Raw genomic sequence first — 56,515 nt, 5'->3', positions numbered from 1 at the left:
TCCGGAAAGCCGGGCACGAGGCCCACGTGCCGGAGGCTTAGGCGGCTCTTACCAGTCGCTGGCGCCGGCCCGGACGTCCTTCGGGGACGTCAGGCCGGCGCCAGCGCCTTATTAAGCACGGCGCGGATCCGCTTCTCGGAAACCGAATAGGCGGTACCGAGCTCGACGGCGAACAGGCTCACCCGAAGTTCCTCGATCATCCAGCGCACCTGGGTTAACTCGGCTCCGGCCCGCCGGCCCGGCAGCAGCGCGGATACGGCGTCGTCGTAATCGTCCTCCAGCGCTTGGACTGCAGCCATGTTCTGGGCATCCCGCTGGACATTGGTGGGGAGTTTCTCGAGGCGTTTCTCGATCGCCGCGAGGTAGCGCGGCAGCTGGCTGAGCTGGCTGTAGCCCGTGCGTGCCACAAACCCGGGGAATACGAGCTGCTCCAGCTGGCTCTTGATGTCGTTGAGGGCGCTGATCAGGGCCAGGCTCGACGTGCCCTTGAGCGCTTTCTCGATCCGCCGGGTGCTGGCCAGGATGCGTTCCACGACGGCGGTGACGGTGAAGACGGTGTCGATCAGTTCCGCCCGGACCTTTTCGTAGAGTGCGCTGAAGCTGGCCTCGTCCCAGGGCAGCTCGGCGGGGGTGAGCTTGTCGATGGCGGCGAGGGCGCAGTCGGCAATCAGCGCCGTGACGGAGCCATGCGGGTTCTGGCTGAACGTCAGCTTCTCGGTATTGTTCAGGTGCTCCAGGACGTAGCGGTCCGGCGGCGGCACCTTCAGGGCGAGCAGGCGGATGACGCCCCCGCGCATGGCCTGTTCCTGTTCGGAACTGGTCTGGAAGAGCCGCAGTGCGACGGAATTTCCCTCATCCACGAGTGCGGGATAGCCGGTGACGGTATGCCCCTTCACCGTGCCCCGCACCTGGCGCTGCACTGTTCCGAAGGACCAAGAGGTCAGCCCCGTCTTCTCGGCGAAGCCGTTCGAAGCTCCGGAGATGCCGGACGCCGTTCCTGCTGCCGCGCCCGCGCCCCCTCGGCCGGCGGCTGATTTGCCGTTGGGGCTGCCGGCCGCCATCCCGCTGGCCTTGCCGTTGGATGTCGGCGCCGTCGTGGCGGGCGTGGCGCCCAACGACTCGGCGATCGCCCGGCGGGTGGCCGGTGCCAGCCGTTGCTGCAGCACGCCCAGGTCCTTGCCCTCGTCCAGGATCTTCCCCCGGGAATCAACAACACGGAAGCTGACCCGCAGGTGCGGAGGAACGGCTTCCCAATGCCAGGAATTCGGCGGGATGACCTGACCACGGATCCGGCGCAGGACGAGTTCCAGCGAGGCCTCCAGATCGTCGGTGGCCGGGTCGAAGTCCGCTTCGAGAGCCGCGACAGCCTGCCGGGCCACGTCCGGGGCCGGCACGAAGTTCTTGCGCACCTGCTTGGGCAGCGACTTGATCAGGGCCGTGACCAGCTCCACCCGCTGGCCGGGAATCAGCCAGCGGAACGCCGCGTCGTCGAGCTGGTTCAGGAACAGCACCGGCACCTCGGCGGTGACGCCGTCGGACGGGTTGGGCGGCGAGCCGGGGGCGACCGGGTGGAACTCGTAGCTCAGCGGCAGCTCAAAACCCTTGTGCAGCAGGGTCTTCGGGTACGCCGAGTCATCCAGCGCGTCGGCGTCCTCGCTGATCAGCAGCGCCTGGTCGAAATCGAGCAGGGCGGGATCCTGCTGCCGGGCATCCTTCCACCATTTGTCGAAGTGGCGTTCGGACACCACCTCCTTGCCGATCCGGGCGTCGTAGAACTCGAACAGCGTCTCGTCGTCCACCAGGATGTCGCGGCGCCGCATCCGCGCCTCCAGCTCCTCGACCTCGAGGAGCAAGGCCCGGTTGCGGTGGAAGAACTTGTGGTGGGTCTGCCAGTCGCCCTCGACCAGGGCGTGACGGATGAACAGCTCCCGGCAGAGCTCCGGATCCACTTTGCCGTAGTTGATCCGGCGGCTCGGGATGATCGGCACGCCGTACAGCGTGACCTTCTCATGGGCCATCACCGAGCCCATTTTCTTGGACCAGTGGGGTTCGCTGTAGCTGCGCTTGACCAGGTCCGGCGCCACCTGCTCGACCCAGAGCGGGTCGAACTTCGCAGCCACCCGGGCCCACAGCCGGCTCGTCTCCACGAGTTCCGCGGCCATCACGAAGGTGGGGGACTTCTTGAACAGGGCCGAGCCCGGGAAGATGGCGAAGCGGCTGCCGCGGGCGCCGGCGTATTCGCGCTTGCGCTCGTCGAGGATGCCGACATGGCTCAGCAGGCCCGCGAGCAGGCTGATGTGGATGCCTTCATGGTTGCCCACCGGATCGGCCAGGCGCTTGTTGTCCAGGCTGATGCCAAGCGGCCGGGCCAGCTGGCGCAGCTGGGCGAACAGGTCCTGCCACTCACGGACGCGAAGGTAGTTGATGAACTCGGCGCGGCAGAGCCGGCGGAACGCCGTGGACGAGAGCTCCTGCTGCTTCTCCTGGAGGTAGTTCCAGAGATTCAGGAAGCCGGTGAAGTCCGAGTTCTCGTCCCGGAAGCGGGCGTGCTTCTCCGCGGCGAGCTGCTGCTTGTCCGTGGGACGTTCGCGCGGATCCTGGATGGTGAGCGCTGCCGCGAGGATCATCACCTCGCGGACACAGCCGCGCCTGCCGGACTCGACGATCATCCGGCCGAGCCTGGGGTCCACGGGCAACTGCGCCAGCTGCTGCCCGACGGCGGTCAGCCCGCCGCCGTTTCTGCCGGCAGCCGAGCCGCTTCGTCCGCTAGCGGTCGGGCGGCCAGGGCGTACGCCGGCGTCGGGCTCATCCGCCTGCTCCGGCGGGCGCGAGGCACTCAGGGCGCCCAGCTCGCGGAGGAGCGAGACGCCGTCGTTGATGGCCCGGGAGTCCGGCGGCTCGACAAATGGGAAGTTCTCCACATCCTTCGGGCCGCGGGCCACGCCCATCGCGGTCATCTGCAGGATGACCGCGGCCAGGTTGGTGCGCAGGATTTCGGGATCGGTGAACAGCGGCCGGGACTCGAAGTCCTCCGCCGAGTACAGCCGGATCGCGATGCCGTCCGAGACGCGGCCGCAGCGGCCCGAGCGCTGGTTGGCCGACGCCTGGGAGACGCGCTCGATCGGCAGCCGCTGGACCTTGGTGCGGTGCGAGTAGCGGGAGATGCGTGCGGTGCCGGTGTCGATGACATATTTGATGCCGGGGACCGTCAGGGAGGTCTCGGCGACGTTGGTGGCGAGCACGATCCGGCGTTTGCTGCCGGGGTGGAAGACCTTGTGCTGTTCCTGCAGGCTCAGCCGGGCGAAGAGCGGGAGCACCTCGGTGCCGGCCAGCTTCCGGTTGGACTGGATCCTGCCGTTGAGGGCCTCCGCGGCGTCACGGATTTCACGCTCGCCGGAGAAGAAAATCAGGATGTCGCCGGGCGCTTCCTGCGCGAGTTCGTCGACGGCGTCGCAGACGGCATCCAGCGGATCGCGGTCCTCTTCCAGCTCGTCATCGGAGGCATCCACGTCGTCACCCGCCGCGCCGGGGCCGCCGGCCGGCTGGGACAGCGGCCGGTAGCGGATCTCGACCGGATAGGTGCGCCCGGAGACCTCGATGATCGGCGAAGGCTCGTCCTCGCTGCCGAAGTGCTGGGCGAACCGCTGCGGATCGATGGTGGCCGACGTGATGATGATTTTCAGGTCCGGCCGCTGCGGAAGGATCCGCTTGAGGTAGCCGAGAATGAAGTCGATATTGAGGCTGCGCTCATGCGCCTCGTCGATAATGATCGCGTTGTATCTGCGCAGCAGCTTGTCGCGCTGGATCTCGGCCAGCAGGATGCCGTCGGTCATGAGCTTGACCTTGGTGTCGCGGCCGACCTGCCCGGTGAAGCGGACCTGGAAGCCAACTTCCTGTCCGATCTCGACGCCGAGTTCCTCCGCGATGCGCTCGGCCACAGTGCGGGCGGCAAGCCGGCGCGGCTGTGTGTGGCCGATCAGTCCGTTTTCCCCCAGGCCCAGTTCCAGGCACATCTTGGGAATCTGGGTCGTCTTACCGGAACCGGTCTCGCCGGCGATGATGGTGACCTGGTTTGCGGCGATGGCGGCCATCAGGTCCTCGCGGCGCTCGGAGACCGGCAGCTCGGCGGGGTAGGAGATATGCATTGTCATGGCTGCACCCAGTCTACTGGGAAGTGTTCCTGAGGCGGTTCCGGAACAAGTAAGTGCCCGGTCCCCTGCGGGGCCGGGCGGCGGGTGGTGGTTCGGTGGTGCAGCGTGAGAGCTGCCAGGGGGCTCAGAAGATCCGGAAGGTGTAGTTGACGCTGGGCAGGTCCAGGGCGGACCAGGAGTCTTCCGAGCGGACCGGCGGGTTGTGGCCTAGCCCGTCCTTGCGGAGAGCGGCGACGGTGGCCGCGAGGCCGATGACAATGAGGACAATGACTGCGATTCCGAGGAGTTCCATACCTCTATGGTTCTCCGGTGGCCGAGCCAAAAGAAGTGGCAGAAATGCCCAAAAAGCTATAATTTCTGCCACTGTTTCTGTCAGAATGGAGTCATGATCAAAACAGTCGCAATGATCCTGGTGCCCAACTTTTCGATCTTTGAGTTCGGCACCGCTTTTGAGGTCTTTGGCGTGGACCGGTCCGACCGGGGGACCGGCGTTCCCGCCTTCGATTTCCGGGTCTGCACGCCGGCACCGGGCGACGTCCCGATGAAGTCCGGGCTGTCCCTGAACGTGGGGCTCGGACTCGACGCCGCAGCAGACGCGGACCTGGTCATCATGGCTCCGTACGGATGGGACGAGGACGTCCCGGAATCCGTGCTGGAGGCGCTGCGCGCCGCGCACGCCCGCGGCGCGTGGGTCATGTCCATCTGTTCCGGAGCCTTCGCCCTGGCGCGGGCTGGGCTGCTCGACGGCCGCCGCTGCACCACGCACTGGCACTACTCCCAGGAGCTCGCCAGCAAGTACCCGGCCGCGTACGTTGATGAAAACGTCCTCTACGTCGAGGACAGCCGGATCATTACAAGCGCGGGAACGGCCGCCGGAATCGACGCGTGCCTGCACCTGGTCCGGGAGGAATTCGGCGCCAGCGTGGCGGCAGCCATCGCCCGTGACATGGTGGTTCCGCCGCACCGCGACGGCGGCCAGGCCCAGTTCATCGACCGGCCGATCCCGGCCTGCGGCTCTGAACCGATGGAGCAACTGCTGCAGTGGATGGTGCGGCACCTGGGCGATGACCATTCGGTCAACGAGCTGGCCGCGCGTGTCCACATGTCGCCCCGGACCTTCGCCCGGCGTTTCCGCTCCGAGACGGGAGCGACGCCGGCGGCCTGGCTCAATTCCCAGCGGGTGCTGCGAGCCCAGGAGCTGCTAGAGACCACGGACCTGAACATCGACGAAATCGCGCGCGAATCCGGTTTCGGCCACTCGGTGCTGCTGCGGCACCACTTCGGCAAAGTGCTGGACACCAGCCCGCAGTCCTACCGCCGCACCTTCCGCGGCCACCTCGCCGCCGCGGTGTAGGCGGCGGCGGCCGTCGGCGCGGAAGTAAGCCGCGCGGACGTCAGCGGAGCGGTAGTCCGTCCGGCGGCGGCCCGGGTTCTGCCGCCGCCTTGGCCGTCTCGACGAGGTCCCGCCACGGACCGGTGACGGCCTGCTCCGGTAGGGTGGCGCGGTGCTGTCCGGCCCGGATGTTGTACAGGAACCGGTCCGGCTGGCCGGCCGCCGCCCCCCTGCCCGACTTCGGGACGGCGTCCCACGGGCAGGCCTCAATGAGCGGCTGCCAGAGGTCAGTATCCTCCGGTGGCGTGGGCTGCACGGTCCACGTCCGCTTCATGCCGGCAATACCGCCGCTGCGCTGCACGGTGATTTTCATGGGACTCGGGCCTTCATGAGACAGTCCCTTTCAGGGGTCTCGGATCTTCATGAGCGTGCTGATCGTCTGGCTCCAGGGAGCTTTACCTTCACAGTTTCCCACGCGGACCGCACGGCGTCATGTTCCGGCGAATCCTCCCCATAGAGTTCCCTGGCGGACGCCGCCGTGGCTTTGGCGAACGCCCCGAACGTCGCGGTCGGGGCCAGGCTGCCGCCCGTCAGCGTCTGGTACCAGATCCGGCCCGGCGCCTCCCATGCCTTGCCGCCGAGGGTCGTGGCAACCAGGCAGAACGCCCGGTTGGGGATCCCGGAGTTGATGTGCACGCCGCCGTTGTCGGCGCTCGTGTGCACATAGCCGTCCATGGAGTCCGGCTGCGGATCCTTGCCGAGCACGTCGTCGTCGTATGCCGTCCCGGGGGACTTCATCGAACGCAACGCGGACCCCTGGACCTTATCCGTGAAGAGCCCTTCGCCGATCAGCCAGCTGGCCTCCGCCGTCGACTGCTGCCGGACGTACTGCTCGACGAGCGCTCCAAACACATCGGACATCGATTCGTTGAGGGCGCCGGCCTGGTTGCGGTAGACCAGCCCCGCCGAGTACTGGGTGACGCCATGGGCGAGTTCGTGGCCGATCACGCTCAGCGACTTTGTGAACCGCTCGAAGACCTGCCCGTCGCCGTCGCCGAAGACCATTTGCTGGCCGTCCCAGAACGCGTTGTCGTACAGGCGCCCGTAGTGGACCGTGGCGTCAAGGTGCAAGCCGTTGCCGTCGATCGAGTTGCGGCCAAACGCTTCGGCGTAGAGGCGGTGGGTGTGTCCCAGCCCGTCGTAGGCCTCGTCGGCGGCGGGATCGCCGGTGGGCGGTTCACCCTCTTTGCGGACCACGCTGCCGGGGAGCTGCTCGGCGAACTTGGCGTCGTAGACCGTCCGTTCCGGCGCGGATGGCTTGAGCTCCCGGAAACCGGGGTGGCTGCCCGGCCCGGGCACGGCGCGGGAGGCCTGGAAGCTCGGGACGTGCCGGAGGGCTTCCTTCGCCGCGCGGGCGGCTTGGGAGAGCTCCGGTTCTCGTTGGGCCGCCAGGCGCCGGAGCATGTACGGAGGAATGATGGAACAGAACATGTGAGACCCCTTAGTGCTTCGGCGGGGTCCCGGGGTGGTGCTGCGGCCGGCACCCAGTCCAGCCACCCGGCCGCCGGAACCCCGCTGCCGATGCAGACAGCCTACGAGCGGGCACCGACATTTGGCAGGGTGGCGCGCTTTCTTCTTCGGCGATCAGCACCCCGAGCTGTTCCGCGGTTCCGTCCCGGACGTAAAATCGCGCATGGAGAAGTTAGCTATTCCGTGACGATCAACGCCCCCGTGCAGGACGTCTGGACCACGATGCTGGACGATGCCACCTACCGGGAGTGGACCAGCGTTTTCAACAGCGACTCCTACTTCGAGGGCGACTGGAACCAGGGCAGCGAGATCTGTTTCCTCGGTCCCGACGGCGACGGCTCACTCGCGGGGATGATCGCCACGGTCGAGGTGAACAGGCCCAACGAACTGATCTCGCTGCGCTACATCGGGCAGATCGTCAACGGCGAGGATGACACCACGAGCGAGGCCGCGAAGACATTCATTGGAATCCACGAGAAGTATGCCTTCAGCGGCGCCGGCGGAGTGACGACAGTGAATGTGGAGCTCGACAGCGAGGAAGAATTCGTCGCCATGTTCGACGACGCGTGGCCGCTGGCGCTGGAAAAGCTCAAGCAAATCGTGGAGTCCCGGACCTGAGCCGACCGAATTCTGCTGCCCGGCTCATTAGTGCCCAGCCCTTTGGGGGACCGCGGGTCAAGGACGAATTGTTGCACCATGGTCCATAAATTCGTGGTGGTCCAGTAGATCAGGACGCCGAGGGGAAGATGATTCCACCCGCGCCGAAGACGATGGGTAGGGCGTAGGTCCAGCCGTTGGCAGCAGGGATGCCGGCCGCGCTCAGCCCGTCATGGAGCCCCACCATGATGGCCGACACGAGCCACTGGAACGGAAACAGCAGCTCTGCACGGAAGTCCATTCGATGCCCCCATTCTTCGGGCCGCAGCGCGGCCTGTGAACTTTTGCGGCCTGTGCACCTGCACCCTGTCAGCCAACACGAAAGAACCCCCAGAATCCAATGGATCCTGGGGGTTCTTGGCTGTGCCCTCGATTGGAATCGAACCAACGACCTTCTGCTCCGGAGGCAGACGCTCTATCCCCTGAGCTACGAGGGCAATCAGGGTTCCTGCCGTTACCGGCGGGACGTCCTAGAGCTTAGCAGGAAGGTGGGCTCCAAGGGAAAATCGGCGTGTTCAGTAGCCCGCAAAGGAGTCGACCTGGATCCGCCGCGCCCCGGCCCGGCGGGCGGCTGCGCGAAGTGAGCGGACACTTGCCGGGGAGCCCGAGATGTAGACATGCCGGCCCGCAATGTCGGGGACGAGTTTCTTGAGTGCGTCGCCCTCGATCCGGGCGGGGCCCGCATCCTGCATAAACGGCGGCGGCGCGGAGCCGTCGGCAAGCCGGGCGATCACCCGGACACCGGTGCGTTCGAGTTCCCCGGCGTAGGCGAGCTCGGCGGCGTTCCTGGCCAGGTACAGCAGGACCACGTCCCGGTCCCGGGCCGAGGGTCCGGACAGCTGGGCCAGATACGGGGTAATGCCGATGCCGGCCGCTATCAGCAGCACCGGGACGTCGGGTCTCCGCGGCAAGACAAAGTCTCCGCCGACAGTGGTCGCCGTCAGCTCCTCGCCGGGCTTCAGGGCAAGCAGGGCCTGTTTTGCTGTGGACCGCGGTTCGGCCGTTCCCACGCCGATGGTGAGCTCGGCGGCGTCCGGCGGGCTGGTCAGGCTGAACACCCGCCGGCGGCCCTTGTGGTCTGCCTTCCCGTGCGGCAGGTTCAGCTCGATGTACTGCCCCGGGGCGAAACGGAGCGGGCGCCCGGGCTGGAAGCTGATTTCCGTCGTCGTCGGCGTCAAGGTCCGGGAGCCGCTAAAACGGAGCAGGATGCGGCCGCGCTGTCCGGCTAAGAAGGCGAGCGCGTTCCCTCCGAGCAGCGCCAGCTCGGGGGAGTTGGCCACGAAGCCCAGGTTGTAGGGGATGGCGAAGAACAGCCCGACGACGGCGGCCAGCGCCAGTTGCTGCCGCCGGCGCGGCGGCAGGGTCAGCGGCTCGGTCAGCATAAAGCCGACGAAGAACAGGACCGGGCGCTGGGCCAGGGGCTGCCACAGCGCGTCGCCCAGTCCCATCCCGGTGCGCAGCAGCTCCACGGCAACAATGGAGACCGCCACAGCAGTGAACACTGCCGCCATCAGGAGCTTCCGGACCCGGTACAACACCAGCAGGACGCCGGGGAGCACCAGCCAGAGCATCGCCGGGGTGGCGGCCCACCAGGTGGCAATATTGAGTCCGGTCAGCCCGGTGATGAACGCACCGGCCGCCGCGGGATTGAAGATGTGCCGGCCGCGCCAGGCCAGCGCATACTTTGACGCCGACGCGAGCACACAGGCGAGGGCAACACCGGCCAGATCCAGGTACTGCAACCCCGCCGAGAACTGCGTCGGCCAGAACAGGAAATAGAGCAGCAGGCCGGTGATCAGCGACGATTCAGCATGCGGACGCACGTGGAACACCGCCGCGATCGCCCGGTTGGAGGCATACTTCAGGCCGAGGCAGAGCGCCAGATGCGCGAGCATCTCCGGAATGCCGAACGTCAGCCAGCCCAGCAGCTCCAGCAGCAGGCTGTAGCCGGCCAGCACGGCGAGGACCCAGAGGACCAGCCGGTACATGGTGAACCGGCCCAGTGCCGTGTCCAGCCGGGAACTGACCGGTGCGGAGATTGTGGCGGTCATGTAAACAACACCCCTTCAAAATCGGCCGAATACTCCGCGTGGCCGTCCGAGCGGACGGTGAGCCAGGAACACTCGAACTCCTCCCGCAGGCGGGACCCCTCGACGAAAAAGAGCGCGGTTGCCAGCGCGTCGGCCACCATTGCGGTCGCCGCCATCGCCCAGCTGGCGACGACGGTGCGTACCGGCGCCCCGGTGGTGCCGTCCAGCACGTGGTGCACCCCGTCGCCCCAGGCGCGCCGGTTGGCGGCGGACGCGCAGAGAGCGCCGGCGCCGAGGCTGACGATGCCAATGGCCCGGGTCCGGTCATACGGATGCTCCAGGCCGACGTCGACCGGCATGGATCCGGCGTTGACCAGGTCCCCGCTCGCGTCGATGAAATGCTCGGCGACGCCGCCCGCACGCAGCTCAGAGGACAGCAGGTCCGCCAGCTGGCCCTTTCCGGCCGCCCCGACGTCGATCACGACCGGGGCGCGGGTGGTCAGGACCGTGCCCTGCCAGTCAAGTATCTCGTCCCAAGGCGGGGCCGGGATCGGCGGTCCGCCCGGGCAGAGCGAGTAGTTGGCGTCGTAACCGAGCTGTTCCAGGCTGCCGCCGATCAGCGGGGTCATGGCCCCGCCGCTGAGCCGGTACAGGGTTTCGTAGAGCGGCCCCAGGTCAGCTGCCCCGGCCGGCAACACGTGGCGCCCCGGCTGCCGCGAGGCTGCCGCAATCACGGAGTCAGGCCGGAAGCGGGACCAGGCGGCGTCGTAGTCCGCCACGGTAGCCAGGAGCCGGCCGCGGAGCGCACCGGAGAGCGGGAAAGGGGTCGAGATCTCCCAACGGGTACCGATCCCGTCGAAGCTGAAATTTGTCCAGCCGGGATGCGGCACGGTTCCTCCTGATGGCTACTGGCTGGGGCTACTCGCTGATTAGAGCTTGCTGGTCATTGCCAGCTGGTTATTACTGGGCCTCGGACTTGATCTTTTCCACAGCCTGGTTGAAGCCGCCGCTGGTCAGTGATGAACCGGCCACTTTGGAGACATTGATCTCGTCGAGCCTTTTGCCGACGATCTGGGAACTGATGTCGCCGGAGAACTCGCCCTGGAACTTTTTGGTGTTGGGATTGGACGGATGCGGGGTGATCTTCACGTCCGACACGGCGCCACCGGCAAGCGTCAGGGTCACTCCCACCGTCTCGGTGCCGTTGGGTGAGACGTAGTTGCCGTCCGCACTGTAGGTGCCGTCCTTGTAGCTGGTGCTGCCGGCGGCGGGTGCACTGCTGGTGGCCTGGCTGTCCGACGCCTGCCCGGGCGCGCAACCGGCAACTGACCCGGCCAGGGACAGGCCGGCGATGCCGACGGCAACGCTTTTGCGGAAGGGGGTATTCATGCGGCGGCTCGATTCTCTCGCGACGATCGGATGGGGTGGGACGGGAGTCCGTGATCCGCGGGCGGGTGGTCTGCCGCGGCTACGACAATGACAACGTCTAAATCAGCGTAGTGGTTCATCCTGTGAGCCCACCCGCCCCGGGGCTGTGGGTTGCCGTCCTGTCATGTCAGGCGCCAATTCCGCCGCACTGCGGGCCACCGGTAGGCTGGAACTGTGACCCCTGAAGAACTCTCCCTCGCCATATCCGCCTGCCTGAAGGACGCCGTCGCCGCCGGTGAAATCTCCCTCTCCGCCTCCGACATCCCGGATGAGGTGCGCGTTGAGCGTCCGAAGAACCGGGACCACGGCGACTGGGCCACCAACATCGCCCTTCAGCTGGCCAAAACGGCAGGCACCAATCCGCGCGAGTTCGCCTCGATCCTGAGTGCCCGGCTGAAGTCGATCGACGGGGTGTCCGCCGTCGACATCGCAGGGCCGGGGTTCCTTAACATCACCGTCGACGCTGGCGCCGCAGGTGCCCTGGCCAAGGCCATCGTCGAAGCGGGGCCGGACTACGGCACCAACACCGCGCTCGCCGGCCACACGGTCAACATGGAGTTCGTCTCCGCCAACCCCACCGGCCCGCTGCACATCGGCCACACCCGCTGGGCCGCCCTGGGCGATGCGATCGCCCGCGTCCTCCGGGCCTCCGGCGCCGACGTCACCGCCGAGTACTACGTCAACGACGCCGGTTCGCAGATGAACGTCTTCGCCCACTCCGTACTCTCCCGGCTGCACGGCCGAGGTGTCCCGGAAGGCGGATACCCCGGCGAGTACATCGCGGACCTGGGCCACGAGGTGCTGACCCAGCACCCGGATATCCGTGAACTGACCGACGTCGCCGCGCTGCCGGTGATCCGCGGTGCTGCCTACAAGGCCCAGCTGCACGACATCAAGCGCACCCTGGCCGAGTTCGGCGTCGCGTTCGACGTCTATTTCTCCGAGCAGGAGCTGCACGATGCCGGCGCGATCGAGGACGCCGTCGCGCGGCTCCGGGAACAGGGCCACGTGTACGACGACGGCGGCGCGGTCTGGCTGCGCACGACGGACTTCGGTGACGACAAGGACCGGGTGATGATCCGTGCGAACGGCGAGCCGACCTACTTCGCTGCCGACGCCGCCTACTACCTGTCCAAGAAGGACCGCGGCTACACCGAGAAGATCTACCTGCTCGGCGCCGACCACCACGGCTACATCAACCGGCTCAAGGCCATTGCCGCCGCCGCCGGCGACGACCCCGAGGTCAACATCGAGGTCCTGATCGGCCAGCTGGTCTCCGTCAACGGCGCCAAGCTCTCCAAGCGTGCCGGCAACATTATCGAGCTCAAAGACCTGATCTCCTGGCTGGGCAAGGACGCGGTCCGTTACTCGCTGGCACGCTTCCCGGCCGATTCGCCGCTCACCCTGGACCCGGAACTGCTGAAGAAGCACAGCAACGAGAACCCGGTGTTCTACGTCCAGTACGCGCACGCCCGGTCCCGCGGCACGGCCCGCAACGCCGTGGCCGCCGGGGTAGAGCGCCGTGTGGACGGCAAAGACTGCTTCGAGGCGTCCCTGCTGGAGCATCCGACCGAAAACGAGCTGCTTTCCTACCTCGGCAGCTACCCCTCGATTGTTGCCCGGGCCGCCGAACTGCGCGAGCCGCACCGCGTGGCCCGCCACCTTGAGGTCATCGCCGGCGCCTACCACCGCTGGTACGACGCCTGCCGCGTGGCCCCGCAAGGCGACGAACCGATTACCGACCTCAACCGCACCCGGCTGTGGCTCAACGACGCCACGAGCCAGGTGCTGGCGAACGGGCTGGAACTGCTGGGCGTCTCGGCGCCGGAACGGATGTAACCGCCATGACCACCAACCCGTCCACCGCCGCCTCCGCGCTCGCGCCGGAGTGGCTGCAGGTCCCCGCCGACCTCAACGCCCTGCACGAGCCGCTGTGGGCCGGCGGGGTCGCCCGGAACGCCGCCGGCGAACTCGCCATTGACGGCATCCCCGTCAGCGAACTGCAGCGCCAGTTCGGCACGCCGTTGTTCGTGATGAGCGAGAACGATTTCCGGGCCCGGGCCCGCGCCTTTTCCGACGCCTTCAACGACGCCTTCGCCGACATCTGCGGGGGAGTGGACGTCTACTACGCCGGCAAATCCTTCCTGTGCACCGCGGTGGTCCGCTGGGTGGAGGAAGAGGGGCTGCGGCTGGACACGGCCTCCGGCGGGGAACTCGCCGTTGCCGCCCGCGCCGGGATCCCGGGCGCCGACGTCGCCCTCCACGGCAACAACAAATCCGACGGCGAGATCCACCGTGCGTTGGATATGAAACTCGGCCGGATCGTGGTGGACAGCCTCGCCGAACTGGAACGCGTCGCCAAGATCGCCGACGCCCGCGGCGAAACAGCCAGGGTCATGCTGCGGCTGACCCCGGGTGTGCACGCCCACACGCACGAATTCATCGCCACCGCCCACGAGGACCAGAAGTTCGGCCTCTCGATGGCCGCGGATTCCACTGAGCAGGCCGGCCTCTCAGCCGCCGAAGAGGCCGTCGCCGCCGCGACGGGCTACCCCGGCATCGAACTGCTGGGTCTGCACTGCCACATCGGCTCGCAGATCTTCGAGCCGGACGGCTTCGCCCTCGCCGCCCAGAAGCTGCTGGACTTTCTCGCCGCGATGCAGACCAAGTACTCGATCGTGCTCCCGGAACTCGACCTCGGCGGCGGCTACGGCATCGCCTACACGCCCGTGGACACCCCGCGCCCCGCCGCCGAAATCGCACAGGCGATGGCCGCCGTCGTCCGCTCCAAATGCGCGGAGCTGGGCATTTCCGCCCCGCGGATTTCGATTGAACCGGGCCGTGCGATCGTCGGAAGCACCACGTTCACGCTCTATGAAGTGGGCACCCTGAAAACGGTCCGGGTCGATGTCCCTGCGGCCGGCGGCGGAGTTTCCGGCGGAGCGGGCGCTCCCGCCGGACCCGGCGCACCCGCCGGTGAACCGACGGAAAACGTTACGTACCCGCGCCGGTATGTGTCGGTCGACGGCGGGATGAGCGATAACCCGCGCCCGGTGCTGTACGACGCGGATTACTCGGCGATTCTGGCCTCCCGGACGTCGGACGCAGCCCCGCAGCTGTCCCGCGTGGTGGGCAAACATTGCGAGAGCGGCGACATAGTTGTTAGAGATGTATATCTGCCCGAGGACGTGGCAGCCGGTGATCTGCTCGCTGTACCGGGGACCGGCGCCTACTGCTGGGCCCTGTCAAGCAACTACAACTATCTGGCCCGGCCGGGCGTTGTCGCTGTGCGCGACGGATCCGCCCGGCTTATTGTCCGCGGGGAAACCGAAGAAGATCTGCTCAACCGCGACATGGGAGTCTGAATGACCGAATTGCGAACCCTGAAAGTGGCCCTGCTGGGCTGTGGAAATGTCGGGGCCCAGGTTGCGCGGATTCTCCTTGACGACGCCGAGATGCTCGCGTCCCGCGCCGGCGCCCGGCTGGAGCTGGCCGGCATCGCCGTGCGCAACCTCGACGCCCCCCGGGAGGTCGAACTGCCCCGCGCGCTGTTCACCACCGACGCCGAGACTCTGGTCAAGGACGCCGACCTGGTGATCGAGCTGATGGGCGGGATCGAACCCGCCCGGAGCCTGATCGTTGCCGCCATCCGGAACGGCGCCTGTGTTGTCACCGGCAACAAGGCACTCGTTGCAAAGGACGGCCCGATCCTCCACGAGGAAGCGGACAAGGCCGGCGTGCAGCTGTCCTACGAGGCCGCCGTCGCCGGTGCGATCCCGATCCTGCGGCCCATCCGGGACAGCCTCTCCGGCGACCGGATCACCCGCGTGCTCGGCATCGTCAATGGCACCACCAACTTCATCCTGGACCAGATGGATACCACCGGGGCGCAGTTCGCCGATGCCCTGGCCGAGGCCCAGCGGCTCGGTTACGCGGAAGCAGACCCCACCGCCGACGTCGAGGGGTATGACGCCGCTTCCAAGGCCGCGATCCTTGCCTCGCTGTCCTTCCATACCCGCTTCTCCCTGGACGATGTGTACTGCGAAGGCATCAGCGCCGTCACCGCCGCGGACATCGCCGCGGCGAAGGACGCCGGTTTTGTCATCAAGCTGCTGGCGATTGCCGAGAAGCTGACCGCCGCAGGCACGGAAACAGGCACAAAAACAGGCACGGAAACGGATGCCGACGGAAATACCGGTGTCTCCGTCCGCGTGCACCCCACACTCCTGCCGCGCGAACACCCGCTGGCTGCCGTGCACGGCGCGTTCAATGCCGTCTTCATCGAGGCCGAAAACGCCGGCGAGCTGATGTTCTATGGCCAGGGCGCCGGCGGCAAGCCGACCGCGTCAGCCGTGATGGGCGATCTCGTCTCCGCGGCCCGCAGCATCGTCCTGGGCGGTCCCGGCCGCGCCGAGACGACGACGGGCCAGGTTGTGGCACTGCCCATCACCGACGCGGTCACCAGCTACTACATCGGCCTCGACGTCGCAGACCAGCCCGGTGTGCTGGCCAAGATCGCCCGGCTCTTCGCCGATCACGGCGTTTCCATTGAAATCATGCGGCAGACGATCCACCGCGATACCGACTCCCATCTCGAATCGGCGGAGCTCCGGATCGTTACCCACCGCGCAAGCGAGGCTGCACTGGCAGCAACCGTCGAGGCCGTCAAGGGCCTGGACGTCATCAATTCCGTTACATCCGTACTGCGGGTAGAAGGAGTCTAAGTGGCTCACCAATGGCGCGGCGTCATCCGCGAATACGCTGAACGACTGCCGGTCACCGAGGCAACCAAGGTCATCACCCTCGGGGAGGGCGGCACCCCGCTCGTTTATGCGCAGCAACTTTCCGCGCTCACCGGCAGCGATGTCTACCTCAAGGTCGAGGGCATGAACCCGACCGGGTCCTTCAAGGACCGCGGCATGACCATGGCCATGACGGCAGCGGTTGCCTCCGGCGCCAAGGCCGTGGTGTGCGCCTCCACTGGCAACACCTCCGCCTCGGCCGCCGCGTACGCCACGGCGGCCGGGCTGAAGTGCGTTGTGCTGGTGCCCGAAGGAAAAATCTCGATGGGCAAGCTGAGCCAGGCTATTGCCCACGGCGCCACCCTGCTGCAGGTCGACGGCAACTTCGATGACTGCCTCGACATTGCCCGCAAGCTGGGGGAGTCCTACCCGGTGTTCCTGGTCAATTCGGTCAACCCGGCTCGGATTGAGGGCCAGAAGACTGGTGCCTTCGAAGTGGTCGACTCACTCGGGGACGCTCCCGACTTCCATGTGCTGCCGGTCGGCAACGCCGGCAACATCACCGCGTACTGGAAGGGCTACAAGGAATACTGCGCGCCGTTCGAGTCCGCCACGGCAGGCACGCTGGCGCCGGTTTCCACCCGCACCCCGGTCATGTGGGGCTTCCAGGCCGCCGGCGCGGCCCCCTTCGTCGCCGGCCACCCGATCACGGAACCCGACACGATCGCGACCGCCATCCGGATCGGCAACCCCGCGTCCTGGGACAGCGCCATCGCCGCGCGCGACGAGTCCGGCGGCGTTATCGAGGCCGTGACCGACGAGGAAATCCTCTCCGCCCACCGCTGGCTGTCCGCCCGCGAGGGTGTCTTCGTCGAACCGGGCTCCGCCGCCGGTGTCGCCGGCCTGATCAAGAAGCACGCTGCCGGCGAAGTGCCCGCCGGCAAAACCATCGTCATCACGGTTACCGGCCACGGCCTGAAGGATCCGCAGTGGGCGCTCCGCACCGAGGACGGCAGCGAAGTGGAGCCCGTGAAAGTCTCGAACGACGTCGTCACCGTCGCGACAGCCCTGGGACTGGAAGAAAAATAGCCGTGGAAACCACCCTCACCATCCCGGCCGAGTCCGCCGCCGATACACCGGCGGTGCCGGCCGGGCAGCTCGTGACGGTCCGCGTGCCGGCCACGAGCGCGAATCTCGGACCCGGGTATGACAGCCTCGGCCTGGCGCTGACGCTGTTCGACACCCTGACGGTGGAAACCCTGGACAGCGGCGAGCTGGAATTCGAGCTCAGCGGCGAAGGGGCGGAATCCCTGCCCCGCGACGCCAGCCACCTGGTGGTCAGGGCCATCACGGAGGCACTGCACCGGCTGGGCTTCCGGCACCGGGGCCTGCGAATCACGGCGGACAACGTCAACCCGCACGGCCGCGGGCTGGGCTCCTCGGCCTGTGCCGTGGTTGCCGCGGTGACCGCCGCCAATGCCCTCGTTCCGGAGCGCTCCCGCCGGGACAGGGACTGGGTCCTGCAGCTCACGGGTGAGATGGAAGGCCACCCCGACAACGTCGCACCCGCGATTTTCGGCGGACTGGCGCTGTCGTGGCAGGACAGTGACCAGTACAGCAGCACCGGCGCGGCCGTCGCTTCCGCGGTCATCCCGGTGGTCGCGGTGCCGGACTTTGAACTCTCCACCGAAGCCGCCCGGGCGCTGCTGCCCGCCTCGGTGGGCCACCACGCGGCGGCGATGAACTCCGGACGTGCGGCCCTGCTGATCCACGCCCTGACGCAGAAGCCGGAATTCCTGCTGGCCGGCACCAAGGACTACCTGCACCAGAGCTACCGTGCAGAGGCCATGCGGCCCAGCGCGGACCTCATCGCCGCACTGCGGCAGGCCGGCTTCGCTGCCGTCGTCTCCGGGGCCGGCCCGACCGTGCTGGTTCTGGCCAACGGGGAGGCCCAGGCCGCTGCCGCTGTCGACTTCATCGGCGCCTTCACTGCCGGCAACACGCCCGACGTCGGCTGGCGTGTGATGAAGCTGGCCGTGGACGTTGAAGGTGCTAAAGTGGAAGTGCACCGGCGGTAATCACGCAGGCGGTAATTCAGTTACTGTTCAAAAGACCGCGATGTTGGCCTTGTTGCCTCTCTCATCTTTCACTGCGCAATACTTTCCGGTGCCACCTGCTTTTGGTCTGACGCAGGAATCCGCAGAATATTCTCTGCATCCCTGAAACGTCAGTCCGCCGTTCCTTCTCTATCGGAACGCGCCAGGTGAAGCTCTATCCGGCCGTGCTGGCCAATATCCATCCGGCAAGGCCGAAATCCCGGCTGCAGATCTGAACTGCAGCCCAGATCAAATCATCGCGTCCAGCTCCTAGTCTGGACGCCGTCGAGGGGGAAGGATCCTTCGTGACCGAAACCACTGAGCTGTCTTCAGCTGTGGAAACATCATCTTCTGCTGCCGGATCGTCAACGGCTGCACCCGCCAAGAGCAGTGGCCTTGCCGGCCTCAAGCTCGCCCAGCTGCAGGCTCTTGCCAGCCAGCTGGGGATTTCCGGCGGTTCCCGGATGCGGAAGGGCGATCTGGTCACTGCCATTTCCGCTCACCGCGCCGGTACTCCCGTGAGCAAGGCCCCGGCCCGTGCTGCGGAAAAGGCGACCGACAACGGCACCGTCGCCCACGCCGCCGCGCCGGCAGCCCTGCCTGCTGCCGCCACCGAGCCCGAGGCCCCGGCCCAGGAAAACCCCCGTGCCCGTGGGCGTGGCCGCAGCCGCCGCGCCGGCAGCGACGGTGTCATCACGGCCCCCGCAGCCGAGGCTCCGGCCGCCGCGGCTCCCGCAGTGGAGGCTCCCGTGGCTTCCGCCGAGACCGGCACGGAAAGCAGCGACCGCACCCGCCAGCCGCGGACCCGCAACCGCCGCCGCGGCGAAGCTGCCGAGCAGTCCGGAGGACAGGGCTCAGTGCAGACCGCCGGCCAGGGTGCAGCCCAGGCCGCGCCGGCCACTGAGGCCCCGGCCGAGCCGGCTTCCGGCGAACAGCGCCAGGCCGAGCGCACGGAACAGCGTTCCGAGCAGCGCAGTGAACAGCGCACCGAGCAGCGGCAGGCTGAACAGGGCAGCGAAGACGGCCAGCGCCGTGAGAACACCCGCACCCGTGGCGGCCGCGACGAGGTTGCAGGCAGCCGCGACAACGCTCCCAGCCGTGACAACGCTCCGGGCCGGGACAACGCCCGCGACACTGACGACAGCGACGGCGGCAGCCGCCGGAACCGCCGCAACCGGCGCGACCGCAACGACCGTCCCGAGCGCTCCGGCGGGCAGGACAGCCGAGACAACACCTCGCGCAACGACCGCTTCCGCGACCGCAACGACCGCAACGACCGCCGCCGCGGACGCGTCCAGGGACCGGACGTCGACGACGTCGAGGTCACCGAGGACGACGTCCTGCTGCCCGTCGCCGGCATCCTGGACGTGCTGGAGAACTACGCGTTCATCCGCACCTCCGGCTACCTGCCGGGCCCGAACGACGTCTACGTGTCCCTCGCCCAGGTCAAGAAGTACAACCTGCGCAAGGGCGACGCCGTCGTTGGTGCCATCCGTGCACCGCGTGAAGGCGAGTCCCAGCAGGCGAACCAGCAGCAGACCGCCCGGCAGAAGTTCAACGCCCTGGTCCGCGTCACCTCGGTCAACGGCAAGACCCCCGAGGAACTCAAGGACCGCGTCGAATTCGCGAAGCTCGTCCCGCTGTACCCCTCCGAGCGCCTGCGCCTCGAGACGGACCCCAAGAAGATCGGCCCCCGCGTCATCGACCTGGTTGCCCCGATCGGCAAGGGCCAGCGCGGCCTGATCGTTTCGCCGCCCAAGGCCGGCAAGACGCTCATCCTGCAGTCCATCGCCAACGCCATCACGATCAACAATCCTGAGGTCCACCTCATGATGGTGCTCGTTGACGAACGCCCCGAAGAAGTCACGGACATGCAGCGCACCGTCAAGGGTGAGGTCATCGCCTCCACCTTCGACCGTCCCGCCGACGACCACACGACCGTGGCCGAACTCTCCATCGAGCGTGCCAAGCGCCTCGTGGAAATGGGCATGGACGTTGTGGTCCTGCTGGACTCGATGACCCGTCTGGGCCGCGCCTACAACCTGGCGGCACCGGCTTCCGGCCGTATCCTCTCCGGTGGTGTCGACTCCGCTGCGCTGTACCCGCCGAAGCGCTTCTTCGGTGCAGCCCGCAACATCGAAAACGGTGGCTCGCTCACCATCCTGGCAACCGCGCTCGTCGAGACCGGCTCCAAGATGGACGAGGTCATCTTCGAAGAGTTCAAGGGCACCGGCAACATGGAACTGCGCCTGTCCCGCCAGCTCGCGGACAAGCGCATCTTCCCGGCTGTGGACGTCAACGCGTCCGGTACCCGCCGCGAGGAAAACCTGCTGTCCCCCGAGGAAGTCAAGATCATGTGGAAGCTGCGCCGCGTCCTTTCCGGACTCGAAACGCAGCAGAGCCTTGAGCTGCTGACCAACAAGATCCGGGAGACCCAGAGCAACGTCGAGTTCCTCATGCAGGTGCAGAAGACGACGCTTGGTGCGAAGTCCGATAACGACAAGTAGCGACGCGGAACCGCTCGGAAATTGGCGGCCCTTCCCGGGCCGCCAATTCCCCGAGCGGTTCCTGCGTTAACCGGTCCCTCCGCTTCACACGCAACGCGGGGTCACCTAGAGCCCATCGGGGCATCCGGGATGGGCCGTAAGTGACCCCGCGTTGCAGTAACTAGACTTGAGAGAGTCGAAAGAGGTTTGGAAAATGTTTGAGTCCGTACAGGGCCTGTTGGATGAGCATGACGCCATCCAGGCACAGCTTGGGGATCCTGCTGTTTATGCCGACCAGAAGATTGCCCGGAAGCTGGGGCGGCGATCGGCCCAGTTGAACGGCATTGTCGAGGCGTACCATGCCTGGCACGCCATCCAGGATGACCTTGCGGCGGCCCAGGAAATGGCGGGGGAGGACCCCGAGTTCGCCGCCGAGGTGCCCGAGCTGGAGGCCGCGCTGGAAACGGCAGCCGCCAAGCTGCGCCGGCTCCTGATCCCGCGCGACCCGGACGATGCCCGGAACGTGATCCTCGAAGTCAAGGGCGGCGAGGGCGGCGACGAGGCCGCGCTGTTCGCGGCCGACCTGCTCCGGATGTACACCCGGTACGCGGAATCACGCGGCTGGAAGACCGAGATGATTTCCGCCAACGAATCCGACCTGGGCGGCTACAAGGATGTCCAGGTCGCCATCAAGGGCAACTCCAACGATCCGGCCGAGGGTGTGTACGCACGGCTCAAGTTCGAAGGCGGCGTGCACCGTGTGCAGCGGGTTCCTGTGACGGAATCCCAGGGCCGGATCCACACCTCGGCCGCCGGCGTCCTCGTGCTGCCGGAAGTGGATGAGCCCGAAGAACTCGAGATCAGCCAGAACGATCTCAAAATCGACGTCTACCGTTCCTCCGGCCCCGGCGGCCAGTCCGTGAACACCACCGACTCCGCCGTCCGGATCACCCACCTTCCCACCGGAATTGTGGTGGCGATGCAGAACGAGAAATCGCAGCTGCAGAACCGCGAGGCCGGCATGCGCGTGCTGCGCGCCCGCATCCTGGCGCACCAGCAGGAGCAGATCGACGCCGAGAACTCGGCCCAGCGCAAGTCGCAGATCCGCACCATGGACCGCTCGGAGCGGATCCGGACCTACAACTACCCGGAAAACCGGATCGCGGACCACCGCACCGGCTACAAGGCGTACAACCTGGACCAGGTCATGAACGGCGACCTGGAACCGGTGATCCAGTCGGCCATCGAGATGGACGAACAGGCCCGCCTCGACGCCATCGGCGACTGATCCCGGATTGTGATGACAGAAGGAACCGGGCAGCGCCTCGCGGACGCCGTCCGCGAGGCCACCGCCGTCCTGGCCGCCGCGGGCGTCCCGAGCCCACGGAACGACGCCGAACTCCTCGCCGAGCACCTGCTGGGCGTCGGGCTCGGCCGGCTCCGTGCCCTGATGCTCGGTGACACCCCCGCCCCGGACGGCTACCGGGATCTCGTTGCCGAGCGGGCCGAGCGCATCCCGCTGCAGCACATCACCGGCGTCGCGCATTTCCGCTACCTGGAGCTGGCAGTCGGGCCGGGAGTGTTCATTCCCCGGCCGGAAACCGAATCCGTGGTGCAGCTGGTGATTGACCGGCTGCAGGGCATGGCGCATCCCAAGGTCGTGGATCTTGGCACCGGTTCCGGGGCCATCGCCGGTTCGATCGCGCACGAGGTTCCCGGCGCAGAGGTGTATGCCGTCGAGTTCAGCGAGTTTGCCCACGCCTGGGCCGCCAGGAACCTGCTGCCCCTCGGTGTCCAGCTGGTCCGGGGTGATCTGCGCGATGCCCTGCCCGGGCACAACGGGACCTTCGACGTCGTGGTCTCCAATCCCCCCTATATCCCTGCCGAAGCGGTTCCCACCGAACCGGAGGTGGCGCTGCACGATCCGCCCGAGGCGCTGTACGGCGGGGGAGCAGACGGCATGGAACTCCCGACGGCGGCCGCTGCCTCCGCGGCCAGGCTGCTGCTGCCCGGCGGCTACTTCGTGATGGAACACGCCGAAGTCCAGGCCGGCGCGATTGCCGCGATGCTGGAGCGCTCCGGGCTGTGGACCGCGGTGTCAACCCATCAAGACCTCAACGGCAAGGACCGGGCCACCAGTGCCGTCCTCGCCGACCCGGCCGCCCTGCAGTGACCGGGGCAACGCCCAACGTGATGAAAGAATAGGCCAGTGACGACTAGCTACGATTGCACGGCAGCCGAGCAACGCGCTGCAGGACTCGAACACGCCCAGCGGGCCATCCGGGAGCACAAGTGCGTCGTCTTCCCGACGGACACCGTGTACGGGATCGCCGCCGATGCGTTTTCCCCCCTCGCAGTGACCCTGCTGCTGGCCTCGAAAGGCCGCAGCCGCAAGATGCCGCCGCCCGTCCTGATTCCCCGGCTCAACGCGCTCGACGGTCTCGCCACCGACGTTCCGGCCGAGGCCCGGCGCCTCGCCGAAGCGTTCTGGCCCGGCGGATTGACCCTCATTCTGCACGCCCAGCCGTCCCTTGACTGGGATCTCGGCGAAACCAGGGGCACCGTCGCGTTGCGGATCCCGGCCGACGACGTCGCCCAGGACCTGCTGACGCTGACCGGGCCGCTGGCTGTCTCCTCGGCGAACCGTACGGGCCAGGCCGCGGCCCAGACCGCCGCCGAGGCCGAGGCCCAGCTGGCGGAGTCGGTGGAGGTCTACCTTGAAGGCGGGCCGCGCCCGGCCGAGGGGACCGACGCGCTGCCGTCCACCATCGTTGATGCCACCGCCGTACCGCTGCGCGTGGTCCGGCAGGGCGCCATCAGCCTGGCGCGGCTCCGCGAGGTCGTCCCGGAACTGCTCGGTTTCGGCGAGGAAGCTGCCGCCGCCGGGACGCCCGAAACCGCGGCCGAAACCGGGACCCCCGAAACCGGGACCCCCGTAACTACTCACGCCGACGATTTTAACGCCGCCCCTTCTGGCACCACCGCCGCCGACGATTTCCCGAGGAACTGACATGCAGCCCAAAGTCGCCGTCGCGGCAGTAACCTTCGACCGCCACGAGGAACTCACCCTCCTCCTGAAGGGCTTGGCCGAACAGACCGCCCCCATCCACTCCATCGCTCTCGTGGACTCGGGCACCGTCCCGGCAACCGACGTCGTCAACGCCGGTGGGGACAACATCAACTACCTGCGCTCCGAGGCCAACCTCGGCGGTGCCGGGGGATTCGCCTACGCGATCCTGGCCGCCATGGCCAGCGGCGCGGAGTGGATCTGGATGATGGACGATGACGGCCACCCCGAGGACGCGAGCTGCCTCGCCGAGCTGCTCAAGACCGCCGAGGAGCACCAGCTCGATATCGTGAGCCCGCTCGTCGCCGCCACCGCCGACCCCGACCGGCTCTCGTTCAATTTCCGGATCAACGGACTGTTGACCAACGACCGCTCCCGGCTGGCCCCGATGGGCTATCTTCCGGACATGGTGCACTTCTTCAACGGCGCCCTGATCCGCACGGAGGTCTTCTACAAGATCGGCATCCCCGACGTAAAGTTCTTTATCCGCGGCGATGAGGTCGACTTCCTGTCCCGGGTGAAGAAGGCAGGCCTCAAGTACGGCACGCTGGCCACCGTCGCCGTCCGGCACCCGGCCACCTGGACCGAAATGAAGCCGGTCTTCGGCGGCTTCATCACCCCGGTCATCCCCGAGGGCGACTTCAAGCGGTACTGCTACTTCCGCAACCGCGGCTACCTCACCCGGAAGTACCGGAATCTGCGCTGGTTCGGGGCGGACATCGTGGGGTTCCCGTACTACTTCCTGAAGACCGGCGACCTCAAGGGCCTCGCGCACTGGTTCCGCGCCTACTCCACGGGTTTCCGCGGAAAGGGCTTCGGCTCACCCGCCCAACTGATGTCCAGCAACAGCTAGGCCGGCGTGAAGAACCTGTTTGCCGTCGTCGTCACCTACAACCGTGCCGACTTCCTGCAGAACCTGCTCGACTCCTTCAGCCGCCTGACCACCCGGCCGGACCGGATCGTTATCGTGGACAACGCCAGCAGCGACCACACCGCGGAGGTTGCCTCCCGCGCCATTGCCGCCGGGGAACTGCCGATCCAGTACGTACGGCTGCCCGCGAACGTGGGCGGCTCCGGCGGCTTCTCCCGCGGCGTCGAGTTGGCCCTCGCGGCCGGTGCCGACTGGCTGTGGCTGATGGACGACGACGTCGAGGTGCTCCCCGGGGCGGTCGAAGCGCTGGACAAGTTCACCGCCGACTACTCCTGCATGATCGGCCGCCGCTACGATGCGGCCGGGAAGCCCTTCTTCTGGCAGCACCATTTCGTCGAGGCGCTCGGCGTCTTCCTGCCCGTCTCGGGCGATGTCTTCCGCAAATCCGAGGTTTTCCGCACCAACGTGGGGAACTTCGAGGGGATGCTGATCAAGGCGCCCCTGGCCCGGAACATCGGGCTGCCGGACCCGCGGTTCTTCATCACCTGGGACGACCTCATTTACGGCTGGCTCGCGGCTCAGCGGATGCCGGTGGTCTATGTGAACGCCTTTGTCATCAAAAAGGTCCGGGCCCAGCGCCAGGTGGATCTGGGCCTGCGCCACCTCAACGATTCTTCGGACCTGAGCCGGCGCTACGTGATGCGGAACCGGGGGCACGTGGCGCAGTACCTGCGCGTGTACGGGAAGTACAACCGGCTCGGATTCGGCGCCGGGACGGCCCTGACGTATTTGAAGGAAATTGTGCGACTGGTGCTGGTTGAACGCAGCCTGAAGGGCGCCGGTGCGCTGTGGCAGGGCTGGCGCGAATCGCGCGGCATCCTCGCCGACCGGAGCTGGCAGCCGATGCCGCCGGTACCCCCCGCGGCGGGACCGGAACCCGCCTGACGCAAGCCCGGGACGCGTAACCAGCCCCGTCCGGCCGGCACGGACCCGGGTTTCCGTCGCGACAGCGATTAGTATCGTGGGAGACCCGGGTACTGTCCGACAGCGTACGCCGGGTAATTTTTGAAACAGGCGCATGGCCGCCGTGGTAGTGGAAGTCGGTTGCAATCTCTGTTGACTACAAAATCTGAAGCGCGCGAACCTGCCGCAGCACTGGACGAGAAAAAGCCCCCGCTCTGGATCTGGATCCAGCTTTTCCTCGACTCGATGTCGTGGGTCGTGGCGATCGTCCTGGCCCTGCTGCTGCGCTACGAAATGGGCATCCGGGAAGAACAGCTTGTCAGTGCCATGATCATCATGGCCATTGCCATCGTGGTGCAGGCCGTTGCCGGCTATGCGCTGGCGCTGTACCGCGGCAGGTATCCTTTCGGCAGCTTCCAGGAAGCCAAGGCGCTCGTCTTCGTCACCGTCATTGTGGCCGCCTCCATCACCCTGAGCCTGCTGGTGCTCTATGAGGCCATTGGGATCGGCCGCAGCGTCGGGCTCATCGCCTTCCCGTTCGCCTGCCTCTTTATGGGAGCCGCCCGCTACGTTAAACGGCTCTATGTCGAGGGCAAGAACCGTCCCAGCGACGGCGCCCAGAACACCCTGATCTACGGCGCCGGCTTCCTCGGGAACTCACTGCTGACGCGCATGCTGCAGGACGCCGATTCGCCGTATTTCCCGGTTGGGCTGATTGACGACGATCCCACCAAGAAACACCTGCGGCTCACCGGCGTCCAGGTCCTGGGCCGCGGCGACGACCTGCCGGCCATCATCCGCCGCACCCGCGCCACCGTGCTGGTGCTGGCCTTCGCCAATGTCGAGGCCTCCGTCGTCCGGCGGATTTCAGATGCTGTCGCCGGGATGAATGTCAGGGTGCTGGTCCTCCCCCCGCTGAGGGACATGCTCGGCCGCGGCGCCCCTGAGGGTTTCTCCGATTTCCGCGACGTGGCCGTCGAGGACCTGATCGGGCGACGGCCGGTCGACATCAAGGTCGATGAGATCGCGGGCTACATCAAGGGCAAGCGCGTCCTGGTCACCGGAGCCGGCGGCTCCATCGGCTCCGAGCTGTGCCGGCAGATCGTCCAGTTTTCACCGGCCGAACTGATCATGCTCGACCACGACGAAACAGGGCTGCAGCACACCCAGATCTCCATCACCGGCCGCGGACTGCTCGCTGGCCGGGACACGGTCCTGGCCAGCATCCGTGACGGGGCCGCCCTCCAGGAAATCTTCGCGGACCGCCGCCCCGAGGTGGTCTTCCACGCCGCCGCCCTCAAACACGCGCCGCTGCTGCAGCAGTATCCAATCGAGGCCTGGAAAACAAACGTTTTGGGCACCCTGAACGTGCTCCTGGCGGCCGAGCGCGCCGGTGTTTCACACTTTGTGAATATCTCCACCGACAAGGCAGCGAACCCGACGACGGCGCTTGGCCATTCCAAGCGCGTCGCCGAAAAGCTGGCCGCCTGGATGGCCGGCCAGACCGGCCGCAAATTCGTCTCCGTCCGGTTCGGCAATGTGATGGGCAGCCGCGGTTCGATGCTGCCGCTTTTCACCGAACAGATCCGGGTCGGCGGGCCCGTGACCGTCACGGACCCCGACGTCACCCGGTTCTTTATGACGATCCCGGAGGCCTGCCAGCTGGTCATCCAGGCCGGCGCGATCGGACGCGGCGGCGAAGTCATGATCCTCGACATGGGGGAGCCGGTCAGGATTCTGGATGTCGCCCAGCGCATGATCGCGATGTCCGGCAAGAAGGTCGAGATCGTCTACACCGGACTTCGGCCCGGCGAAAAGCTCCACGAGGAACTCGTCGGCACGGGCGAGCTGGACGAGCGCCCCCTGCACCCCAAGATTTCGCACACCAGGGCCCACGAACAGGATCCGGCCGGGCTGGACATCGACGTCTGGCTGGCCCGCTGCGAGGCCGAGCAGGGCATCGACATCGCGTTGATCCCGGACGAGGAAGCCGACGAACCGGGCGACAACATGAGGGTGGCGTCATGATGCCCGTGCTGGTCGCTGCCGCGATTACCCTGCTGGCGAGCGTCCTGCTTCCGTTCGCGGTCAAACCATGGCTCGTCAGGATGGGCGTCGTGGACGTTCCGTCGGCACGGTCATCGCACGCCCGGACCACGATCCGTGGCATGGGGGTGGCCGTGTCCCTGGCCACCGCGGTTGGCTACGCGGCCGCCGTCGTCCTGGGGGCAGTGACGGTGGACCGGTCAGTTTTCCTCCTGGTCCTGGCGATCATCGTGGCAAGCGCGGCGGTTGGTTGGATCGAAGACCTCCGTGGCCTTTCCATCCGTGGCCGCGCCGCCGCCCAGTTGGGGATCGGTGCCGCCGGTTCTGCCGCCCTGATCTTCCTCACCGGCCAGTCCTTCTGGTGGCTGCCGCTGGCTGCGCTGGCCATTGCCGCCTATATCAACATTGCCAACTTCATGGACGGGGTCAACGGTATCTCCGGTTTCCATGGAGTCCTCGCGGGCTCGGCCTATGCCGTGGCCGGGCAGCTGTCCGGACAGCCGTGGCTCACTGCAGGGGGCGCAGTGCTGGCCATGGCCTTTCTGGGCTTCCTGCCCTGGAACCTGTCCCGGGGTTCCGTCTTCCTGGGCGACGTCGGCAGCTACCTGCTCGGCGCCTCGGTGGCGGCCCTGGCCGTGGCAGGTTTCTTCAGCGGGGTATATGTGGAATACGTCCTGGCTCCGATCCTGGTCTACGTGGCCGACACCGGCTATACCCTGCTGCGCAGGATCACTGCGGGCGAGCGGTGGTATGCGTCCCACCGCGAGCACGTATACCAGCGGCTGACCGACGTCGGCTTCTCGCACCTGCAGTCGGCCGGCACGGTCGCAGTGTGCACCGCTGCCGTCACCGTGCTTAGCTTCATCGCCGCCACGGCAGCGCTGCCCGTTGTGGTGCTTTGTGTCGCCGGAAGTCTTGCCGTCCTGGCGCTCTATCTGGCCTCGCCGGACCTGATCCGGCATTTCCGGCGGCGCCGGAAGGTCACCCGGATACCGGTGTCCTAGGCCGAAGGCGGTGCCAAGTCCAGCCGGACGCCGCCATGTTCTATCTCGTGTAGAATTCATGTGCGGTCCTTCGCCGCGCCACTGTCACCAGCCAACACCCTCGACGAATGGGATCCCATGAGCTCCAACGCCGAACCCGGACCAACGTCCGGCGCCGGAGAAGTTGGTGTCTCAGGTCCCACAAAATCCTTGTGGCTGCGACTGCTGGCCATCAGTTCGGCGGTCGGCGGCGGCGCGCTGCTGCTCACGAGTCTGGCGGCGCTCCTGCTCGACGGGACGGCGGCCGCGCTGTCGTCCCTTTTCGGCGGCGCCCTGGTGATCGCCTTCTTCGCGATCAGCCTTCTGGTCGGCCATTTCGGCGGCCGCAACCATTCGTCCGGAGCCATCGGCCTGTTTGCGGGCACGTACTTCATCAAAGTCGTCGGCTTCGCCGTGGTGCTGTTCGCGATCGGCAGCCCCGACTGGCTGAACGGCCGCTGGTTCCTGGCCGGCGCCGTCGTGACAGTGGTGCTGTGGCAGGCCGCCGAGATTTACGGTTTCAGCAAGGCTAGGCTCCAGCTCTACAACGACCCCGAGATACCGGAAGGCGGCACCGATGTTTAGCCGCAAAGCGCGACACGAGAACAAGCCCGCCACCCGCAAAACCACTGCGGGCGCCCCCGGCGTTTCGGACAACGGACGCGACGGCGGATACAACGCCGGCATCGCCGTCTTCAGCTACATTGTTGGCGGGATCCTGGTCTGGAGTTTGATAGGGTGGGGTCTGGATAATCTGTGGGGAACCCGCTGGATTGTACTCGCAGGCGCCCTTCTGGGAGCCGCGGGAGGGTTCTATCTTTCTCATATGCACGGCCTCACCAGTTCGGATAATTCGGCTGGCGCGGACAATCCTGCACGTGGCCCGTCCCAGGACGAGGATCAGTAATGCCAAATAATTTCACACGGGGAGAGCCTGACAGCAACGTCAACCTTCCCCGACCAACGCCCAATGATGGACACTGCAGAGAGGAAACGCGTTGATCGCGCTTGCGCTCCCGGCCCAAGATTCAGGACCCTTTACGCCTCCTGGAATTGAAGAAATGCACCTGCCGGCAATCCTGCCGTGGGGGGCGGCCGAAGGATTCACCAAGCAGATGCTGCTGGTAATCCTGTCGGTCGTTATTATCGCCACATTCTTTCTGCTAGCTGCCCGCAAGGGGCAGCTTGTTCCCGGCAAACTGCAGTACGCCGGCGAGGCCGCCTACGGCTTCGTCCGCAACGGCATTGCCAAGGACATCATCGGCGGCAAAGACTTCATGAAGTACGTCCCGCTGCTGTTCAGCCTGTTCTTCTTCATCCTGGTGAACAACATCTACGGCGCCATCCCGGTGATCCAGCTCCCGAGCTTCTCGCACGTCGGCGGTGCCTACGTGCTCGCCGGAATCGTGTACATCACCTGGATCGCCATCGGCGTCAAGAAGAACGGCCTGAAGTACTTCAAGCTGGCCACCGTACCCTCCGGCGTACCGGTCTACATCCTTCCCCTGATCATCCCGATCGAGATCATCTCCAACTTCCTGGTCCGCCCCGTCACGCACAGCCTCCGTCTGTTCGCGACCATGCTGGCCGGCCACCTGATCGTGATGATCGCCGGTTCGGGCATCGAGTTCCTCGTTATGCAGGAGAACATCCTGCTCAAGGGAACCTCGGTCCTCGTGCTGGTCGGTGCGATTGCCATGTACATGCTGGAAGCGCTGATCATGGCGCTGCAGGCCTACGTGTTCACCCTGCTGGCCGCCATCTACATCGAAGGCGCGCTGCACGCGGATAGCCACTAGGCACCCAAAAACTTCCCCTCACGGGGATGAAGCACACCAAACAACCTGCCACATAGATGGCATCTTGAAAGGAATAAAATGGAAGGCAATCTCAACCTCGTAGGTTACGGTCTGTCCGCAATCGGCGGTGGTATCGGTGTTGGTCTCGTGTTCGCCGCTTACATCAACGGCGTTGCACGTCAGCCGGAGGCACAGCGTGTGCTCCAGCCGATCGCATTCCTCGGCCTCGCGCTGACTGAAGCCCTCGCCATCCTCGGCCTGGTCTTCGCGTTCGTTCTCTAGTCTGAACTTCAGAACTAAGCGAACATCCAGAACCGAGTAGATAAGGACGGGTGAATTATGAATCAGCTGATCATCTCAGCCGCCACAGAGGGCGTTAACCCTCTGGTTCCCAATGTCTGGGAAATGGGCGTCGTTCTCGCCGGCTTCGCTGTTCTCATGTTCATCGTGGTCAAGTTTGTTGTCCCGATGTTCGAGAAGACCTTCGCTGAGCGTGCCGAGGCCATTGAAGGCGGCATTGCCAAGGCTGAAAAGGCCCAGGCAGAGGCTTCCGCTGCACTCGAAGAGTACAAGCAGCAGCTCACTGATGCCCGTGCCGAGGCCAACCGCATCCGCGAGGAAGCACGTGCTGAAGGCGCTCAGATCCTTGCGGATCTGAAGGAGAAGGCAGCTGCAGAGTCTGCCCGCATCACGGCCCAGGCGCACGCGGCGATCCAGTCCGAGCGCCAGGCGGCCGTCGTGTCGCTCCGCGCGGAGGTTGGCACGCTGGCCACCACGCTGGCAGGACGCATTGTGGGCGAGTCGCTCGACGACGACGCTCGTGCGGCCCGTGTGGTCGACCGTTTCCTGGCAGATCTGGAGAACCAGAACGCAGGTGCAGCTAAGTAATGGCAGGTGTATCGAGCGAATCGCTGACCGCGGCACTGGTGGCACTGGAAGCCAAGCTTCCTTTCGCATCGCTGCAGTTGGCCAAGGAACTCTTCGGAATCTTGGGAACGGTGGACAGCTCAGCTGGCTTGCGCCGTGCCCTGACCGATCCGTCCCGCAGTGCTGACGAAAAGTCGGCGCTGATCAAGCAGCTCTTCGGCGGGAAAGTCTCCGCGGACGCTGTGGACATCGCGAGCGGACTGGCCGGCTCACGCTGGGCATCCGCTCGGGATATCGGCGATGCCCTCGAGACTCTTGCTGCTTCGGTGGTCATCGCCGTTGCTGAGAACAAGTCTGCCGTCTCTGCCTCAGGGATCACCGGGCTGGAAGCGCTGGAGAACGATCTGTTCTCCTTCAACCAGGTCGTTGAGTCCAACCACGAGGTGCAGCGTGCTGTATCCGAACCGCAGGCGAGCCCGGCTGCCAAGGTTGTCTTCGCCGAAAAACTTGTACCCGGCGCCAGCGAGGAAGCGAAAGTCCTTATCGGACAGGCTGTTTCGCAACCCCGTGGCCTCAAGGTGACCAAGCTCGTCCGTCGTTTCGCCGAGCTTGCAGCCAAGCGCCAGCAACGCTGGATTGCAACGGTCAGCGTCACCCGTGCGCTGACGGAAACACAGACCAGCCGCCTGCAGGCGGGGCTCAATGCCCTCTACGGGCGCGAGCTCAAGATCAACATGAACGTTGACCCGGCACTCATCGGTGGCATCCGGATCCAGGTTGGTGACGAAGTGGTTGACGCTTCGGTCCTCACCCGCCTGGGCCAGCTTCACCGTCAGCTTGCCGGCTAGCCGGACCAGCACAACTTAACGAAACGAAACCCCGGTCATCGTGAGCAACGATGATCACGAAAACAGGAGAGCAGGGACTGCAGATGGCCGAATTGACCATCAACGCCGACGACGTCCGTATTGCGTTGAACGAGTTCGCGGCGTCCTACGAACCCGGAAACGCAGAGCGCGTAGAGGTCGGCCGTGTAACAACCGCAGGTGACGGCATCGCCCGTGTTGAGGGCCTTCCCTCGGTCATGGCGAACGAGCTGCTTCGCTTTGAAGACGGCACGCTGGGCCTGGCCCAGAACCTCGACGTCCGCGAAATCGGCGTCATCATCCTCGGTGACTTCACCGGAATCGAAGAAGGCCAGGAAGTACACCGCACCGGACAGGTTCTGTCCGTTCCGGTGGGCGACGCCTTCCTCGGCCGCGTTGTCGACCCGTTGGGCGAGCCCATCGATGACCTCGGCGAGATCAAGGCCGAAACCACCCGAGCCCTGGAACTCCAGGCGCCCGGCGTGACGCAGCGCAAGTCGGTCCACGAACCGATGCAGACGGGCCTCAAGGCTATCGACGCCATGATCCCGATCGGCCGCGGCCAGCGTCAGCTGATCATCGGTGACCGTCAGACCGGCAAGTCGGCCATCGCAATCGACACGATCATCAACCAGAAGGCCAACTGGGCTTCCGGCGATGTCAACAAGCAGGTGCGCTGCATCTATGTAGCCATCGGCCAGAAGGCATCCACGATCGCGGCGGTCCGTCAGACGCTTGAGGACAACGGCGCACTGGAATACACGACCATCGTGGCTTCCCCCGCGTCCGACCCCGCAGGCTTCAAGTACCTGGCACCGTACGCCGGTTCGGCCATCGGCCAGCACTGGATGTACGGCGGCAAGCACGTCCTCATCGTGTTCGATGACCTCTCCAAGCAGGCCGAGGCCTACCGTGCGGTATCGCTGCTGCTCCGCCGCCCGCCGGGACGCGAAGCCTACCCGGGCGACGTTTTCTACTTGCACTCCCGTCTGCTGGAGCGTTGTGCCAAGCTCTCCGACGAGCTCGGTGCAGGCTCGATGACCGGCCTGCCGCTCATCGAGACCAAGGCAAACGACGTCTCGGCTTACATCCCGACCAACGTGATCTCCATTACCGATGGCCAGATCTTCCTGCAGTCGGACCTCTTCAACGCCAACCAGCGTCCGGCCGTCGACGTGGGTGTCTCCGTTTCCCGCGTGGGTGGCGCCGCCCAGGTCAAGTCCATGAAGAAGGTCTCCGGTACGCTGAAGCTGGAACTGGCCCAGTACCGCGACATGCAGGCGTTCGCAATGTTCGCGTCGGACCTCGACGCCGCATCGCGCCAGCAGCTGACCCGTGGTGCCCGACTGATGGAACTGCTCAAGCAGGGACAGTACTCACCGTTCCCGGTTGAGAACCAGGTCGTCTCCATTTGGGCCGGCACCAACGGGCACCTCGACGAGGTTCCTGTTGAGGACATCAACCGCTTCGAGACCGAGTTCCTGGAGCACCTCAAGCACAAGTCCTCCATCCTGACGACGCTGGCCCAGACCAACGTCATGAGCGATGACACTGCAGAAGCCTTGAAGACCGCGATCGTGGACTTCAAGAAGGGCTTCTTCGGCGAAGGAGACAACCTGCTGGTTGGTGCGGGGCACGAAGAGCACGCCCCCATCGACGAGGCACAGGTCGACCAGGAAAAAATCGTCAAGCAGAAGCGCTAGTTCCGCTGGCAGGGACTGCCGGGACCTCACAGGGTTCCGGCAGTCCCGGCCACCGGGATCTTAGGAAAGGATAAGTATGGGAGCCCAGATTCGGGTCTACCGCCAGAAGATCAGCTCGACTACGTCGATGCGCAAGATCTTCAAGGCGATGGAACTGATCGCTACCTCGCGCATCGGCAAGGCCCGAGCACGCGTAGCAGCTTCACTGCCTTACGCAAACGCCATCACGCGTGCCGTTTCTGCTGTCGCAAGCCAGAGTGAAATCGACCACCCGCTGACCACCGAGCCGGAGCAGATCCGCCGGGCCGCCGTCCTGGTAATCACCTCGGACCGTGGCCTCGCAGGTTCGTACTCGGCGAGCGTGCTCAAGCAGGCGGAAGGCCTCAACGAGCTGCTCGTCGAGGAGGGCAAGGAAGTCAAGATGTACCTGGTCGGCCGCAAGGCGCAGGCGTACTTCGACTTCCGGAACCGTCCTTACGGCCGCGTCTGGACCGGCGGCACGGATGCACCGGAGTTTGCCACCGCACAGGAAATCGGCGACGCACTGCTGGCTGACTTTGCGACGGACTACGCAGAGGGCGGCGTCGACGAGATCCATGTCGTCTACACCCGCTTCAAGTCCATGGTCACGCAGGAACCGACGGTTGTCCGTCTTCTCCCGCTAGAGGTTGTCGAAGAGCAGGCGGCGTCCGAATCGGACCTCCTGCCGCTCTACGAATTCGAACCGGAAACGGAGCAGGTTCTTGATGCTCTGTTGCCGCGCTACATCGAATCACGCATCTTCGCCGCAATGCTGCAGGCAGCTGCTTCGGAGCTCGCTGCCCGCCAGCGGGCAATGAAGTCCGCCGGCGACAATGCCACGGATCTCATCAAGAAGTTCACGCGTCTGCGCAACACTGCCCGCCAGGCTGAAATTACGCAGGAGCTTTCCGAAATCGTGGCCGGTGCCGACGCGTTGAACGCGTCCTAGCCGCCAGGACTTGGATCCAGCTGTACCTGCATCAAAGTTAACAAACCCCAACGCCATCTACTGAGTGAAGTGAGAGAGATGACTGCCACAGCTACCGAACACGTAGCCGCGACGACCGGTGCTACCGGCCGTATTGCACGTGTTATTGGCCCGGTTGTCGACGTCGAATTCCCGGCTGACGCAATCCCCTCGATTTACAACGCACTCACCACCGAGATTACTCTCAACGGTGAGACCAAGACCATCACGTTCGAGGTTGCCCTGCACCTCGGCGACAACGTCATTCGCGCCATCTCCCTGCAGGCAACCGACGGACTCGTCCGCGGTACCGCTGTAGTGGACTCCGGCGCCCCCATCTCCGTGCCCGTCGGCGACGTCGTCAAGGGACACATCTTCAACGTCCTCGGGCAGCCGCTGGATGTTACTGAGGCCGAACTCGAGATCACCGAGCGCTGGCCCATCCACCGCAAGGCCCCGGCCTTCGCGACGCTCGAGGGTTCCACCGAAATGATGGAAACCGGCATCAAGGTCATCGACCTTCTCACCCCGTACATCAAGGGTGGCAAGATCGGTCTGTTCGGTGGTGCCGGTGTCGGCAAGACCGTGCTGATCCAGGAAATGATCACCCGTGTTGCCCGCAACTTCGGTGGCACCTCGGTGTTCGCCGGTGTCGGCGAGCGTACCCGTGAAGGCAACGACCTCTGGGTTGAAATGGAAGAGGCGGGCGTCCTCAAGGACACCGCCCTTGTATTCGGCCAGATGGATGAGCCGCCGGGAACGCGTCTGCGCGTCGCCCTGTCCGCCCTGACAATGGCGGAGTACTTCCGCGATGTGCAGAACCAGGACGTGCTGCTCTTCATCGACAACATCTTCCGCTTCACCCAGGCAGGCTCCGAGGTTTCCACCCTCCTCGGCCGCATGCCGTCGGCCGTGGGCTACCAGCCCAACCTGGCTGACGAGATGGGCCTCCTACAGGAGCGCATCACGTCCACCAAGGGCCACTCGATCACCTCGATGCAGGCCATCTACGTTCCCGCGGATGACTACACCGACCCGGCCCCGGCCACGACCTTCGCACACCTCGACGCGACCACGGAACTTTCCCGTGAAATCGCTTCCCGTGGTCTGTACCCGGCCGTTGACCCGCTGACGTCGACGTCGCGCATCCTGGATCCGCAGTACATCGGACAGGCCCACTACAACACGGCTGTCCGCGTCAAGCAGATCCTGCAGAAGAACAAGGAACTCCAGGACATCATCGCCATCCTCGGCGTTGACGAGCTCTCCGAAGAGGACAAGATCGTCGTGTCGCGTGCACGCCGTATCCAGCAGTTCCTCTCGCAGAACACCTACACCGCCAAGCAGTTCACCGGCGTCGAAGGCTCAACGGTCTCCATCAAGGACACCATTGAAGGCTTCACCGCTATCTGTGACGGCGAGCTGGACCACATCGCAGAGCAGGCGTTCTTCAACGTCGGCGGCCTGGATGATGTCGAGCGCCAGTGGGCCAAGATCCAGGAACAGACCAAGTAATATGGCTGAGCTTGAGGTTGAGATTGTCGCAGCGGACCACTTCGTGTGGTCCGGAGCGGCCACGATGGTCAAGGCCCGCACCAGCGATGGTGAAATCGGAATCCTGCCCGGCCACTCGCCCCTGCTGGCGATTCTGGCCGAAGGCGAGCTGGCAATCCAGCCGGTCTCCGGTGACCGGCTTGCTGTAGTTGTCGACGGCGGATTCTTCTCCGTGGACAACAACCGTGTCGTTATTGTCGCTGACAACGCCCAGCTGGGCGACGCGGCTACTGCGGGGATCCGCTAGCACGACCTTGATGAACGATACAGTCTTTCCGTTCATCGTCCTGGCAACGGTCTTCGCGTTGCTGGTATTTGCACTGTGCCTTTCCGGGGTGCGCCGCTTCAATCTGCGGCGCGCCCTGGGCACGGTGGACGCCTCCATTTGCACGGCTGGAAACAGCTGGCAGATGGGGGTTTGTCGTTATCAGGACAACGACCTGGAGTGGTTCCGCCTTGCCTCGCTGAGCATGCGGCCGAAGCACACCTTCCGGCGGAGCTCGATCGAGCTAATCGGCCGGCGCAAGCCCACCGAATCCGAGCTCGTCAAGGTCCAGCCCGACGCCGTGATCGTCGAACTCCGCTACGAGGGGCAGGATGTCCTGCTGGCAATGCGGTTCGACGCCTACACCGGGCTGTCATCCTGGCTTGAGGCCGGGCCCGTCATTGGCGTCGGCACCTGGCGCTAACCCCGGTGGACTTCATCGAAGAGCTGCGGCTCGTCGACGGCCCCGTACTGTGGATTGCCTGGGCTGCCGGTACGGCCGGCCTGCTCTACTTCACGCGCCTGCCCTACGTCCTGCGGCAGGGAAGGCGCCATCACGCCCCGGACACCGCAGCCCCCCGCCTGCTGGTTTTCCTGCTTCCCCTCGCCGCCGCCGTGCTGGCCGCCGCCGCGCTGCTCGCCGCGGCGCAATGGCTGATGATCTACGTCTTCCCTGTCTTCCCCGGCGAACTGCCGCGCGAGGTGCTTGCCTGGCTGCTTGCCGCGGTCGCGGCGCTGCTGCTGTGGATATTGCACCTGTGGCGGACCTGGCGAAGCACCGGCCCGCCGGCCTCCGGACCCGACCACGCCCGGACGACGGCGGCGTCCACGACCGCCCGACACCCTGCCCGGACGACGGCGGCGTCCACGACCGCCCTGCTCGGTGTCGTCCTGCTCTCCGCAGTCCAAATTAACGGCTACTTCGGTCTCAACCACACCGTGAGCGACGTGACGGGCACCGCCGTGGCCCGGATCCAGCCGCTGGAGGACGGTCTGAAACGCGTCCCCGGAGCCACCACGGGCGTGAGCCTGTCCGGCTGGCAGCCGCCACCAGGTCTGCCCGAGGCCGGCGTGCTGCGGCGCGCAGTAATACCCGGCACCAGCTCCGGCTTCGACAGCCGGGAGGCCTACCTCTACCTTCCGCCCGCCTACCTGGCCACACCCAGGCCGGCCCTTCCCGTCCTGGTCCTGTTCTCCGGCCAGCCGGGCGCTCCGGCTGACTGGCTCACGGGCGGGGCGCTGCGGAGCCGGATGGACCGGTTCGCGGCAGCGCACCACGGTGTAGCCCCGGTGGTGGCGGTCGTTGACCCTAACGGCTCCGCCGCAGGTAATACCCTTTGCATGGACAGCAGGATCGCGCGGGCTGATACGTTCCTAGCCGTGGATGTGCCGGCCTGGATCAGCCGGACGCTGGATGTGGATCCGGACCACCGGCAGTGGGCGGCCGGGGGCTTCTCCTTCGGCGCGACCTGCGCGATGCAGATGGTGACCAGGCATCCGGACATCTACAGCTCCGCCCTGGCGTTCTCGAGCGAGCAGGAACCTGCCCTCGCCAAGGAACGGGACAAGACCGTCGCGGCCGCCTTCGGCGGCGACACCGAGGCCTTCGACCGCCAGACACCGCTTCGGCTCATGGCGGACCGCCGCTTTGAGGGGCATGGCATCTATTTTGCCGCCGGGGAGCGGGACCCGGAGTTCATCGCCAATCTGGAAGTCCTGTCCGGCGCCGCCCGCGGGGCCGGGTTCACCGTCGAGGCGGGTCTGGTGCCTGGTGCCGGGCACTCCTGGGAGACCGGGTCCCGGGGGCTGCCCGCCGGGCTTGACTTCCTGTCGTCCCGCTGGGGCATCGCACCGTGAGCGGGACAGCGGCGGCACGCCAGCAGGGGGCCGGGACCAGCTCCCTTCGCGGCCTCAGCCGTGTGGGTCTGCGGAAGTCCCTGGGCCATCTGCGCGCCATCCCCTTCACCCTCGCGGTCCTCGCGGCCTTCCTGCTCACCGGCGCGGCCACCGGAAGCTTCCTCGCCGGGCCGCCGGAATCCCTGCTGGACGTCGCATCCGTCAGTGCCCCGGCGCTGAAGGCCGGGCGCTGGTGGTCGCTGTTCACCTCACTGTTCTTCGCCACCAATCTGCTGGCGTACGCCTTGGCCGCGCTGTTGATCCTGGTCCTGCTGGGCCTCGCGGAGCGGGTGCTGGGAACGCGGCGCACGGCTGTATTCTTTTTTGCTGCCCAGTTCGCAGCGGTCACGCTGTTCCTGCTGCTGACGCAGGTCGCCGGCCACGTCGATGACGGCTGGCTGAGCCGGATGGTGGACGCGGGTCTGATGGGCCCGTACGCCGCGGTTCTGGCCGTCTCGCTGGCCTCGAGCGGACTGCTGCCCACGCTGTGGCAGCGTCGGCTGCGCACCGGCGTGGTCTCGCTGTCCCTGATGCTGGTGCTGTATGTGGGACACCCGGAGACCGTCGTCGGGTTCGCCGGGGCGCTGGCGGGGCTGTCGGCCGGCTGGTGGATCCAGGGCGATAAGGGCACGCTGCACCGCCACCGCTCCACCGGGCGCGAAACCCGCAACCTGCTCGCGCTCACCGTGGCCATCTTCGCCGTCGGGCCCATCCTGACGGCGACCGTCCGGACCCCCACGGGGCCGCTGGCGCTGTTGCGGGATGTTGTCCTGAACCCGCTGCCCACGCTGAACCAGCTGGAACAGAACTGCGGGGGAACCATCGACGTCGCCTGTCTCGAGGCCGGCCGGGCCGGCTTCGCGGGACCGCTGGGTCTCGCGCTGGCGGTCGTCCCTGTCGTGCTGCTGCTGATCTGCGCGGACGGCATGCGGCACGGCCGCCGGCTCGCCCTCCGGATTGCGGTCACCCTGCAGCTCGCCGTGACGGCGCTGGCGGCCGTCTACCTGTCCCTGATCGCCAGGATCCCGCAGTACCCCAACCGGCCGCACACCGGCGTGATGGGATCAGGATTCGTCCATGTGCTGCCCCTCGTGGTGGTTCCGCTGGTGCTCGTGGTGCTGCTGGTGGCCTACCGCCGGCACTTCCGGGTGGAAACGAGCCCGCGCGCCCGGCGTGCCCTGGCCGCCGCCGTCGGCGGCACCTGGCTCGTGCTGGCCTCGGGCTACACCGCGGTCTGGCTCGCCGCCGGGGGCATGGACCGCGACGGCGGCCTGCTGGGTCTGGCCGCAGAGCTGTCCCGGCAGTACCTTCCGCTGCCTATCCCGGGCATCTACAGCCGCATCTTCCAGGGCCGCAACGCTGCCGAGGCGATCCTTTTCGCCACCTCCGGCATTGTCTTCTGGACGGTGGCCCTGGCAGCCGTGTGGCTTGTCCTGCAGCGCCGGCTGCACCTCACCGACGCCGGAGCCGGGGACCGGGACGTTGCCCGCGGCCTGATCCGCCAGGGCGGCGATGCGCTGTCCTGGATGGCGCTGTGGGAGCCCAACAAGTATTGGCTCGCGCCGGACGGGCGCGGGGGAGTGGCCTACCAGCAGCACGGCAATGTCGCCCTGACGCTCGCGGGGCCGTTCGGCCCGGCCCAGTTCCGCGAGGAGACTGCGGCGGGTTTCATTCGGTACTGCGCGGAACATGCCCTCATTCCGACCTTCTATTCCTGCACGGACGAGCTGTGGCCGATGCTGGAGCGCCGCGGGTTCCGGCGGGTCGCGGTGGCGCAGGAAACCAGGCTGGCCGTGCGCTCCCTGGAGTTCAAGGGCAAGGACTGGCAGAACGTCCGGACTGCCCTGAACCGGGCCGGCAAAACCGGCGTGCGCGCGGTGTGGGGACGCTACGCCGACTTCGCGCCTGCGCTGCGGGCCCAGCTGAGTGAGGTCTCCGAGGAGTGGGCCGCGCAGAAGTCGGTCCCGGAGATGGGCTTCACCCTTGGCGGCATCGATGAGCTGCAGGACGAAGAGGTGCTCTGCTGCCTTGCCGTGGACGCCGAGGGGCAGGTCCAGGGAGTCACGAGCTGGCTGCCCGTGTATGCGGACGGGCGTCTCGTCAGCTGGACCCTTGACTTCATGCGCCGGCGCGGCGACGCCTTCCCCGGCGTCATGGAATTCCTGATCGCCTCCGCGGTACGGGAGCTGCGGAGCTCGGTGGAGGTCATCTCGCTGTCGGGGTCGCCGCTGGCGAAGGACACGGCGGAAGCAGCAGGGGTCGCCGGCGGGGAGGCCGGATCCGAAGGGCTGGCAGGAATCCTCGACGTTGTCGGGAAGGCGCTGGAGCCCGTGTACGGGTTCCGCTCGCTGGCCAGCTTCAAATCCCGGTTCAAGCCCGACTACCGGACCCTGTACCTCTACTACCAGGACCCGCTGCAGCTGCCCGCGATGGGCAGGGCACTGAGCCGGGCCTATCTGCCGGGCCTCTCCGTGCGGCAAAGTGCCCGGCTGCTCCGGACCCTCGTGCGCTGACCCGCTGGCCCGCTGGCCCGCTGGCCCGCTGGCCCGCTGACTAACGACCCGCTGACGTAACGACTCGCTGATATGCGCCCGGGTGACCTTAACAAAAATGGTCCCCGGCATCAAAGCCGGGGACCATTTCTTCGCGGACCTGCCGCAGGCAGAGCCGCTGCGGGGGAATTAGACCAGCGTCACGCCGGTGGCCTGGGGGCCCTTGGCACCCTGGCCGATCTCGAACTGAACGCGGGCGTTCTCGTCGAGGGTCTTGAAGCCACCGGTCTGGATCTCCGAGTAGTGAACGAAGACATCGCCGTCGGCGTCGTCCGGGGTGATGAAGCCGAAGCCCTTTTCAGCGTTGAACCATTTGACAGTTCCCTGTGCCATGAATTTCTCCTCATTTATGGATGTTAGGTCCGGCACACTGCGTGCCGGACTTGGTCACTCCGCGAGAAGAACCTTGGCTGTGGGACCGGATCAACCGGGCTTCGGCGGCAGGCGCTTCACGCTCGCAACATGTCTTGCGAGCATGAAAAAACACCTACACAAAGACTCGTAATAGAATTTCATGACCGTCGCCGCAGGTCAACGGTCAGGGCGCACAATTCCCTAAAATTTGTCCAAAGCGTCGCTGAACGCTTTCAAATCGGATGACCGGCACCTGTTTCCCCACGGGCCGACACCGTGACCCGCTGCTGCAGGTCCTTGCGCCGGGCAGCGACACTGGGGTGTGGCCCTATCCCTCATTTTGATAAATGGTCTTCCTGGCACAGGCAAGAGCACGCTGAGCCGGCAGCTTGGTGGCGAATTGTCCTTGCCGGTCATCTCAAAGGACGACCTGAAGGAAGTGCTTGCTGACATCGCTCTCGATACCGTCGCAAGCGGCCGGCTGGGCCAGCTTGCGTCCGAAACGATGTGGCGGCTGGCGGTCTCGATCCCCGGGCCCGATATGAGTCGCGCCAACGCCATGGGATTCGCCCATTGGGATCGGCCGCGGCCTGGGCTGACTGGACGGAAGATCCAGGTCCCCTATGGGTCGGTCCGACGCTCTCGGTGGACACGTCGAGGCCCGTTGACACCGCCGGCCTGCGTGAACGGCTGGCTCTATTGATGGAATCATCCTGATGGGGACTCCACCGCGGCTAGAAAAGCCGGGATTCGACGTCGTCGACGCCGCGCATGGCGTCATAGTCGAGGGTGACGCAGTCGATGCCGCGGTCGTTTGCCAGCACCTTGGCCTGCGGCTTGATCTGCTGGGCGGCGAAAATCCCGCGGACCGGAGCCAGCAGCGGGTCGCGGTTGAGCAGTTCGAGGTAGCGCGTGAGCTGTTCGACGCCGTCGATGTCGCCGCGGCGCTTGAGCTCGATGGCCACGGTGGCGCCCTTGGCATCCCTGGCCAGAATGTCCACCGGGCCGATGGCTGTGAAGTACTCGCGGCGGATAAGTGAGAACCCGGTGCCCAGGAGCTCGATCTGGTCAGCCAGCAGGCGCTGCAGGTCCGCCTCCACACCGTCCTTGATCAGTCCGGGGTCCTGGCCGAGTTCATGGGACGTGTCATGGAGCTGTTCATGGATGTTAATGATCAGCCGGTCATCGGTTTTGGCTGACTGGACGGTCCACTGCTCGACCACGCCGATTTCGACGTCGACCTCGTCCGGCGTGGATACCCGCAGGGACGCCGGGGGACTCATCCAGTTCAGCGGCTTGTAGGAACCGCCGTCCGAATGCACCAGAACGGAGCCGTCGGCCTTCACCAGCAGGAGCCTGGTGGCCAGCGGGAGATGGGCCTTGAGCCGGCCAACATAATCAACGGAGCAACGGGCTATGACTAAACGCACCCGGTCCACACTACCGTCTGCGGGCTGGCGGGGCACCCGGGCTGGGGCAGAATGGAACCATGCCCCGTTCCAACCGCCCCCGCCGCCCCGCCCCAGGCAGGGCAGCCCCCGGCAAGGCAACCTCCGGCAAAACAGCCTCCGGTAAGGCAGGCAAGCCCGGTGCCAAGGGCGGCCCGGTGCCGGAGCTGGACCTGGAGCGCGCGCTCTCCGGCTTCACCCGCCGGGAGAGTGCGCCGGACGGCGAGTGGTCGGTCCGCCCGATCACCGCGGGCCGGGCCGAAAAGACCTATATCTGCCCGGGCTGTTCGACGGCGGTGCTGCCCGGCGTGGCGCACCTCGTGGTGTGGTCCGAGGACCACCTCTTTGGCGCGGCCGCGGGGCTGGCGGAGCGGAGGCACTGGCATACCAACTGCTGGACCTCCCGCAGTTACCGGTACCGCTGACCGACCCGCCGGCCGCTTTCGCTAAGCTGGACGCATGAGTTTTGACCCGGCGTCGTACGTCTTCAGCCAGCCTCCCGCACCGACCGCGATCCGAGCCTCCACCGTTCTCCCGGCCCGCCGGGAAAACGTGGAGCTCCGCACCAGCGACGGGCACCGGCTCGTCGGCGAGCTGGCCCTCCCGGAATCCGGCGAGGTAAAGGCCACCCTGATCACGCTGCATCCGCTGCCGACCCACGGCGGCTTCATGGACTCCCACGTGTACCGCAAGGCCTCCTACCGGCTGCCCGCCCTGGCCGGTATCGCCGTGCTCCGGTTCAACACCCGCGGCACCGGATCGCCCCGGGGAACCAGCGACGGGGCCTTCGAAGAGGGGATCGGCGAACGGCTCGACGTAGAAGCGGCCGTCCGGTTCGCCGTCGACCGCGGCCTGCCGAACCGCTGGCTCGTGGGCTGGTCCTTCGGCACCGAGCTCGCACTGATGTACGGGGCATCGGAACCCGTGGCCTCAGAGGTGGAGGGAGCGATCCTGCTCTCGCCTCCGCTGCACCGGGCCACGGACGTCCACCTCAAGGAATGGGCGTCCGCTGGCAAGCCGCTCAAGGTACTGGTCCCCGAGCATGACGACTACCTCCAGCCCGCCGAGGCCGCGGAGCGCTTTGCGCTGGTGCCGCAGGCCCGCGTCGTGGGCGTGGACGGTGCCAAGCACCTGTGGGTGGGGGAGAAGTACGCCGGCCGGGTGCTCAACGAGATCGTCGGGGAGGTCCTGCCCGGCGGCGCCGGTGCTGAGCTGCCGCAGGAATGGACCGGCCCGGTGGCTTCGGCGCATGCCTGAACGCCGACCGCTTAAGGGCTGGGGGAGCCGGACAGCCGCTACGAGGATCCGCGCAGCGGCGGTCCGTTTCCGTAGCGGAATGCCCGGCCTGCCGGTACCCGTCAGTGCTTGTCCTGGCGGACGATGAAGATTTCCTTGACCAGCAGCATGATGGCGGCCGCGGTGGGGATCGCGATCAGTGCGCCCAGGACGCCCAGCAGGCTGCCGCCGGCGATCACGGAGATCACCGCGACGGCGCCCGGCACCGCAACGGCCTTCTGCATGATGCGCGGGGAGATGAAGTAGGCCTCGAACTGCAGGTAGGCGAAGTAGCAGATCGCGTAGACCACGGCGGTCTGCCAGCCGGCGGTGAGGGCGATCAGGGTGACGATGATTCCGGCAATCATTCCGCCGACCAGCGGGATAAAGGCTAGCAGGGCCACCACGAAGGCCAGCAGCACGGCGAACGGGACACCGACGATCGTCATCACGATGAACGCGAAGGTTGCGTTCATCAGGGCGACGACGGCCTGGCCGATCACGTAGTTGCCCACCGAACCGGTGATTTCCTCGGACAGTGCCTCGACCCGGGCACGGCGGGACCGCGGGGCCAGGCGGTAGCCCCATTTTTTCATCGCGGGCAGGGCCGCCAGGAAGTACAGGCTCAGCACCAGCACAATCAGGGCGCCGAACAGGCCGTTGGCCAAGGTGGAGCCGAAGCCGACGACGCCGCCGAAGATGCCGCCCATCGCCTCCGGGTTGTTGACGAACTTCTCCAGCTCCTGGGTGATGCGTTCCCGCACCCCGTACTGGTTGTCGATGCTGCGGAAGAAATCGGAGTTAACGAAGTCCGTGATCCAGCGCGGGGCTTCCTCGACGATCTCGGTGACCTGCTGGACGATCGTGGGGATCAGCGTGGCAAAAAAGGCGGCAATGGCCAGCGCCAGGGCGGAAACCGCGGCCACAATGCCTGCCGCGCGGGGGAGCTTCTTTGACTCCAGCCAGCGCACCACCGGGTCCAGGCCCAAGGCGATGAAGAGTGCGGCCACGATCCAGAGCAGCAGCTGCGTCGTGTTGGAACCGATCCAGTAGACGAGCAGGGCAACACCAACACCGACCGTGCCCATGAAGCCGACGTAGAGCGGGTGCTGGGAGGACATTCGCGGGCCGGGATTGCCGAAGCGGGTGCTGGTCTCGGTCTCCGGCGTGGTCTCGACTTCCTCCTGCTCCGGGGGCATCTCGAAGCGGAGCCGGGGCTGGGCTCCGGGAAGGGGCTGGCGCAAGCGGTGGGCCATCGAAACCAGCATCCCGGCCACGGCCTTCCGGCGGGGGGAAACCTGCTCCTGCGCAGTGCCCGCCGAGCTGCCGGATTCCTGGCTTTCTTCCTGTCCTGAGGGAGACGAATCCGTGTGTCCAGTCACTGCGTTGAAAGCCCTTTGTCCTCTGTATAAACCCGGTGCGGCCGCCGTCGCGGCCCTAGTGTGATGATCACCGCAAACACTATCAGCAGGCTTGTTATGGCGCGGCTAAGCGGCTCCCCGCGGCGCCGGCGAAGGGCTTGACAAGCGCCCGGATCTGACTCCGTGGTAACAAAATGGTTACTATTGAAGCTAAGTGTCCGCTGATGATGGGTAAAATTTTGCGTTTCAAGACTGCAGTCGCCTTGGTGCTGCTGGGCCTCCTGACACTGCTGGCCGGGATCGGCCAGAAGACATTTTGGGCCCCGCCCGAGACCGTGACCGCCACGGCACCGGCTGGTGCCACCGCGGCGCCGCTGACCGTTTTTGACGAGAAGCTCCGCACGCTGCGCGACGGCACGGTGACTATCAATGTCAAGGGCGAGGGCAGTTTTATGCTTGCTGCGGGCCGCCCGGACGACGTCGAGGCCTGGGTCGGCGCGACAGCGCACAACACGGTCTCCGGCGTCTCCGAGGACGGCAAAGAGCTGCAGGTGACGCATGCGGACGGCGAAGCCACCGCTCCCTCGCCCGCCGGCTCGGACCTGTGGGTGAGCACGGAAAACGCCAGCGGCGAGCTCAAATACAACTGGACCCCGCCGGCGGACGGCGACTGGGCACTGCTGCTGGCCACCGATGGAACAAAGCCGGCGCCCACGTCGATCACCATGACCTTCCCGAATGACACCTCCACCCCGTGGGCCATCCCGTTCATGGTTCTTGGTGGCCTGCTGATCCTGGCCGGCGCTGCCCTGCTGCTGCTCAAGCCCAAGTCCGGCACCCGAGCCGGGACCGGCACGGGCACTCCGGTAGACGGCTCCACCGGCGGCAGCATGTTTGCCCGCCGGGCGCAGGCCAAAGCCGGGGCACGCAAGGAACCGGCGCGCGGCGAGGCCTCCGGAAAGCCTGAGACCTCCGAAAAGCGCATTGCCGAATCCGCCACGATGGCGCAGCGCCTGCGGCGTTCCGGCGCGGTCGTGGCCGTGCTGACAGCCGCTGCCGTCGCCGGCAGCGGCGTGGCGGCCCAGGCCAGCCAGACGCCGGCCCCGTCGCCGACCGATTCCGCCTCCGCTGCCGCCGGGCAGGCCGCCGGCACGCCGGTGCTGGTCGATGCCCAGTTCCGCCGCATCCTGGAGCAGGTGGCGAGTGCTGTCGACGCCGGTGACGCGGCCAAGGACGCGGGCAAGCTGGAGCCGCGCCTGGCCGGACCCGAACTTGAGGTCCGCACGCAGAACTACAAGATCCGATCCCAAGTCGGCACCTATGAGGCGCGGATGCCCGTCCGCGCCGCCAAGCTGCTCACCACGGTGGTCACCGACAAGCGCAGCTGGCCGCGCACGGTTATGGCGGTCACCCAGGGCGAGGGCAACGTTGTTCCGCAACTGCTCACCCTCACCCAGGCCTCGGCCCGGGAGAACTACAAGCTGGTCCTCACCACGCCGCTGCAGCCGGGCACAACTTTCCCCGGGATCGCGCGCGGCGGCGCCGAGATGCTGGCACCCGCGGACAAATCCGGGCTGCTCTACAGCGGCGAGGAAGCGCTGGGCGCGCTCGGGGACCGGCTGAACTCCGCCGAGTCCACGTTCAAGGACAAGCTGACCGAGGGGGCGTCCTCGCCGTACATTGCTGACACGCTGGCTTACCAGGCCGACGTGGTGAATTCGGGTGTCAACGGCACGTTCTCCTTCACGCACAAACCGGTGCCGGAGAGCGTCGCGGTGTACCGGACCGCGGACGGCGGGGCACTGGCCCTTGGCCGCCTGAACTTCGCGTTCGATGGCACTCCCAAGGCGGCCGGCGACAAGCTGACGATTGGTGACGACGCAGCGGCCCTGGCCGGCGGCAAGGAGACCAGCACCGGCATGGTGCTGAACTTCGCCGAGTCCGTGGCCGTCTACATCCCGCCGGCAGGGTCCCAGGACCCGATGAAACTCGTGGCCGCCACCCGAGGCCTCGTGGGGGCCAGCTTCAAGTAGGACCAGACGGGGCCGATGTGGCTAGAGTGGAACCATGACTTCGCCAGCTTCCCGCCCCGTCCCGCCGGCTGCCGCCAACCCGCTGAACCTGCGGGGCGCCGTCGACTTGTCCGCCCTGAAACAGCGTCCGGCGGCGCCGCCGGCCGCGCCGGCCCCGGGCGGCATCGCCGGTGCACCCGGCGCACCCGGCGAACCCGGGGCTGCTGCCGCGGGCAGCGGCGATGCGGCATCGTCCGGCCGTCCGCTGCGGGTGGACATCACCGAAGCCAATTTCCAGGAACTCGTGGAGTTGTCGGCCCAGGTGCCGGTCGTCGTCGCGCTCTGGGCCGCGTACTCGCCCGGCTCCGCCGAACTGGTGGATGTCCTCGAACGGATCGTGGACAGCTATGAGGGCCAACTGGTCCTCGGCGCCGCCGACGTCGAGGTGTTCCCGCAGCTTGCCCAGGCCTTCCAGGTGCAGGCAGTTCCGACCGCCGTGGCCCTTGTCAAAGGCCAGCCGGTGCCCCTCTTCCAGGGTGGCGCCGAGGAACCGCAGGTCCGCAGCCTGCTGGATGAGCTGCTCAAGGTCGCCGCCGCCAACGGCGTCACCGGACGGATCGGCGCGGGCGGGCCCGGCGCCGAGGCAGAGGCTCCGCCGCTGCCGCCCCTGCACCAGAAAGCGTTTGACGCGATCGAGGCCGGGAACTACACCGCGGCCGCAGAGGCCTACCGCCAGGCACTTCTGGAGATGCCGGCCGACGCCGACGCCAAGGCAAAACTTGCCCAGGTGGAGCTGATGGGCAGGCTCCAGCCGCTCTCCGCCGCGGACACCGATGCGCTGCGACAGCGCGCCGCCACCGAGCCGGACAACCTTGAGGCCCAGCTGGGGGTGGCCGACCTCGACGTTTCCGGCGGCCACGTCGAGGACGGACTCGGCCGGATCGTCGCGTTCATCGGCAGGAACTTCGGCCCGGAGCGCGAAACGGCACGGGTCAGGCTGCTGGAACTGTTCGACGTCGTGGGCACGGGCGACGCCCGCGTCGCGAAGGCGCGCCAAAACCTGGCCCGGGTGCTTTTCTGATGGGTTCGGCGCTCTTTTCGCCGCTGGAACTGCGCTCTATGCACCTGCAGCACCGCGGCTGGGTGTCACCGATGTGCCAGTACAGCTGTGAGCCGGAAACCGGGGAAGGTGTGCCCAACGACTGGCACCTGATGCACCTGGGGTCCTTTGCCACCGGCGGGGCAGCCCTGATCCTCACCGAGGCGGCCGCCGTGAACGCCGCCGGACGGATCAGCCCCCGGGACGCCGGACTTTACAACGACGACCAGGCGGCGGCCTGGGAACGGATCACCTCCTTCGTGCACCGGCACGGCACCGCCGACACCAAGATCGGCACCCAGCTGGCGCACGCCGGCCGGAAAGCGTCCTCCTTCTGGCCGTTCTCCGGCCAGAAGGGCACGGTGCCCGCTGTCGACGGCGGCTGGCCCACCGTGGGTCCGGGCACCTCGGCATTCGACGGCTATGAGGCCCCCTCCGCGATGACGGAGCAGGAAATCGACGGCGTCATCGCCGACTTCGCCGCCGCCGCCGGCCGGGCCGTCGAAGCCGGCTTCGACACGATCGAAATCCACGGCGCCCACGGCTACCTGCTGCACCAGTTCCAGAGCCCGCTCGTCAACGACCGCACCGACCGCTGGGGCGGCGACGAGGCCGGCAGGAACCGGCTGACCCTCGCCGTTGTCGATGCCGTCCGGAGCGTCATCCCCGACTCCATGCCGTTGCTGCTCCGGATCTCCGCCTCCGACTGGGCCGAGGGCGGCATCGATGTTGAGGCGTCCGTGCGGATGGCCAAGGCGGCGGCCGACCATGGCGTGGACCTCGTGGATGTGTCCAGCGGCGGCGCCGTGGCGTACCAGCAAATCCCGGTGGGCCCCGGCTACCAGACCGGTTTTTCCTCCCGGATCCGGCGTGAAACCGGGGTCAAGACCGGCACCGTCGGGCTGCTGACCTCGGCCGGCCAGGCCGAGCATGCCGTCGCCACCGGGCAGGCCGACGGGGTCTTCATCGCCCGCGCCGCCCTCCGTGATCCGCACTGGTGGCTGCGGGCCGCCTTCGAGCTGGGCCATGAGCTGGCCTGGCCGCCGCAGTACGACCGTGCCTTGCCCCGCCACTCGTTCTAGCCGGAATCGGCACCGGGACAGTTAGTCTAGCGACATGACTTTCCAGCAGCCGCGTCCGCCTGCCACTGAGAACCAGCCGGGGCAGCCGGTCCCCGCGCTGTCGCTGCGCGGGCTTGCCAAGCGCTTTGGCGACAAGATCGCCGTCGACGGCCTCAGCCTCGACGTACCCGCCGGTTCCTTCTACGGGATCGTCGGGCCGAACGGGGCAGGCAAGACCACCACACTCTCGATGGCCACCGGTCTGCTCCGGCCCGAGTTCGGCACGGCGTTTGTGCACGGTGTGGATGTCTGGAAGCACCCGCTGGAGGCCAAGAAGCTGATGGGCATCCTGCCCGACGGCGTCCGGCTGTTTGACCGGCTGACCGGCGAACAGCTGGTGAGCTACGCCGGTCTGCTGCGCGGCATGGACAAGGACGTTGTGGCCGTGCGCGTCAGGGAACTGCTTGCCGCCCTGGACCTGAGCCCCGACGCCGGGACGCTGGTGGTGGACTACTCGGCCGGCATGACCAAGAAGATCGCCCTCGCCTCGGCGCTGATCCACGCGCCCCGGCTGCTGGTACTGGACGAGCCGTTCGAATCCGTGGATCCGGTGTCGGCCGCCAACATCCGCGTCATCCTGGACCGGTATGTGGCCTCCGGCGGCACCGTCATTGTCTCCAGCCACGTGATGGACCTGGTCCAGCGGATGTGCGACCACGTCGCCGTCGTCGCCGCCGGGCGGCTGCTCGCTGCCGGGACGGTGGACGAGGTCCGCGCGGGCCAGTCCCTCGAAGACCGCTTCGTCCAGCTGGTCGGCGGCCGCAACCACACGGAGGGACTGGAATGGTTGCGCACCTTCTAAGGCTCAAGCTGACCCTGCTTCGCAACAGCCTCCGGCGCAGCCCGTGGCAGCTGGTCGGCCTTGGCATCGGCACCCTGTATGCGCTGGGACTCGTCGGGTTCGGAGTCACGGGGCTGCTGGTGCTCCGCGGCGCGGACGCCGGCCTGGCGCAGACCGTCGTCGTGCTGGGCGGTGCCGCGGCGCTGCTGGGGTGGGCCGTCGTCCCGGTCGCCGCCTCGGCCGCCGACCTGACCCTGGACCCAGCACGGTTCACCACCTTCGCCGTGCCGATGCCGCAGCTGCTGACCGGACTGGCCCTCGGCGGGCTGATCGGAATCCCCGGCACGGCGACGCTGCTCGTGGCACTCGGTACCGTCGGGACCTGGTCCCGGACCGTTCCGGCCGCGGCGGGCGCCCTGGTCGGCGCGGTCCTCGGTGTGCTGAGCTGTATTGTGCTGTCCAAGGCGGTCACGACGGCGACCGCCGGGCTGGCGAGTTCCCGCCGGTTCAAGGACGCCAGCGCGGTGGTCTTCCTGATTCCGCTCGTCCTGATGGGTCCGATCGTGGCGAGTGTCGCCGCCGGGATTGCCGAATCCGGTGATTTCCTGACCGGGCTCGCCCGCACACTGTCCTGGACCCCGGCGGGGGCCGCATGGTCCCTCGGCGGTGAGCTGGCCGCCGGGAACTTCGGTGCCGCGGCCCTTAAGTTCCTGATCGCGGTGGCCACCCTCGCTGGACTGGGGCTGTGCTGGAAGCTCCTGCTGCAGCGGGCCCTCGTGACGCCGCCTTTCGCCGGCACGTCCAAAAAAGGCGCCGGTGGACTCGGTTTTTTCCGGCTGTTTCCGGCGACGCCGACGGGTGCGGTCGCCGCACGGTCGCTGACCTACTGGCTCCGGGACCCCCGGTATGCGGGCGCCCTCGTCGTCATCCCGCTGTTGCCGGTACTGCTCCTGTTCCAGGCCACCCAGACGGGATCCTACGGGCTGCTGCTCTTCATCGGTCCGCTGACCGCTTTCCTGCTGGCCTGGTCCATCTCCACGGATGTCTCCTATGACAACACCGCCTTCGCACTGCACCTGTCCACGGGCGTGCGGGGGATCCATGACCGGCTTGGCCGTGCGGTGGCATGCCTGGTCTTCGCCCTGCCGGTAGTACTGGCGCTCGGCGTCCTGCCCTTCCTTTTCGGCGCCGACTGGCGCTTGCTCCCCGGCGTGCTCGGGTTGTCCCTCGGTGTCCTGTTCAGCGGCATGGGCCTGTCCTCGGTGGTATCGGCGCGCTACACGGTCGTGGTGCCGCTCCCGGGCGACAGCCCGTTCAAGAAACCGCCGGGCAATGTGGCGCAGACCATGGCGGTGCAGTTCGGCGGGATCGCGGCACTCATGCTGCTGGTGGTCCCGGAAGTGGCGCTGCTGGTGGCTCAGTTTGTCACCGGCAGTACCGTGCCCGGCTGGATCAACCTGGTCGTCGGACCGGTCCTGGGGCTCGGGTTGTTCGCCGCCGGGGTACGGCTGGGCGGGAAGTGGCTCGACGCCCGGGGGCCGGAACTGCTGGCCCAGCTCGCTGTCAACCGCTGACCCGCGCGCCGCGGCGGGGACTGCGATAGCCTGCCACTAGGGCACCACCGCCCCTTGGCACGGCAAGCGCAAAGGCAGGCCATGGAAGTCGTCATTCTGTCCGGCACCAAGCCGATAGCGGCCCTCGCGGCGGACGCGATTGAGGCGCTGCTGCGGCGCAAGCCCGGCGCCGTCCTGGGCCTGGCCACCGGTTCGTCACCGCTGCCGGTCTACACCGAACTGGCGCTGCGGCACGAACGGGAGGGCCTCGACTTCAGCCAGGTGCGCGCGTTCACCCTGGACGAGTATGTCGGCCTTCCGGAAGGCCACCCGCAGTCCTACCGTGAGGTGATCCGGCGCGAATTCACCGAACGGGTGAACATCGACCCGGCCAACGTCCACGGGCCGGACGGCCTGGCCGCGGACATCCCGGCCGCCTGCCAGGCCTTCGAGGACGCCATCCGCGGGGCCGGAGGAGTGGACCTGCAGCTGTTGGGGGTCGGCACCGACGGCCATCTCGGGTTCAATGAGCCCGGTTCATCGCTTGCCTCACGGACCCGCGTCAAAACCCTGATCGAACAGACACGCCGGGACAATGCCCGGTTTTTTCGAAGCCTGTCCGAGGTCCCGCACCACGTCCTGACCCAGGGACTGGGAACCATCCTGGCGGCCCGGCATGTGATTCTCATCGCCACCGGCGCGCAGAAGGCCCAGGCGGTCCGGGACCTGATCGAAGGGCCGGTAGCCGCCATCTGTGCCGCGTCCGTCCTGCAACTGCATCCGCACGCCACGATCCTGGTCGACGAGGCCGCGGCCTCGTCGCTGCGGCTCGCCGACTACTACCGCCACAGCTACGAGAACAAGCCGTCGTGGCAGGGGCTGTAGTGACCCGTTCGCGCGGTCGGGGCCGCCTCCCGTCGCAACTCTGTCCGATCCAGCGGCTAAGATGGGTCTCATGAACAGCATGACCGATCCTCTCGAAAACGACCCGATGCGCGAGCTCTCCGGAGCCGGGACGTCGACGGCCACAATCGAGCGCGAGGAACTGCGCCAGGAAGTCGAGCCCGGTGACCGGGAACGCTTCTCGCACTATGTGCGCAAGGAAAAGATCATGGAATCCGCGCTGTCCGGCGAACCGGTCATCGCCCTGTGCGGCAAGGTCTGGACGCCGGGCCGCGACCCGAAGAAGTTCCCCGTGTGCCCCGAATGCAAAGAGGTCTACGAGGGCCTCCGCCCGGGCGGCGACGGCGGCAAGGGTTCCGGCGACAAATAGCGCGGCCACGTAACACGCGGCCACGTAATTCCGCCAGGGACGAGGCCATGCGGACGGGCGCGGGAGTTCCAGACGACCCGATGTCAGGCGTGCCTCCCGGCGCCGTGGAGAGCTGTTCGCCCCCTGAATGATGCCCGGCTTGCTGGCCGGTGATAGCTTCCGGTTCATCCGTAACAGATTGGTGTTTTTTGTGCTTAAGTGGGTTCCTCCGGCGGGGGCAGCAGTGCGCGGACTGGAAGGCACCTAAGTGACAGAGACACTCTTTGGCGGACCCGTCCTGCCGCCCGCCTATCCCGAGCGGGCCGCCTGGGGTACCGCGCCGAAGCTCCGCGCCTGGCAGCAGGAAGCCCTGGACAGCTACTTCAGCACCCATCCCAGGGACTTCCTGGCCGTCGCCACGCCGGGCGCCGGCAAGACAACCTTCGCGCTGCGGGTGGCGTCCATGCTCATCGAGGCCAACGTCATCAACCGCGTCACCATCGTGGCCCCCACCGACCACTTGAAGCGGCAGTGGGCCGACGCCGCCGCTCGGGTGGGGATCGCCATCGACCCGAACTTCAAGAACGCCGACGGCCAGCACGGCCGCGGCTTCGTCGGCGTCGCGGTCACCTACGCCCAGGTGGCCAGCAAGCCGATGCTGCACCGGGCCAAGACCGAGGCCGCCCGCACGCTGGTCATCCTCGATGAAATACACCATGGCGGCGAGGCGCTCTCGTGGGGTGACGGGCTCCGCGAGGCCTTCGAGCCCGCGGCACGCAGGCTCTCGCTGACGGGCACACCTTTCCGTTCCGACACCTCGCCGATCCCGTTCGTGGAATACGCCGAGGACCGGGACGGCATCCGGCGTTCCAAGGCGGACTACACCTACGGCTACGGCAAGGCGCTCCGGGACCACGTGGTCCGTCCCGTGATGTTCATGGCCTACTCCGGCCAGATGCGCTGGCGGACCAGCGGCGGCGAGGAAATGGCGGCCTCGCTCGGCGAGGCGGCGGTCACCAAGGACGTCACCGCCCATGCCTGGCGGACCGCGCTGAACCCCACCGGGGAATGGATCCCGGCGGTGCTTGCCGGGGCGGACAAGCGCCTCAGCGAGGTGCGCCGCACAGTTCCCGACGCCGGCGGGCTGGTCATCGCGACCGACCATGACGACGCGCGCGCCTACGCCGGCCAGCTGAAGAGAATCACGGGGGAGTCGCCCACGGTGATCCTCTCCGACGACACGAAGGCCTCCAGCAAGATCGAGGAGTTCACAGCCAGCGAGAAGCGTTGGATGGTCGCCGTGCGGATGGTTTCCGAAGGCGTCGACGTCCCGCGGCTTTCCGTGGGGGTGTACGCAACCTCCATCGCCACGCCGCTGTTCTTCGCCCAGGCCGTCGGGCGTTTCGTGCGCGCCCGGAAACGCGGCGAGACGGCGTCGGTCTTCCTGCCCTCGGTGCCACAGCTGATGGCACTGGCCAACTCCATGGAGGCGGAGCGGGACCACGCCCTGGACCGGCCCGAGACGGAGGACGCGGACGGGCTCTTCAACCCGGAAGACTCACTGATGGACGAGGCGAACCGTGAAGAGAAGGCCTCCGATTCGCTGACCAAGGGCAAGTTCGAGGCGCTGGATTCGCAAGCGTCCTTCGACCGGGTGCTGTTCGACGGCGGCGAGTTCGGCACCGGCGGCGAGGTGGGTTCGGAGGACGAGCTCGACTTCCTCGGAATACCCGGCCTGCTCGACGCCGAGCAGGTCGGCACGCTGCTTCGCCAGCGCCAGCACGAGCAGCTCAACCGCAAGAATGCGCGCGCCCCCCAGGCCGCGGCGGCTGCCGCTGCCGTACCTGCCCTGCCGGACCACCGCATGCTGATGGACCTGCGCACCGAGCTGGCCAAGAACGTCGCGGCCTGGTCCGCGCGGACGGGAACACCGCACGGCGTCATCCACACCAAACTCAGGACGGTCTGCGGCGGCCCGGCCGTCGCCCAGGCCAACGAGGAGCAGCTGCAGACCCGGCTGCGGAAGCTTCAGGACTGGTTCATCGGCCGGAAGTAGCCGGCGCCGGCACTAAAAAGGCACAAAAAAGGGACCGGGTCATCATGAACTGGTCCCTTTTTCGTACTATTTTGCAGCTTCAGGGCCTCGCAGCCGCCGGCCTGGGCTACTGGCCGCCGACGCAGGCGCCGCTGAGGGCCTCTCCGGCAGAGCTGTACGCTACCTGCATCTCCTGCAGCTTGGCGGAGTCCGGGGTTTCCTTCGCCGACTCGTCCAGGAATTCGATGATGGAGTGCAGCGGGGTCTTCAGTTCCTCCGCGGCGGTGGCTTCGACGGGGCGGAGCCGGTTGGCGAGACGAATCATCCCTGCCTTGTCCTCGTTGGAGGTGGGTCCCGCGCCGACACCCTGGACCCGGGCGCAGGTTTCCGCGGTGGTGTCTAACGGGGCGGCCGAGCAGCCGGCGGCGCCGAGCAGAGCCCCGGCAGCGATCAGGACGGTCAGGGTCTTCTTCATGGTGTACTCCGGGGTTCTAGCGGGTCAGACGATACTGGCAGGGATTTCGAGTCTACTGGGAGGGCGCGGCTTTTCCGTCAGCGGTCCGGACCGAGACCGCCACATTGCGTTTGTGCCGGAGCCGCCGTCAGGGAAGACGCCCTCGGCTCAGGCGATGTCGACGCCGCCGAGCTCCATCTCGGCAATGGCGTCGTCGAGATCCTCGGCAACCCCGACGGTCAGATCACGCAGTACAGTCACGGCGTAGCCGGCCTGCACGCCGTCCAGTGCTGTGGCCCTGACGCAGTGGTCGGTGGCGATGCCGACGACCACGACGTCTTCCACGTCGTGGCTCTGCAGCCAGTCGTCGAGCCCGATGGCCTCCTCGCCGGCGTCGTCGCCGTCGCCCTGGCCGCCGGCGGAACTGCCGGAGACCGGCATGGCGCCGGGCTTCCGGTCCCCGGTGGGCACGGCGTCATCCGGGGCGAGGAGCCCTTCAAAACCCGAGTAGGCAGCGGCGAACTGGCCCTTGCGGAAGTAGGCCTGGATGTATTCGGTGTCCAGGTCCGGGTGGAGTTCGGCGCCCCGGGTTCCGGCCACGCAGTGCTTCGGCCAGCTGTCGACGAAGTCCGGGTCCTCGGAGAAGTGCGCGCCGGGATCGACGTGCCAGTCCTGGGTCGCCACGACGTGGTCAAACTGTCCGTGGTGGGCGTCGACGTATTCGCTGATGGCGCCGGCAAGTGCCGCCCCGCCTGCGACGGGCAGCGAGCCCCCTTCGCAGAAATCGTTCTGGACGTCGACGATGATCAGGGCGCGGGACATCAGTTCTCCTCGTAAATGGTGGGGATGGCCGGTTCG

The 56,515-nt window shown here is 66.9% G+C and carries 53 protein-coding genes, 1 tRNA gene and 1 pseudogene (2 of these 55 only partly in view); 40 read left to right on the top strand and 15 right to left on the bottom strand.

Annotated features, from left to right (window positions below; translation table 11 throughout):
• A protein-coding gene (locus tag AC50X9_RS14015; RefSeq protein WP_494894360.1) for an HIT family protein crosses the window boundary here: on the top strand, positions 1–41 show its end. The gene continues 388 nt to the left of window position 1, outside the view; 41 of the gene's 429 nt are visible here — the last part of the coding sequence; its start codon lies beyond the left edge, outside the window; the stop codon is at positions 39–41.
• Positions 42–89: 48 nt separating this feature from the next.
• On the opposite strand, the gene hrpA is transcribed toward AC50X9_RS14015, so the two are convergent.
• On the bottom strand, positions 90–4,151 hold the full coding sequence (hrpA, locus tag AC50X9_RS14010) for an ATP-dependent RNA helicase HrpA (protein WP_494894359.1): 4,062 nt from the start codon (positions 4,149–4,151) through the stop codon (positions 90–92).
• A gap of 124 nt (positions 4,152–4,275) precedes the next feature.
• Entirely contained in the window at positions 4,276–4,443 is a 168-nt protein-coding gene (locus AC50X9_RS14005; RefSeq protein ID WP_494894358.1) for a hypothetical protein, read from the bottom strand.
• A gap of 93 nt (positions 4,444–4,536) precedes the next feature.
• On the opposite strand from AC50X9_RS14005, the gene AC50X9_RS14000 reads away from it, so the two are divergent.
• A complete protein-coding gene (locus AC50X9_RS14000) occupies positions 4,537–5,505 on the top strand; it encodes a GlxA family transcriptional regulator (RefSeq protein WP_494894357.1) in 969 nt (322 codons plus the stop codon).
• A gap of 40 nt (positions 5,506–5,545) precedes the next feature.
• Here the strand turns inward: AC50X9_RS14000 and AC50X9_RS13995 are convergent, their stop codons facing one another.
• A complete protein-coding gene (locus tag AC50X9_RS13995; protein WP_494894356.1) occupies positions 5,546–5,857 on the bottom strand; it encodes a protealysin inhibitor emfourin in 312 nt (103 codons plus the stop codon).
• 47 nt (positions 5,858–5,904) lie between these two features.
• A complete protein-coding gene (locus AC50X9_RS13990; protein ID WP_494894355.1) occupies positions 5,905–6,975 on the bottom strand; it encodes a M4 family metallopeptidase in 1,071 nt (356 codons plus the stop codon).
• A 222-nt stretch (positions 6,976–7,197) separates the two neighbouring features.
• On the opposite strand from AC50X9_RS13990, the gene AC50X9_RS13985 reads away from it, so the two are divergent.
• Positions 7,198–7,632, top strand: a complete 435-nt coding sequence (locus AC50X9_RS13985; protein WP_494894371.1) for an SRPBCC family protein — start codon at positions 7,198–7,200, stop codon at positions 7,630–7,632.
• Positions 7,633–7,676: 44 nt separating this feature from the next.
• On the opposite strand, the pseudogene AC50X9_RS13980 reads toward AC50X9_RS13985, so the two are convergent.
• The 5 genes and pseudogenes from AC50X9_RS13980 to AC50X9_RS13960 form a co-directional block, all read right to left on the bottom strand.
• Positions 7,677–7,798 (bottom strand): annotated as a pseudogene (locus AC50X9_RS13980) (YidC/Oxa1 family membrane protein insertase); the annotation flags it as partial.
• 237 nt (positions 7,799–8,035) lie between these two features.
• Positions 8,036–8,108: transfer RNA gene (locus AC50X9_RS13975), tRNA-Arg, on the bottom strand.
• Between the two features lie 78 nt (positions 8,109–8,186).
• Positions 8,187–9,722, bottom strand: a complete 1,536-nt coding sequence (locus tag AC50X9_RS13970) for an FAD-dependent oxidoreductase (RefSeq protein ID WP_494894354.1) — start codon at positions 9,720–9,722, stop codon at positions 8,187–8,189.
• Complete coding sequence (locus tag AC50X9_RS13965) at positions 9,719–10,591, bottom strand: FAD:protein FMN transferase (protein WP_494894353.1); 873 nt, start codon at positions 10,589–10,591, stop codon at positions 9,719–9,721. Before AC50X9_RS13965 ends, AC50X9_RS13970 begins: the two co-directional genes overlap by 4 nt.
• A 70-nt stretch (positions 10,592–10,661) precedes the next feature.
• Positions 10,662–11,090: an FMN-binding protein gene (locus tag AC50X9_RS13960; protein WP_494894352.1), complete on the bottom strand. Its 429-nt coding sequence runs from the start codon at positions 11,088–11,090 to the stop codon at positions 10,662–10,664.
• Positions 11,091–11,303: 213 nt separating this feature from the next.
• On the opposite strand from AC50X9_RS13960, the gene argS reads away from it, so the two are divergent.
• From argS to AC50X9_RS13830, 26 genes are all read left to right on the top strand, one after another.
• Entirely contained in the window at positions 11,304–12,968 is a 1,665-nt protein-coding gene (argS, locus tag AC50X9_RS13955) for an arginine--tRNA ligase (protein WP_494894351.1), read from the top strand.
• A gap of 5 nt (positions 12,969–12,973) precedes the next feature.
• Positions 12,974–14,494, top strand: coding sequence for a diaminopimelate decarboxylase family protein (locus AC50X9_RS13950; protein WP_494894350.1), 1,521 nt, complete (start codon positions 12,974–12,976; stop codon positions 14,492–14,494).
• A complete protein-coding gene (locus AC50X9_RS13945) occupies positions 14,495–15,853 on the top strand; it encodes a homoserine dehydrogenase (protein ID WP_494894349.1) in 1,359 nt (452 codons plus the stop codon).
• Complete coding sequence (gene thrC, locus AC50X9_RS13940; RefSeq protein WP_494894348.1) at positions 15,854–16,960, top strand: threonine synthase; 1,107 nt, start codon at positions 15,854–15,856, stop codon at positions 16,958–16,960. It begins immediately after the preceding gene.
• Positions 16,961–16,962: 2 nt separating this feature from the next.
• Positions 16,963–17,949, top strand: coding sequence for a homoserine kinase (gene thrB, locus AC50X9_RS13935; protein ID WP_494894347.1), 987 nt, complete (start codon positions 16,963–16,965; stop codon positions 17,947–17,949).
• A 323-nt stretch (positions 17,950–18,272) separates the two neighbouring features.
• Positions 18,273–20,474: a transcription termination factor Rho gene (gene rho, locus AC50X9_RS13930; protein ID WP_494894346.1), complete on the top strand. Its 2,202-nt coding sequence runs from the start codon at positions 18,273–18,275 to the stop codon at positions 20,472–20,474.
• Between the two features lie 193 nt (positions 20,475–20,667).
• Positions 20,668–21,741, top strand: coding sequence for a peptide chain release factor 1 (gene prfA, locus AC50X9_RS13925; protein ID WP_494894345.1), 1,074 nt, complete (start codon positions 20,668–20,670; stop codon positions 21,739–21,741).
• A 12-nt stretch (positions 21,742–21,753) separates the two neighbouring features.
• Entirely contained in the window at positions 21,754–22,626 is an 873-nt protein-coding gene (prmC, locus tag AC50X9_RS13920) for a peptide chain release factor N(5)-glutamine methyltransferase (protein WP_494894344.1), read from the top strand.
• A gap of 36 nt (positions 22,627–22,662) precedes the next feature.
• Complete coding sequence (locus tag AC50X9_RS13915; RefSeq protein ID WP_494894343.1) at positions 22,663–23,463, top strand: L-threonylcarbamoyladenylate synthase; 801 nt, start codon at positions 22,663–22,665, stop codon at positions 23,461–23,463.
• A gap of 1 nt (position 23,464) precedes the next feature.
• A complete protein-coding gene (locus tag AC50X9_RS13910) occupies positions 23,465–24,373 on the top strand; it encodes a glycosyltransferase (protein ID WP_494894342.1) in 909 nt (302 codons plus the stop codon).
• A gap of 6 nt (positions 24,374–24,379) precedes the next feature.
• Positions 24,380–25,336, top strand: coding sequence for a glycosyltransferase (locus AC50X9_RS13905; RefSeq protein WP_494894341.1), 957 nt, complete (start codon positions 24,380–24,382; stop codon positions 25,334–25,336).
• Between the two features lie 171 nt (positions 25,337–25,507).
• Complete coding sequence (locus tag AC50X9_RS13900; protein ID WP_494894340.1) at positions 25,508–27,382, top strand: nucleoside-diphosphate sugar epimerase/dehydratase; 1,875 nt, start codon at positions 25,508–25,510, stop codon at positions 27,380–27,382.
• Positions 27,379–28,404, top strand: a complete 1,026-nt coding sequence (locus AC50X9_RS13895) for an MraY family glycosyltransferase (protein ID WP_494894339.1) — start codon at positions 27,379–27,381, stop codon at positions 28,402–28,404. Before AC50X9_RS13900 ends, AC50X9_RS13895 begins: the two co-directional genes overlap by 4 nt.
• A gap of 117 nt (positions 28,405–28,521) precedes the next feature.
• The gene (locus AC50X9_RS13890; protein ID WP_494894338.1) at positions 28,522–29,007 is read left to right on the top strand and encodes a hypothetical protein; all 486 of its coding nucleotides are present in this window, start codon (positions 28,522–28,524) and stop codon (positions 29,005–29,007) included.
• The gene (locus tag AC50X9_RS13885; protein WP_494894337.1) at positions 29,000–29,329 is read left to right on the top strand and encodes a hypothetical protein; all 330 of its coding nucleotides are present in this window, start codon (positions 29,000–29,002) and stop codon (positions 29,327–29,329) included. Before AC50X9_RS13890 ends, AC50X9_RS13885 begins: the two co-directional genes overlap by 8 nt.
• 91 nt (positions 29,330–29,420) lie before the next feature.
• Positions 29,421–30,221: a F0F1 ATP synthase subunit A gene (gene atpB, locus AC50X9_RS13880; protein ID WP_494894336.1), complete on the top strand. Its 801-nt coding sequence runs from the start codon at positions 29,421–29,423 to the stop codon at positions 30,219–30,221.
• 78 nt (positions 30,222–30,299) lie between these two features.
• On the top strand, positions 30,300–30,503 hold the full coding sequence (gene atpE / locus AC50X9_RS13875; protein ID WP_009356484.1) for an ATP synthase F0 subunit C: 204 nt from the start codon (positions 30,300–30,302) through the stop codon (positions 30,501–30,503).
• A 57-nt stretch (positions 30,504–30,560) separates the two neighbouring features.
• Positions 30,561–31,109 carry a F0F1 ATP synthase subunit B gene (locus AC50X9_RS13870; RefSeq protein ID WP_494894335.1) on the top strand — a complete coding sequence of 183 codons (549 nt, stop codon included), beginning with the start codon at positions 30,561–30,563 and terminating at the stop codon, positions 31,107–31,109.
• Positions 31,109–31,936, top strand: coding sequence for a F0F1 ATP synthase subunit delta (locus AC50X9_RS13865; protein ID WP_494894334.1), 828 nt, complete (start codon positions 31,109–31,111; stop codon positions 31,934–31,936). The genes AC50X9_RS13870 and AC50X9_RS13865 overlap by 1 nt, the downstream gene beginning before the upstream one ends.
• A gap of 83 nt (positions 31,937–32,019) precedes the next feature.
• Complete coding sequence (gene atpA / locus AC50X9_RS13860; protein ID WP_494894370.1) at positions 32,020–33,657, top strand: F0F1 ATP synthase subunit alpha; 1,638 nt, start codon at positions 32,020–32,022, stop codon at positions 33,655–33,657.
• Between the two features lie 76 nt (positions 33,658–33,733).
• A complete protein-coding gene (locus tag AC50X9_RS13855) occupies positions 33,734–34,627 on the top strand; it encodes a F0F1 ATP synthase subunit gamma (protein ID WP_494894333.1) in 894 nt (297 codons plus the stop codon).
• A gap of 78 nt (positions 34,628–34,705) precedes the next feature.
• On the top strand, positions 34,706–36,160 hold the full coding sequence (gene atpD, locus AC50X9_RS13850; protein ID WP_494894332.1) for a F0F1 ATP synthase subunit beta: 1,455 nt from the start codon (positions 34,706–34,708) through the stop codon (positions 36,158–36,160).
• A 1-nt stretch (position 36,161) separates the two neighbouring features.
• Entirely contained in the window at positions 36,162–36,446 is a 285-nt protein-coding gene (locus AC50X9_RS13845; protein ID WP_494894331.1) for a F0F1 ATP synthase subunit epsilon, read from the top strand.
• A 10-nt stretch (positions 36,447–36,456) separates the two neighbouring features.
• Entirely contained in the window at positions 36,457–36,888 is a 432-nt protein-coding gene (locus tag AC50X9_RS13840) for a DUF2550 domain-containing protein (protein ID WP_494894330.1), read from the top strand.
• Positions 36,889–36,893: 5 nt separating this feature from the next.
• Positions 36,894–38,321, top strand: a complete 1,428-nt coding sequence (locus AC50X9_RS13835) for an alpha/beta hydrolase (RefSeq protein WP_494894329.1) — start codon at positions 36,894–36,896, stop codon at positions 38,319–38,321.
• Positions 38,318–40,873, top strand: a complete 2,556-nt coding sequence (locus AC50X9_RS13830) for a bifunctional lysylphosphatidylglycerol flippase/synthetase MprF (protein WP_494894328.1) — start codon at positions 38,318–38,320, stop codon at positions 40,871–40,873. Before AC50X9_RS13835 ends, AC50X9_RS13830 begins: the two co-directional genes overlap by 4 nt.
• Positions 40,874–41,041: 168 nt before the next feature.
• On the opposite strand, the gene AC50X9_RS13825 is transcribed toward AC50X9_RS13830, so the two are convergent.
• The gene (locus tag AC50X9_RS13825; RefSeq protein WP_069952225.1) at positions 41,042–41,245 is read right to left on the bottom strand and encodes a cold-shock protein; all 204 of its coding nucleotides are present in this window, start codon (positions 41,243–41,245) and stop codon (positions 41,042–41,044) included.
• Positions 41,246–41,588: 343 nt separating this feature from the next.
• Between AC50X9_RS13825 and AC50X9_RS13820 the strand changes: the two genes are divergently transcribed.
• Positions 41,589–41,969 carry a P-loop nucleotide/nucleoside kinase family protein gene (locus AC50X9_RS13820; protein WP_494894327.1) on the top strand — a complete coding sequence of 127 codons (381 nt, stop codon included), beginning with the start codon at positions 41,589–41,591 and terminating at the stop codon, positions 41,967–41,969.
• Between the two features lie 31 nt (positions 41,970–42,000).
• Here the strand turns inward: AC50X9_RS13820 and nucS are convergent, their stop codons facing one another.
• Entirely contained in the window at positions 42,001–42,696 is a 696-nt protein-coding gene (gene nucS / locus AC50X9_RS13815; RefSeq protein ID WP_494894326.1) for an endonuclease NucS, read from the bottom strand.
• A gap of 59 nt (positions 42,697–42,755) precedes the next feature.
• Between nucS and AC50X9_RS13810 the strand changes: the two genes are divergently transcribed.
• Together AC50X9_RS13810 and AC50X9_RS13805 are read left to right on the top strand one after the other, a co-directional pair.
• Positions 42,756–43,139, top strand: a complete 384-nt coding sequence (locus tag AC50X9_RS13810; RefSeq protein WP_494894325.1) for an Rv1322 family protein — start codon at positions 42,756–42,758, stop codon at positions 43,137–43,139.
• Between the two features lie 34 nt (positions 43,140–43,173).
• Positions 43,174–43,971, top strand: a complete 798-nt coding sequence (locus AC50X9_RS13805) for an alpha/beta hydrolase (protein ID WP_494894324.1) — start codon at positions 43,174–43,176, stop codon at positions 43,969–43,971.
• A gap of 101 nt (positions 43,972–44,072) precedes the next feature.
• Here AC50X9_RS13805 and AC50X9_RS13800 read toward each other — a convergent pair whose 3' ends face one another.
• The gene (locus AC50X9_RS13800; RefSeq protein ID WP_494894369.1) at positions 44,073–45,257 is read right to left on the bottom strand and encodes an AI-2E family transporter; all 1,185 of its coding nucleotides are present in this window, start codon (positions 45,255–45,257) and stop codon (positions 44,073–44,075) included.
• 317 nt (positions 45,258–45,574) lie between these two features.
• Between AC50X9_RS13800 and AC50X9_RS13795 the strand changes: the two genes are divergently transcribed.
• The 8 genes from AC50X9_RS13795 to AC50X9_RS13760 all read left to right on the top strand — a co-directional run bounded on the left by AC50X9_RS13795 (position 45,575) and on the right by AC50X9_RS13760 (position 55,224).
• Positions 45,575–47,383 (top strand): hypothetical protein, encoded by a 1,809-nt coding sequence (locus tag AC50X9_RS13795; protein ID WP_494894323.1) that lies wholly within the window; start codon positions 45,575–45,577, stop codon positions 47,381–47,383.
• A 34-nt stretch (positions 47,384–47,417) separates the two neighbouring features.
• Entirely contained in the window at positions 47,418–48,443 is a 1,026-nt protein-coding gene (locus tag AC50X9_RS13790) for a co-chaperone YbbN (RefSeq protein WP_494894322.1), read from the top strand.
• Positions 48,443–49,543: an NADH:flavin oxidoreductase/NADH oxidase gene (locus AC50X9_RS13785; RefSeq protein ID WP_494894321.1), complete on the top strand. Its 1,101-nt coding sequence runs from the start codon at positions 48,443–48,445 to the stop codon at positions 49,541–49,543. The genes AC50X9_RS13790 and AC50X9_RS13785 overlap by 1 nt, the downstream gene beginning before the upstream one ends.
• A gap of 34 nt (positions 49,544–49,577) precedes the next feature.
• Positions 49,578–50,384: an ABC transporter ATP-binding protein gene (locus AC50X9_RS13780; RefSeq protein ID WP_494894320.1), complete on the top strand. Its 807-nt coding sequence runs from the start codon at positions 49,578–49,580 to the stop codon at positions 50,382–50,384.
• On the top strand, positions 50,366–51,937 hold the full coding sequence (locus AC50X9_RS13775; RefSeq protein WP_494894319.1) for a transporter: 1,572 nt from the start codon (positions 50,366–50,368) through the stop codon (positions 51,935–51,937). The genes AC50X9_RS13780 and AC50X9_RS13775 overlap by 19 nt, the downstream gene beginning before the upstream one ends.
• A gap of 81 nt (positions 51,938–52,018) precedes the next feature.
• Entirely contained in the window at positions 52,019–52,801 is a 783-nt protein-coding gene (gene nagB, locus AC50X9_RS13770; RefSeq protein WP_494894318.1) for a glucosamine-6-phosphate deaminase, read from the top strand.
• 79 nt (positions 52,802–52,880) lie between these two features.
• Positions 52,881–53,189: a DUF3039 domain-containing protein gene (locus AC50X9_RS13765; RefSeq protein WP_443094306.1), complete on the top strand. Its 309-nt coding sequence runs from the start codon at positions 52,881–52,883 to the stop codon at positions 53,187–53,189.
• A gap of 247 nt (positions 53,190–53,436) precedes the next feature.
• Positions 53,437–55,224: a DEAD/DEAH box helicase gene (locus AC50X9_RS13760; protein WP_494894317.1), complete on the top strand. Its 1,788-nt coding sequence runs from the start codon at positions 53,437–53,439 to the stop codon at positions 55,222–55,224.
• 106 nt (positions 55,225–55,330) lie between these two features.
• On the opposite strand, the gene AC50X9_RS13755 is transcribed toward AC50X9_RS13760, so the two are convergent.
• The 3 genes from AC50X9_RS13755 to AC50X9_RS13745 form a co-directional block, all read right to left on the bottom strand.
• The gene (locus AC50X9_RS13755; protein WP_494894316.1) at positions 55,331–55,678 is read right to left on the bottom strand and encodes a hypothetical protein; all 348 of its coding nucleotides are present in this window, start codon (positions 55,676–55,678) and stop codon (positions 55,331–55,333) included.
• A gap of 147 nt (positions 55,679–55,825) precedes the next feature.
• Positions 55,826–56,479 (bottom strand): isochorismatase family protein, encoded by a 654-nt coding sequence (locus AC50X9_RS13750; RefSeq protein WP_494894315.1) that lies wholly within the window; start codon positions 56,477–56,479, stop codon positions 55,826–55,828.
• Positions 56,479–56,515: the end of a nicotinate phosphoribosyltransferase gene (locus AC50X9_RS13745; protein WP_494894314.1), read on the bottom strand. It continues 1,292 nt past the right edge of the window; only the last 37 of its 1,329 coding nucleotides appear in the window; its start codon lies beyond the right edge, outside the window — the gene reads right to left on this strand; it ends in the stop codon at positions 56,479–56,481. The genes AC50X9_RS13750 and AC50X9_RS13745 overlap by 1 nt, the downstream gene beginning before the upstream one ends.

The sequence above is a fragment of the Pseudarthrobacter sp. HLT1-3 genome, assembly GCF_059383535.1.
The sequence above is the reverse complement of the archived record's forward strand: the minus strand, read 5'-3'. Positions and strand labels throughout refer to the sequence as shown.

Excerpts from the sequence above, each read along its gene's own strand:
- AC50X9_RS13805 (WP_494894324.1), top strand. The coding sequence starts at position 43,174 with ATGAGTTTTGACCCGGCGTCGTACGTCTTCAGCCAGCCTCCCGCACCG.
- AC50X9_RS14005 (WP_494894358.1), bottom strand. The coding sequence starts at position 4,443 with ATGGAACTCCTCGGAATCGCAGTCATTGTCCTCATTGTCATCGGCCTC.
- AC50X9_RS13865 (WP_494894334.1), top strand. The coding sequence starts at position 31,109 with ATGGCAGGTGTATCGAGCGAATCGCTGACCGCGGCACTGGTGGCACTG.
- prfA (WP_494894345.1), top strand. The coding sequence starts at position 20,668 with ATGTTTGAGTCCGTACAGGGCCTGTTGGATGAGCATGACGCCATCCAG.
- hrpA (WP_494894359.1), bottom strand. The coding sequence starts at position 4,151 with ATGACAATGCATATCTCCTACCCCGCCGAGCTGCCGGTCTCCGAGCGC.
- AC50X9_RS13845 (WP_494894331.1), top strand. The coding sequence starts at position 36,162 with ATGGCTGAGCTTGAGGTTGAGATTGTCGCAGCGGACCACTTCGTGTGG.
- AC50X9_RS13995 (WP_494894356.1), bottom strand. The coding sequence starts at position 5,857 with ATGAAAATCACCGTGCAGCGCAGCGGCGGTATTGCCGGCATGAAGCGG.
- AC50X9_RS13840 (WP_494894330.1), top strand. The coding sequence starts at position 36,457 with ATGAACGATACAGTCTTTCCGTTCATCGTCCTGGCAACGGTCTTCGCG.
- AC50X9_RS13765 (WP_443094306.1), top strand. The coding sequence starts at position 52,881 with ATGACCGATCCTCTCGAAAACGACCCGATGCGCGAGCTCTCCGGAGCC.
- AC50X9_RS13750 (WP_494894315.1), bottom strand. The coding sequence starts at position 56,479 with ATGTCCCGCGCCCTGATCATCGTCGACGTCCAGAACGATTTCTGCGAA.
- AC50X9_RS13790 (WP_494894322.1), top strand. The coding sequence starts at position 47,418 with ATGACTTCGCCAGCTTCCCGCCCCGTCCCGCCGGCTGCCGCCAACCCG.
- AC50X9_RS13810 (WP_494894325.1), top strand. The coding sequence starts at position 42,756 with ATGCCCCGTTCCAACCGCCCCCGCCGCCCCGCCCCAGGCAGGGCAGCC.
- AC50X9_RS13870 (WP_494894335.1), top strand. The coding sequence starts at position 30,561 with ATGAATCAGCTGATCATCTCAGCCGCCACAGAGGGCGTTAACCCTCTG.
- AC50X9_RS13800 (WP_494894369.1), bottom strand. The coding sequence starts at position 45,257 with ATGCTGGTTTCGATGGCCCACCGCTTGCGCCAGCCCCTTCCCGGAGCC.
- AC50X9_RS13910 (WP_494894342.1), top strand. The coding sequence starts at position 23,465 with ATGCAGCCCAAAGTCGCCGTCGCGGCAGTAACCTTCGACCGCCACGAG.
- AC50X9_RS13895 (WP_494894339.1), top strand. The coding sequence starts at position 27,379 with ATGATGCCCGTGCTGGTCGCTGCCGCGATTACCCTGCTGGCGAGCGTC.
- AC50X9_RS13970 (WP_494894354.1), bottom strand. The coding sequence starts at position 9,722 with ATGACCGCCACAATCTCCGCACCGGTCAGTTCCCGGCTGGACACGGCA.
- nagB (WP_494894318.1), top strand. The coding sequence starts at position 52,019 with ATGGAAGTCGTCATTCTGTCCGGCACCAAGCCGATAGCGGCCCTCGCG.
- AC50X9_RS13785 (WP_494894321.1), top strand. The coding sequence starts at position 48,443 with ATGGGTTCGGCGCTCTTTTCGCCGCTGGAACTGCGCTCTATGCACCTG.
- prmC (WP_494894344.1), top strand. The coding sequence starts at position 21,754 with ATGACAGAAGGAACCGGGCAGCGCCTCGCGGACGCCGTCCGCGAGGCC.
- atpD (WP_494894332.1), top strand. The coding sequence starts at position 34,706 with ATGACTGCCACAGCTACCGAACACGTAGCCGCGACGACCGGTGCTACC.
- AC50X9_RS13780 (WP_494894320.1), top strand. The coding sequence starts at position 49,578 with ATGACTTTCCAGCAGCCGCGTCCGCCTGCCACTGAGAACCAGCCGGGG.
- AC50X9_RS14000 (WP_494894357.1), top strand. The coding sequence starts at position 4,537 with ATGATCAAAACAGTCGCAATGATCCTGGTGCCCAACTTTTCGATCTTT.
- AC50X9_RS13990 (WP_494894355.1), bottom strand. The coding sequence starts at position 6,975 with ATGTTCTGTTCCATCATTCCTCCGTACATGCTCCGGCGCCTGGCGGCC.
- AC50X9_RS13855 (WP_494894333.1), top strand. The coding sequence starts at position 33,734 with ATGGGAGCCCAGATTCGGGTCTACCGCCAGAAGATCAGCTCGACTACG.
- atpE (WP_009356484.1), top strand. The coding sequence starts at position 30,300 with ATGGAAGGCAATCTCAACCTCGTAGGTTACGGTCTGTCCGCAATCGGC.
- AC50X9_RS13775 (WP_494894319.1), top strand. The coding sequence starts at position 50,366 with ATGGTTGCGCACCTTCTAAGGCTCAAGCTGACCCTGCTTCGCAACAGC.
- AC50X9_RS13950 (WP_494894350.1), top strand. The coding sequence starts at position 12,974 with ATGACCACCAACCCGTCCACCGCCGCCTCCGCGCTCGCGCCGGAGTGG.
- AC50X9_RS13890 (WP_494894338.1), top strand. The coding sequence starts at position 28,522 with ATGAGCTCCAACGCCGAACCCGGACCAACGTCCGGCGCCGGAGAAGTT.
- AC50X9_RS13795 (WP_494894323.1), top strand. The coding sequence starts at position 45,575 with ATGATGGGTAAAATTTTGCGTTTCAAGACTGCAGTCGCCTTGGTGCTG.
- atpA (WP_494894370.1), top strand. The coding sequence starts at position 32,020 with ATGGCCGAATTGACCATCAACGCCGACGACGTCCGTATTGCGTTGAAC.
- AC50X9_RS13945 (WP_494894349.1), top strand. The coding sequence starts at position 14,495 with ATGACCGAATTGCGAACCCTGAAAGTGGCCCTGCTGGGCTGTGGAAAT.
- AC50X9_RS13960 (WP_494894352.1), bottom strand. The coding sequence starts at position 11,090 with ATGAATACCCCCTTCCGCAAAAGCGTTGCCGTCGGCATCGCCGGCCTG.
- AC50X9_RS13825 (WP_069952225.1), bottom strand. The coding sequence starts at position 41,245 with ATGGCACAGGGAACTGTCAAATGGTTCAACGCTGAAAAGGGCTTCGGC.
- AC50X9_RS13885 (WP_494894337.1), top strand. The coding sequence starts at position 29,000 with ATGTTTAGCCGCAAAGCGCGACACGAGAACAAGCCCGCCACCCGCAAA.
- AC50X9_RS13755 (WP_494894316.1), bottom strand. The coding sequence starts at position 55,678 with ATGAAGAAGACCCTGACCGTCCTGATCGCTGCCGGGGCTCTGCTCGGC.